This window comes from Eubacterium sp. BIOML-A2 (assembly GCF_009680135.1).
GTDB classification, from domain to species: Bacteria; Bacillota; Clostridia; order Lachnospirales; family Lachnospiraceae; genus Faecalicatena; species Faecalicatena contortus_B.
Map to the genome: position 1 here is coordinate 1 of NZ_WKZK01000005.1, position 57671 is coordinate 57671.

The 57671-nt window shown below is 46.9% G+C and carries 47 protein-coding genes and 3 pseudogenes (1 of these 50 running past the window's edge); 6 read left to right on the plus strand and 44 right to left on the minus strand.

The window, feature by feature from the left end:
* Window positions 1-116: 116 nt before the first annotated feature.
* From GKG43_RS02895 to GKG43_RS02910, 5 genes and pseudogenes are all read right to left on the minus strand, one after another.
* Complete coding sequence (locus GKG43_RS02895; RefSeq protein ID WP_055150656.1) at window positions 117-908, minus strand: AraC family transcriptional regulator; 792 nt, start codon at window positions 906-908, stop codon at window positions 117-119.
* Window positions 909-1342: 434 nt separating this feature from the next.
* A pseudogene (locus GKG43_RS23215) lies at window positions 1343-1549 on the minus strand (UDP-glucose 4-epimerase GalE); the annotation flags it as partial.
* A 48-nt stretch (window positions 1550-1597) separates the two neighbouring features.
* A pseudogene (locus tag GKG43_RS23545) lies at window positions 1598-1684 on the minus strand (galactokinase family protein); the annotation flags it as partial.
* Between the two features lie 106 nt (window positions 1685-1790).
* A complete protein-coding gene (locus GKG43_RS02905; protein ID WP_055150659.1) occupies window positions 1791-3152 on the minus strand; it encodes a glycoside-pentoside-hexuronide (GPH):cation symporter in 1362 nt (453 codons plus the stop codon).
* A gap of 155 nt (window positions 3153-3307) precedes the next feature.
* The gene (locus GKG43_RS02910; protein WP_129878511.1) at window positions 3308-6346 is read right to left on the minus strand and encodes a glycoside hydrolase family 2 TIM barrel-domain containing protein; all 3039 of its coding nucleotides are present in this window, start codon (window positions 6344-6346) and stop codon (window positions 3308-3310) included.
* Window positions 6347-6556: 210 nt separating this feature from the next.
* Here GKG43_RS02910 and GKG43_RS02915 point away from each other — a divergent pair, with 210 nt between their 5' ends.
* Window positions 6557-7417 carry a helix-turn-helix domain-containing protein gene (locus GKG43_RS02915; RefSeq protein ID WP_055150665.1) on the plus strand — a complete coding sequence of 287 codons (861 nt, stop codon included), beginning with the start codon at window positions 6557-6559 and terminating at the stop codon, window positions 7415-7417.
* A gap of 190 nt (window positions 7418-7607) precedes the next feature.
* Entirely contained in the window at window positions 7608-7829 is a 222-nt protein-coding gene (locus GKG43_RS02920) for a hypothetical protein (protein ID WP_055150898.1), read from the plus strand.
* A gap of 186 nt (window positions 7830-8015) precedes the next feature.
* Here GKG43_RS02920 and GKG43_RS02925 read toward each other — a convergent pair whose 3' ends face one another.
* The 22 genes and pseudogenes from GKG43_RS02925 to GKG43_RS03030 form a co-directional block, all read right to left on the minus strand.
* Window positions 8016-8669, minus strand: a complete 654-nt coding sequence (locus tag GKG43_RS02925) for a thiamine diphosphokinase (RefSeq protein WP_055150668.1) — start codon at window positions 8667-8669, stop codon at window positions 8016-8018.
* Window positions 8662-9324 carry a ribulose-phosphate 3-epimerase gene (gene rpe, locus GKG43_RS02930; RefSeq protein ID WP_055150671.1) on the minus strand — a complete coding sequence of 221 codons (663 nt, stop codon included), beginning with the start codon at window positions 9322-9324 and terminating at the stop codon, window positions 8662-8664. Before rpe ends, GKG43_RS02925 begins: the two co-directional genes overlap by 8 nt.
* A 3-nt stretch (window positions 9325-9327) precedes the next feature.
* Window positions 9328-10206 (minus strand): ribosome small subunit-dependent GTPase A, encoded by an 879-nt coding sequence (rsgA, locus tag GKG43_RS02935; RefSeq protein WP_055150674.1) that lies wholly within the window; start codon window positions 10204-10206, stop codon window positions 9328-9330.
* A 3-nt stretch (window positions 10207-10209) separates the two neighbouring features.
* Window positions 10210-12324: a Stk1 family PASTA domain-containing Ser/Thr kinase gene (gene pknB / locus GKG43_RS02940; protein WP_055150677.1), complete on the minus strand. Its 2115-nt coding sequence runs from the start codon at window positions 12322-12324 to the stop codon at window positions 10210-10212.
* A complete protein-coding gene (locus GKG43_RS02945) occupies window positions 12318-13061 on the minus strand; it encodes a Stp1/IreP family PP2C-type Ser/Thr phosphatase (protein WP_025655087.1) in 744 nt (247 codons plus the stop codon). The genes pknB and GKG43_RS02945 overlap by 7 nt, the downstream gene beginning before the upstream one ends.
* Before the next feature lie 12 nt (window positions 13062-13073).
* Window positions 13074-14114, minus strand: a complete 1041-nt coding sequence (rlmN, locus tag GKG43_RS02950) for a 23S rRNA (adenine(2503)-C(2))-methyltransferase RlmN (protein ID WP_055150680.1) — start codon at window positions 14112-14114, stop codon at window positions 13074-13076.
* A 3-nt stretch (window positions 14115-14117) separates the two neighbouring features.
* The gene (rsmB, locus tag GKG43_RS02955; protein WP_055150683.1) at window positions 14118-15473 is read right to left on the minus strand and encodes a 16S rRNA (cytosine(967)-C(5))-methyltransferase RsmB; all 1356 of its coding nucleotides are present in this window, start codon (window positions 15471-15473) and stop codon (window positions 14118-14120) included.
* Window positions 15474-15530: 57 nt separating this feature from the next.
* Window positions 15531-16229: a zinc metallopeptidase gene (locus GKG43_RS02960; protein WP_025655084.1), complete on the minus strand. Its 699-nt coding sequence runs from the start codon at window positions 16227-16229 to the stop codon at window positions 15531-15533.
* Window positions 16230-16275: 46 nt separating this feature from the next.
* On the minus strand, window positions 16276-17226 hold the full coding sequence (gene fmt / locus GKG43_RS02965) for a methionyl-tRNA formyltransferase (RefSeq protein WP_055150686.1): 951 nt from the start codon (window positions 17224-17226) through the stop codon (window positions 16276-16278).
* Window position 17227: 1 nt separating this feature from the next.
* Window positions 17228-17704: a peptide deformylase gene (gene def, locus GKG43_RS02970; protein ID WP_055150689.1), complete on the minus strand. Its 477-nt coding sequence runs from the start codon at window positions 17702-17704 to the stop codon at window positions 17228-17230.
* Between the two features lie 63 nt (window positions 17705-17767).
* The gene (priA, locus tag GKG43_RS02975) at window positions 17768-19993 is read right to left on the minus strand and encodes a primosomal protein N' (RefSeq protein WP_055150692.1); all 2226 of its coding nucleotides are present in this window, start codon (window positions 19991-19993) and stop codon (window positions 17768-17770) included.
* Between the two features lie 13 nt (window positions 19994-20006).
* A complete protein-coding gene (locus GKG43_RS02980; protein ID WP_055150695.1) occupies window positions 20007-21467 on the minus strand; it encodes a UDP-N-acetylmuramoyl-L-alanyl-D-glutamate--2,6-diaminopimelate ligase in 1461 nt (486 codons plus the stop codon).
* A gap of 139 nt (window positions 21468-21606) precedes the next feature.
* Window positions 21607-22620 (minus strand): acyltransferase family protein, encoded by a 1014-nt coding sequence (locus GKG43_RS02985; RefSeq protein WP_055150697.1) that lies wholly within the window; start codon window positions 22618-22620, stop codon window positions 21607-21609.
* Window positions 22617-23909 carry a DNA polymerase IV gene (locus GKG43_RS02990; RefSeq protein WP_242857506.1) on the minus strand — a complete coding sequence of 431 codons (1293 nt, stop codon included), beginning with the start codon at window positions 23907-23909 and terminating at the stop codon, window positions 22617-22619. Before GKG43_RS02990 ends, GKG43_RS02985 begins: the two co-directional genes overlap by 4 nt.
* Window positions 23906-26503, minus strand: coding sequence for an ATP-dependent chaperone ClpB (clpB, locus tag GKG43_RS02995; RefSeq protein WP_055150700.1), 2598 nt, complete (start codon window positions 26501-26503; stop codon window positions 23906-23908). Before clpB ends, GKG43_RS02990 begins: the two co-directional genes overlap by 4 nt.
* Before the next feature lie 345 nt (window positions 26504-26848).
* Complete coding sequence (locus GKG43_RS03000) at window positions 26849-27079, minus strand: hypothetical protein (RefSeq protein ID WP_055150703.1); 231 nt, start codon at window positions 27077-27079, stop codon at window positions 26849-26851.
* Between the two features lie 268 nt (window positions 27080-27347).
* Complete coding sequence (locus GKG43_RS03005; protein ID WP_055150709.1) at window positions 27348-28730, minus strand: RNA-binding domain-containing protein; 1383 nt, start codon at window positions 28728-28730, stop codon at window positions 27348-27350.
* A gap of 648 nt (window positions 28731-29378) precedes the next feature.
* Window positions 29379-29513 carry a TnpV protein gene (locus GKG43_RS03010; protein ID WP_083486998.1) on the minus strand — a complete coding sequence of 45 codons (135 nt, stop codon included), beginning with the start codon at window positions 29511-29513 and terminating at the stop codon, window positions 29379-29381.
* Window positions 29514-29609: 96 nt separating this feature from the next.
* Window positions 29610-30587 carry a Gfo/Idh/MocA family oxidoreductase gene (locus GKG43_RS03015; protein ID WP_055150712.1) on the minus strand — a complete coding sequence of 326 codons (978 nt, stop codon included), beginning with the start codon at window positions 30585-30587 and terminating at the stop codon, window positions 29610-29612.
* Window positions 30588-30616: 29 nt separating this feature from the next.
* Window positions 30617-30790, minus strand: a pseudogene (locus GKG43_RS03020) (DapH/DapD/GlmU-related protein); the annotation flags it as partial.
* 18 nt (window positions 30791-30808) lie between these two features.
* The gene (locus GKG43_RS03025; RefSeq protein WP_055150715.1) at window positions 30809-32854 is read right to left on the minus strand and encodes a hypothetical protein; all 2046 of its coding nucleotides are present in this window, start codon (window positions 32852-32854) and stop codon (window positions 30809-30811) included.
* Window positions 32851-34911: an MMPL family transporter gene (locus tag GKG43_RS03030; protein ID WP_202976919.1), complete on the minus strand. Its 2061-nt coding sequence runs from the start codon at window positions 34909-34911 to the stop codon at window positions 32851-32853. Before GKG43_RS03030 ends, GKG43_RS03025 begins: the two co-directional genes overlap by 4 nt.
* A gap of 320 nt (window positions 34912-35231) precedes the next feature.
* On the opposite strand from GKG43_RS03030, the gene pepT reads away from it, so the two are divergent.
* Entirely contained in the window at window positions 35232-36452 is a 1221-nt protein-coding gene (gene pepT, locus GKG43_RS03035) for a peptidase T (RefSeq protein WP_055150718.1), read from the plus strand.
* 85 nt (window positions 36453-36537) lie between these two features.
* Here the strand turns inward: pepT and GKG43_RS03040 are convergent, their stop codons facing one another.
* The 6 genes from GKG43_RS03040 to nudC all read right to left on the minus strand — a co-directional run bounded on the left by GKG43_RS03040 (window position 36538) and on the right by nudC (window position 41817).
* Window positions 36538-37392 carry a YitT family protein gene (locus GKG43_RS03040; protein ID WP_055150721.1) on the minus strand — a complete coding sequence of 285 codons (855 nt, stop codon included), beginning with the start codon at window positions 37390-37392 and terminating at the stop codon, window positions 36538-36540.
* Window positions 37393-37547: 155 nt separating this feature from the next.
* Window positions 37548-38255 (minus strand): hypothetical protein, encoded by a 708-nt coding sequence (locus GKG43_RS23225; protein ID WP_242857508.1) that lies wholly within the window; start codon window positions 38253-38255, stop codon window positions 37548-37550.
* Between the two features lie 219 nt (window positions 38256-38474).
* A complete protein-coding gene (locus tag GKG43_RS23230; protein ID WP_055150727.1) occupies window positions 38475-39446 on the minus strand; it encodes a multicopper oxidase domain-containing protein in 972 nt (323 codons plus the stop codon).
* 11 nt (window positions 39447-39457) lie between these two features.
* Complete coding sequence (locus tag GKG43_RS03050; RefSeq protein ID WP_055150730.1) at window positions 39458-40363, minus strand: DUF2935 domain-containing protein; 906 nt, start codon at window positions 40361-40363, stop codon at window positions 39458-39460.
* A 182-nt stretch (window positions 40364-40545) separates the two neighbouring features.
* On the minus strand, window positions 40546-40968 hold the full coding sequence (locus GKG43_RS03055; protein ID WP_055150733.1) for a hemerythrin family protein: 423 nt from the start codon (window positions 40966-40968) through the stop codon (window positions 40546-40548).
* A 12-nt stretch (window positions 40969-40980) separates the two neighbouring features.
* Entirely contained in the window at window positions 40981-41817 is an 837-nt protein-coding gene (nudC, locus tag GKG43_RS03060; protein WP_025655048.1) for an NAD(+) diphosphatase, read from the minus strand.
* Window positions 41818-42029: 212 nt separating this feature from the next.
* Between nudC and GKG43_RS03065 the strand changes: the two genes are divergently transcribed.
* Entirely contained in the window at window positions 42030-42962 is a 933-nt protein-coding gene (locus GKG43_RS03065) for a D-2-hydroxyacid dehydrogenase (RefSeq protein ID WP_055150736.1), read from the plus strand.
* Here GKG43_RS03065 and GKG43_RS03070 read toward each other — a convergent pair.
* Together GKG43_RS03070 and GKG43_RS03075 are read right to left on the minus strand one after the other, a co-directional pair.
* Window positions 42943-43422: a signal peptidase II gene (locus GKG43_RS03070; RefSeq protein WP_055150739.1), complete on the minus strand. Its 480-nt coding sequence runs from the start codon at window positions 43420-43422 to the stop codon at window positions 42943-42945. The genes GKG43_RS03065 and GKG43_RS03070 overlap by 20 nt on opposite strands.
* Window positions 43423-43433: 11 nt before the next feature.
* Entirely contained in the window at window positions 43434-44252 is an 819-nt protein-coding gene (locus GKG43_RS03075) for a zinc ribbon domain-containing protein (RefSeq protein WP_055150904.1), read from the minus strand.
* 210 nt (window positions 44253-44462) lie between these two features.
* Here GKG43_RS03075 and GKG43_RS03080 point away from each other — a divergent pair, with 210 nt between their 5' ends.
* Window positions 44463-46178 carry a S8 family peptidase gene (locus GKG43_RS03080; protein WP_055150741.1) on the plus strand — a complete coding sequence of 572 codons (1716 nt, stop codon included), beginning with the start codon at window positions 44463-44465 and terminating at the stop codon, window positions 46176-46178.
* Between the two features lie 56 nt (window positions 46179-46234).
* On the opposite strand, the gene GKG43_RS03085 is transcribed toward GKG43_RS03080, so the two are convergent.
* The 8 genes from GKG43_RS03085 to GKG43_RS03120 form a co-directional block, all read right to left on the minus strand.
* Window positions 46235-47506 carry a cation:proton antiporter gene (locus tag GKG43_RS03085; RefSeq protein WP_055150744.1) on the minus strand — a complete coding sequence of 424 codons (1272 nt, stop codon included), beginning with the start codon at window positions 47504-47506 and terminating at the stop codon, window positions 46235-46237.
* Between the two features lie 402 nt (window positions 47507-47908).
* The gene (gene clpX, locus GKG43_RS03090) at window positions 47909-49375 is read right to left on the minus strand and encodes an ATP-dependent Clp protease ATP-binding subunit ClpX (protein WP_055150747.1); all 1467 of its coding nucleotides are present in this window, start codon (window positions 49373-49375) and stop codon (window positions 47909-47911) included.
* A 138-nt stretch (window positions 49376-49513) separates the two neighbouring features.
* Window positions 49514-51469, minus strand: a complete 1956-nt coding sequence (gene ligA / locus GKG43_RS03095) for an NAD-dependent DNA ligase LigA (RefSeq protein WP_055150750.1) — start codon at window positions 51467-51469, stop codon at window positions 49514-49516.
* Between the two features lie 61 nt (window positions 51470-51530).
* A complete protein-coding gene (rluF, locus tag GKG43_RS03100) occupies window positions 51531-52265 on the minus strand; it encodes a 23S rRNA pseudouridine(2604) synthase RluF (RefSeq protein ID WP_154253246.1) in 735 nt (244 codons plus the stop codon).
* Window positions 52266-52281: 16 nt separating this feature from the next.
* Window positions 52282-53445, minus strand: a complete 1164-nt coding sequence (locus tag GKG43_RS03105; protein WP_055150756.1) for a DHHW family protein — start codon at window positions 53443-53445, stop codon at window positions 52282-52284.
* A gap of 8 nt (window positions 53446-53453) precedes the next feature.
* Entirely contained in the window at window positions 53454-54866 is a 1413-nt protein-coding gene (locus tag GKG43_RS03110; protein ID WP_055150759.1) for an MBOAT family O-acyltransferase, read from the minus strand.
* Between the two features lie 24 nt (window positions 54867-54890).
* Window positions 54891-55421 carry a DUF4358 domain-containing protein gene (locus GKG43_RS03115; RefSeq protein WP_242857510.1) on the minus strand — a complete coding sequence of 177 codons (531 nt, stop codon included), beginning with the start codon at window positions 55419-55421 and terminating at the stop codon, window positions 54891-54893.
* Window positions 55418-56176, minus strand: coding sequence for a GDSL-type esterase/lipase family protein (locus GKG43_RS03120; protein ID WP_243143805.1), 759 nt, complete (start codon window positions 56174-56176; stop codon window positions 55418-55420). The genes GKG43_RS03115 and GKG43_RS03120 overlap by 4 nt, the downstream gene beginning before the upstream one ends.
* Window positions 56177-56387: 211 nt before the next feature.
* On the opposite strand from GKG43_RS03120, the gene GKG43_RS03125 reads away from it, so the two are divergent.
* Complete coding sequence (locus tag GKG43_RS03125; protein ID WP_055150765.1) at window positions 56388-56876, plus strand: DUF5721 family protein; 489 nt, start codon at window positions 56388-56390, stop codon at window positions 56874-56876.
* Window positions 56877-57386: 510 nt separating this feature from the next.
* Here GKG43_RS03125 and htpG read toward each other — a convergent pair.
* Window positions 57387-57671: the end of a molecular chaperone HtpG gene (gene htpG, locus GKG43_RS03130; protein ID WP_129878513.1), read on the minus strand. Its footprint extends 1770 nt past the window's final position; 285 of the gene's 2055 nt are visible here — the last part of the coding sequence; the start codon falls outside the window, past its right edge — the gene reads right to left on this strand; it ends in the stop codon at window positions 57387-57389.

A 57671-nucleotide genomic window follows, 5' to 3' on the forward strand; every position in this document is an offset into this window, starting at 1 on the left:
CGACCAGCCTTTGCTAAACGGCGATACCCGTGCGCTGAACGCGCTTCAGCGCATGGGCTAATCGCCCGGAATAATCATATAATATAACACCTGTATTTTTACCAGTTATTTAAACATCATATCCCTTTGCAGTTCTTCCTATATTCGCTTGGAGTCATATGATATCTGTCCTTAAATGCTCTGTTAAATGTTCTCTGACTATCAAAACCACTCTCCATACTGATATCTAGGATATTGTCATTCGTTGTCTCAAGGCAGTGAACTGCATAGTTCATTCTGGTGTCGTTTAGGTACTGGCTGAAGTTTCTGTGGAAGGTTCCAGAGAACGTTCTCGATAATACATATTTACTTACGCCAAGATCACTAGCCATCTTCTCCAATGACATCTCTTCTCTAAAATGAGCAGATATATACGAAACCACCTGATATACCAAGTCTGTACTTCCCACGTTCTGTTTCTCCACAAGTGATAATTCCGGCAGGCATTTTGCCAGAATGATTTGCACATACGCTTCTACAACCATTTCCTCTGATTCGCTTGTATGTGCGACTGCTGTGATAGCGTTCACCATATCGGCACCTATCTTTTCTTTTGTAACTACAGGACATTTCGGTGCGAATTTTTGAAGCTTATCAAAAAAAGCGCCAACCGTTGAAGGTTGGATTTGTATATAATAGGCCTTGCTTGTACCACTTCCTAATACCTGGTAATGATGGATAACATCCGGGAAAATAAATCCTATATCACCTGTCTCCATATGAAACAGCTCCGTTCCCATACCAAGTTCCAACGTACCTTCCGTAACATATACGATTTCCAAGGCACTGTGAAGGTGTGGCTCTACATGCTTCGATATTCTCTCTGATATCTTTACCAAACGCTTTGTTTCCTTATATTCTAAATGCAAAATAACCACTCCTTTCCCATTAATATCATCATTAATATTTTACCCTGCCCGCTCTAACTTTCCAATAAACTTAATGGTATACATCCTGCACAAAATAATACGACGTTTTATCCGTCTGCAATTTTTGTCTACTTTTTAATGCTTTTTGGCAAGATTTATATATCTTTTCGCCCTATAATGACCTTGTAAGATAAAGAAAGGAGATGAACAAAATGAGCAAGATTAAGAATTATGTAGATGTACTTTTAGATTTCTACGCACCTATGTTTGAGCATGTAATCCGTGCATAAGCATCAGGCAGAATCTAAAAGGACAATTTGTGAAAACTGAATACTTTAAAAATCAGACCACTTCACAATGTGAAATGGCCCTTTTATTTTCTTAAGAAACCCACTTCAATAAGCTGTAAGCTTGTTAATCATTTTGACCGCCTCCTAAACTGTCTCATATCCGTGTGGATGAGCCTGGTGCCATTTCCATGCAGTATCAATAATTGTCTCAAGGTCAGCAAACTGTGGATTCCATCCAAGAACGGTCTTTGCCTTTTCACTTGATGCAATAAGTGTAGATGGATCTCCTGCTCTTCTTTCCTCTTCCTTTGCAGGGATTGGATGTCCTGTTACCTTTCTTGCTGTCTCTACCTGCGAACTGTAGGCGGAAATCTTCATATCGTATGTTTTCTTTACGATTCCGATTGCATCAAGGTTAATAGATGCTGCTAATATCTCGCCATGCTGATGATCGGTATGATTGCCACCAACCTCACTTCTTCCCAAATTATTCTTCTTGTTTCCTAAGCTTTGACCTATCAGCTTCTTTGCTTAAGAAAAAGCATTGCCTTAAAGGGGTTACCTATAAGACAATGCCCCTCTTACATAGACATTATTCTGCTTCTTTCTGAAGTTCTTTGTTTGCCTTCTCAACATTTAACTTGATAAGGACAAATGTGATTAATAAGTTAAAGATCATTGGGAGCCATAAATACATTACATGAAGCATATTCACACATGACTCTGGCTGAACTAGTGCGTTCTTGATATACCCACTTGCTGCAAGCATCCAGCCTGCGATGGCTGTACCAATACCGCCGCCAACCTTTGTACCAAAGGATGTACAAGAATACATTGTACCGTCAACTTTCTTGCCGGTTGTAAGTCTCGTATATTCTGAAGTTGTTGCAATTAAAGCATTCATATCACCCTGAAGTGGACTCATACCAAGAGCTGCGATAGCTGTGAATGCAAGCATAAGTGGGATATTTCCCATATATCCGGCTGCTATTACACCAAGTCGTCCCGCTGTACCTATAATATAACCTATGATATTAAGTTTGTACATTCCTCTAAACTTTGCTACCAAAAGTGGTGTTACCAAAAGACCAACAATCATAGGAATATTTACTGCCCATGAGAAAGTTCCGAATAATCCCTCATCACCGAGCACATACTTCATGAAGTAGATACCCATTCCAAGTGTTGCTGAATAAAGCTGCATTAAAAGGTATGTTCCGCAGATCATAAGGAAGTACTTGTTGTGAACAAGAATCTTGAAAGCATCAATAAGATTGTACTTCTCTTCCTTTTCTTCCTCTGTCTTACCTTCTGCAAGTTCTTCATCAGAAAGCTCCTTAACTGATAAAACAGAAAGTGTATTAGAAATAACACCGATGATTGCATAAATGATTGCTACCATTCTCCATGCTGCAGCACCGCCACCAAGCTTTGCTACAAAACCAACTGTTACTGCCTGGATTAACATGCTTGTACCAAATGCAAACATGAATCTGATAGAACCCATCTGAACTCGCTCTGAGTTATTCTTTGTAATAAGTGCTGTAAGTGCTGAGTATGCAATGTTGTTAGCTGTATAGAAACCAGCATTTAATAATATATATGCGATAAAGAACCATGCATACTGTGCTTTCTGTCCCATATCAACAGGAATACAGAAGATTGCAACTAAGCATACGGCACATCCGAAGTATCCATACAACATCCATGGTCTTGCTTTTCCAAGTTTTGTCTTTGTTTTATCAATCATTGCTCCAAAGAACACATCACTGATTCCATCGAAAATCTTGGACACCATAATCAGTGTTCCAACGATACCGGAATTAAGTCCTACAATATCTGTTAAATAAATCATTACAAACGCTGATAAAAGCGCATAAACAACATTTCCTGCGATATCACCAGAGCCGTATCCGACTTTGTTATACCACTTCAAGTATCTTTTTTCCTCCATTAAAAGATCACTCCTTCTCTGTACATTTTTGTATTCACAACCGTTACCCTAACAGTTATGAAGAAATTATCCTTGCTCATATAATAATGCAGCCGGCGGATATTTCATTTTCCCCGGGGTAACATAATCCATACCCGCCCTGCAGTTATTCGATTTTATCCTTTTACAAAAGGAACTAACTTGATATTAAAGTCAAATGCTACATCATCGAATCTATACTGATCCGTTACTACCGGTCCGCAACTGTTAGAACCGATTCCGTTTAATGCATAATCAAGGCAAAGCACTGTACTCTCTGACTCTTCAAGTTCATAGTTGTGTGCCGCTCTCTCAAGTTCTTCCTGTGTATAAACAGATGCATTGAATGAGAATGTTTTCTCTGATGCTGCCGCAATACCGAACTGGCCATTTGCGATTTCTACATAATCGCAATCGAAGTGACTGCTGTTTTCCTGTGGCATGATGTAATCCTCATGCATTTCACTTACCTTGGCTCTGTATAATCCGTGGCTTGTAGACTGGTGCTTATCTCTGTAGCTTTCGTGAGGTCCCATTCCAAAGTAAGAAACATTTTCAAGTTTCTTATTTAAGAAAAGTCTAAGTCCGAATCTTGGAAGATCTGGGAACTCGTCATCCTTTACAACCTGGATAGATGAAGTAATTGCTCCGTCACAATCGATTTTCCATGTAATAGCTGCATCAAGAATCTTCTGAACAGTTGCTGCTGACATTGAAGTCTTAACTGTAATCTCTACACCTTCAGCTGACTGGTTGATGTCTGTCTCATAGGCTCTTACGTAAGCTTCATCGTATTTTGCCTTCTTCCATTCAAGCTTTGCATACATGTCATTATCTGTAGGTGCTCTCCAGATATTAAGTTCCGTTGGTCTGTCGATGTATTCTCTTCCGGCAAATACGAGGGATTCAAACATTCCATTCTTCTTGCTATAGATATAAGTAAACGACTTACCCTTAATAGTAACCTGAGTACCTGTTTCTGATACTTCCATATCAGACTGTGTTGCTTCTTTCTCTAACCACTTTACTGCGTTCTGATTTCTTGCATCTTCATTTGGAATCTTTACTTCATCAAAGCCAAGCACATATCCTGCAGGAATCAGTCCCATTTCCTTCTTAAGAGTGTAGGTAATCTTAAGGAATACCTTACCCTTATTCGGAACCTTAATCTTAATTTCCATCTCTCCATCACTGTGAGGAGCTATGGAAGGTACGGTAAGCTTTCCTGAATCCACTGTAAGTCCATCGCAGGTCACTTCATACTGAGCATTTACAAAATCCTTTAAGTCATCGAAGTCCATGTAGTTATGAAGAACTAGTTTGCTGCTTTCTTCATCATAAGAAACCACTCTCGCAGGTCTGTATACATTTTTATATTCTAAAAGTCCTGTGTGAGGCTTTCTGTCAGGATATACAAGACCATCCATACAGAAGTTTGAGTCATGCACTGTCTCACCGTGATCTCCGCCATAGTAGTACATTGTCTTTCCATTTTCTGCTGTTTCCTTGTCAATTGCGTGGTCACACCACTCCCAGACAAAACCTCCGCACATAAGGTCATTTTCCTGAATCAGCTTGAAGTAATCCTCAAGATCTCCAGGGCCATTCCCCATACTGTGACAGTACTCTACAAGTAAGAATGGCTTGCTTGCATCCTTCTCAAGATATTCTCTGATTTCTTCAACGGAAGGATACATTCTGCTGTATAAATCAAGATGTTCATAATTGTATGTCACATCATAGTTTCTGTATCTTGCACTCTCATACTGTGTGATTCTTGATGGATCAAATTCCTTTGTCCACTTAAGAGCCTTTTCAAAGTTGCAGCCATAAGCACTCTCATTTCCCATTGACCACATCACGATGGAAGGTCTGTTCTTATCTCTTCCTACCATCAGCTGCACTCTGTCAAGAATGGATTTCTCCCATGCAGGATCATCTGCAAGTTTTTCATTCCATCTCTTAAATCTGTTGTAGTCTGTATCTTCTTTTCTATAAAGCATGAATGGTCCGTGTGCTTCTATATCCGCTTCATCAATAACCATAAATCCGTACTTATCACAAAGCTGGTAGAAATATGGAGCATTAGGATAATGACTGCTTCTGATAGAGTTGAAGTTATGCTGCTTCATCATGATAAGGTCAGTCATAAGCTGTTCCATGCTGATTGCAAATCCTGTTACAGGATCTGAATCATGTCTGTTTACACCTCGGAACTTTATCTTCTGTCCATTGAAGTAGATAACCTTATCAATAATCTCGATTGTTCTAAATCCAACATATTCAACGATTGTTTCATTCTCAGTCTCAAGGAGTAATGTATAAAGGTAAGGATTTTCTGTATTCCAGAGAACCGGGCATGCAACCTCAAGTTCAATATTTCCGTTTTCTGAAATAGAGTCTGCAGCAACTACAGCTCCGTTCTTATCTTCAAGTGTTACCTTCGTCTCTACTGAATTTGTAAATTCTACGGATAAGTTAACCTTTGCTGCTTCCTTTGATACCTTTGTGGTAATTCTGTAATCACGTATGCCTGCTTCTGGTCTCTTTAAGATATATACATCTCTGAAAATTCCGCTCATTCGGAACTTGTCCTGATCTTCTAAGTAAGAACCATCGCACCACTTCATTACTAAAACTGCGATAGTGTTCTTTCCATCATTGATGACCTCTGTGATGTCGAATTCGCTTGTGGCATGTGGTACCTGGCTGTATCCAACATAGAAACCGTTTACCCATACATAAAAGCAGCTGTCTACTCCTTCAAAGTTAAGGAAAACTTTTCCTGCTTTCTCGTCCTTCTTATACTCGAAGTCATATACATATGCGCCGCAAGGAATATCCTGTGGTACGTATGGCGGATCAAATGGAAATGGATATTTGATGTTTGTGTACTGATGACAGTCATAACCCTTGTTCTGCCATACACCAGGAACCTTCATGTCTGCATATCCTGATAAATCAAATCCCGCCTTGTAAAACTCTTCCTTTACATCATAGATGCTGTCAAAGTACTTAAACTTCCATGTTCCGTTTAAGAACTGGATACGGTCTGACTCTTCACGGTGCTCTACAAGATTATCCATTCTCTTTGATGCTGGAATGTAATATGCTCTCACCGGCATCGTATTCTCATGTAAAACACTCAAATCCTCATAATAACGTGGTACGATCATTGTAACCTCCTCCTTACATGGTGTACCCCACACACTTTTATTTTTTCTGTTTATTTTCGTTTTTCACTTTTGTTAGCTTAATTCTAGTGTATTCTGCAATTTTTGTCCATAAACTATAATAGACAGAATATGCACAAAATGGTACAATATCATAAAAAGTATAATTTTTACGAAAACGATTAAGTAAATATCCCTATCGGAGGTGTCTATATGTATTTAAATTCCGGTTATCTGAACAACTCCGCCATCGACTTTAAGGATAAGAGCAGACCTTTAATTGTCGGCAGTTGCGGAACCTATCGTCTGCTTACAAGACCAAAACTTCCTACCTATCGTCCCCGTGGCCGTGTAGATTATCAGCTTATCTATATCAGTGCGGGGCAGGCTCACTTTCATTTTGATAATGAAGAAAATGATACCATCGTCACCGCCGGAAACATGGTGCTCTTCCGTCCGAGAGAACTGCAAAAGTATGAATACTATGGCGAGGACAAAACAGAAGTTTACTGGGTTCATTTCACAGGAAGTGATGTAAAGAACATTTTGAGAAAATATGGAATCAAAGATAATATGCGCACCTTCTTTGTAGGTACTTCATTAGAATATGAAAAAATCTATAAAAGAATGATATCAGAATTGCAGCGTTGTCAGGATGATTACGAAGAACTACTGACCATCCTTATGCGCCACCTATTAATCTCCATACACAGAGAGCTTCAAAAAGAACGAAAACTTTCTGACGTATATCTTGATAATGAAATGGATATGGCTGCACAATATTTTAGTGATAATTACAGCAACGAGATTAATATCAAGGAATATGCCCAGTCCCGTGGCATGAGCATCAGCTGGTTTATCAGAAGCTTTAAGAAATATACCGGCACTACGCCTATGCAGTATATTGTTTCCGCAAGAATTGCCAACGCACAGCTCCTTCTTGAAACCACACAGTATTCTGTTTCAGAAATATCAAGAATTGTCGGATACGATAATCCGCTATATTTCAGCAGACTGTTTCATAAGACGAAAGGCTTCTCTCCTTCGGAGTATAGGAAGAAGATAGAAAACTAATAGCGACTGGATAAAGACCTTAGCAGATACTTGCAGCATAGTATCGTAACCGCCAAATAATAATGCGGTCAAATACAAAATTACTCCTGCCCTTTACGAGTTGGAGTAATTCACTATAATTCACATGCGATTTTTGATAGATTGGAGTTTTTCACTCCAAGGCGCCAATGCTGCGAGCGAGATGATCTTAATGAGCGAAGAAAAAAAGAAGGCTGGTCGTAAATTAACGCCAGCACGTAAAGAAGCCAATGCAAGATATAATAGTAAATTTGTGGAAGTCAAAGTAAGAATGACCCCAGAACATAGAACTAAAGTCCAAGAACATGCAGCCAGCATGAATGAAAGTGCAACTCAGTTTATTAACAGAGCAATCAACGAAACAATAGAACGTGACAAACAAGATAAACAATAAAAAATACCGGCAGTATAGGAAATCACTTCCCGTACTGCCGGTTTCATTTTTATCTCTGCTACTTTGGAACTTCATTGCTCAACCAATAATTTAGTATCTTAATCTTTATTCTGCGGCCTGCCACAGACTTCTTTATGAGTAAAGACATGCCCTCTGCATATACCTGTTCTTCTCTCCAATACAGCATCAGTCCCGTGTCTCCATCAAGACAACCGTCCCGTAAGGAAACGAGATTCTCACCTCATCCCCCTCTATTTCATTGCTGACACACAGACTGTCAAAAGGCGTCAGCATATGATGGCTCAGAGGATACTTGGCTCCGGTTATATTAAAGTCCTCCACTTCACCGCCCAAAGGAAATACGGAGAAATATGGACCATATGCCTCTTCCTTTTTCAGAACCAGCTCCTCTTTAAGAAGCCGTATCTGGTTATGCCTGTCCACAATCCTGGCATCTGCCCCCGCGTCCAGGGCCACCTTCAGCGTCTGCACATTCGCCCACACATGGTCCAGCCTGGTGCCGGTTGCCCCCAATATCAGGATATTCCGCCTGTGCAGATCCAGACACAGACGCAGTGCGATCTCTGTATCCGATGCATCCTTCACAGGATTAAATTCCCGGATCGGAACCTTTGTCTCTTCTTTATAGTACGCAATGACCTCTTCGGGCGCACTGTCGAAATCTCCTACGATATAGTCGGGGAGGATGTTATGCTCGTAAAGGAAGAGGAGTCCCCTGTCCACACCAATAATAAATTCAGTCTCTTCATCCTTTAAGATATCAACGGCGAATTCTTCCTCCAATAGTCCGCCGCTGACAATTACTGTTCGTTTACTCATTTTCTTTCAAAATCTCCATCAGTCCTGTCACATTATCCGCAATTGTTCCCTTAAATACTGCGGAACCCGCCACGATTACATTCGCGCCTGCATCCAGGACTTCTTTCACATTGCTTTGGTAAATCCCGCCGTCGACTTCGATGTCTGTATTCAGTCCACGCTCTTTCAGCATAGAACGCAGGCTTCTGATCTTGTCCAGTGATTCCGGAATAAATGCCTGTCCGCCAAAACCAGGCTCCACACTCATAATCAAAAACATGTCCGCCTGATCCAGAAATGGCGCCAGCGCCTCCACCGGTGTAGCCGGCTTAATCGTTACCCCGGCCTTCATACCGCAGGCGTGGATCTTGTCCAGCACGGCCTGCACATCCTCACATGCTTCCAGATGAACTGTCAGAATATCTGCTCCGGCCTCCTGGAAAGCCTCCACATAACGCCCCGGATCTGTTACCATCAGATGCACATCCATCACCTGGGGGCTTACCCCCTGGATTGACTTCAGGACGGGCATTCCAAAAGAAATACTGGGAACGAACATGCCGTCCATAACATCGAAATGCAGGTACTTTGCACCATTATCCGATGTAATCCGTATCTGTTCTCCTAAAACCTTAAAATCTGCTGACAAAATAGATGGCGCCAAAATATTTTTCATAAGCTAATACCTCTTCTTCTCCTGTAATTCCTGATACATTTCCAGATAATCCTCATACCGGACGGTATGAATCTCTCCATGTTCCACGGCCGCTTTTACAGCACACCCCGGCTCGTGCACGTGGTCGCATCCGTTAAACCGGCACTTTCCTTCATAGGGGGCAAACTCTCTGATATAGTACTTGAGCTCCCCTTTTTCAAAATCATTGACATACAGAGAACTGAAACCAGGCGTATCCATGATATAGGAACTCCCGTCTATCGTAATTAACTCGGAATGTCTGGTCGTGTGCTTTCCTCTTGCAATCTTTTTGCTGATACTGCCCGTCTCCATCCGGATCTCCGTTTGGAGCAGATTGATCAGAGAGGACTTCCCTACCCCGGATGGTCCCGCAATCACGGTCGTCTTACCCAGAAGCACTTCCTTTACAGTCCCGATATTCTCCTCGTTTAAAGCACTGGTGAATATGACCCGGTATCCGCAGGCGCTGTAGATCTCCTGCAGTTCTTTGAGTTCCGGCTGTGAGGCTATGTCCTTCTTATTGAAACAAAGCACTACCGGAATCTCCTTGCTTTCCATCATGACAAGGAACCTGTCCAGCAGGTTGAAATGAGGCTTTGGCTCTGTCACCGCAAACACGACCAGCGCCTGGTCAATGTTCGCCACAGCGGGGCGGATCAATTCGTTCCTTCTGGGCAGAACCAGGACAATATTGCCGGTCTTCTCCGCCTCGTCTAAAATCTCGATCTCGACGTCATCCCCTACCAGGGGCTTTACCTTTTCTTTTCTGAATACACCTTTTGCTTTACACTCATAAATACCGGATTCTACTACGTGTACGTAGTAGAATCCGGCAATTCCCTTTATTATCTTTCCCTGCATAAACTAATAACCTTCTGTATCACTGTCACCTGAACCATTTCCTGGATCGGTGCCGTTATCTGGATTCTCCGGTTCAGTATTTTTTTTAGGGCCTGAACTTATTACAAAATCAACAGCTTCCCCTTTTGCCTTCGTGCTATCAGCTGGCGCAGATTGCCTGATTACATACCCTGCCATCACCGTTTCGCTCGGCTCTGGTGTAATATCTCCTGCCTGTAAGCCTTCCGCTTCCAACATTTGAATTGCAACGTCCTGGCTGTAACCAATGATCGAGGGTACTTTTACCATCTCCACCTTCGGCCCTTTACTGACAACATACTCAACCGTTGTCCCGGCATCCACTTTCTTATCAGCCTTCGTCTTCTGCGACATGACAATCCCGGCGTCATACTTATCACTATACTCCTCAGAAGCACTTCCCACAAGCCCCGCAGCAGCCAGAGCCGCTTCTGCATCTTCCTGGCTCAGTTCGACCAGATTCGGAACGGTGGCCTTCTCAGCGCCCATGCTGACAGTCATTGTAACCTTGGTGCCTTCTTTTACCTCAACACCGGAAGCCGGATCCGTAGATATAACCTTCCCTTCCTCTACACTGCTATCATAAACCGCTGTGGAATCCACCACCAGTTTGACGTCGTCCAGCATCTTCTGTGCCTCGTCTTCACGCATTCCTACAACATTCGGAACCATAACGGTCTTTTCTTCTTTGCCGCTACTGACCACCACATTAATCTGTGTATTCTTATCTACTTTTGTCTTGGCATCTGTCTCCTGCCGGATAATCACGCCACTATCGTACTTATCGGATGTCTCCCGCCCGGATACGTGATAGCCCAGATTCTTCTTGGAAAGGGCTTCCTTTGCCTCCTCTTCCGTCATGCCAACCAGATCAGGCACCGTCACCTTGCTCTCTGTCTGTGTCGTCTTCAACCCGGTACCGCTCTTAAAGAGCCCAGCTGCCTTCCCAATCATGAAAAGCAGGATAAACGCGATGATGACCGCCGCCACGATCATCAATATCTTCATGATCTTCCGCGTATTCGGATCCACATCATTCTTCTTCCTGCTGTCCCTTCTGTAGTCCTCCTCATCATCACTGTCGTACTCGTCGCTGTCATAATCGTAATCATCGTCGTCGTAATCATCGTCGTCGTAATCGTCATCATCATAGTCGTCATCATAATCATCTTCATCGCCGTAATCACGGTCCTGGATCCGTTCCATCTCCTCCGTGGACATCACAACCGTAGTGTCTGATCCGGATGCGTAAGGAGACATATTGACGAAATTCCCTTCCGGGCTGACAAGAGACCGCTTCAGGTCCAGAATCAGCGCCTGGCAGTTCAGATATCTCCGTTCCGGATTCTTCTGCGTACACTTCATGATAATGCATTCCAGGCTGTATGGAATATCCGGCACTTCCTCCGCAGGCGATACAATCTCCTCCTGCAGATGCTTGATTGCAACGGATACGGTAGAGTCCCCGTCAAACGGCACATGGCCGGTGATCATCTCATACATGGTGATGCCGGCCGAATAAATATCACTTTTTTCATCTACAATGCCGCCTCTTGCCTGCTCAGGCGAGGTGTAGTGTACGGAACCCATAACATTGGTGCTGATGGTATTGGTGGCCGTGGTTGCCCGCGCAATCCCAAAATCCGTTACTTTTACTTTTCCTTCTTTGGAAATAATAATGTTCTGAGGTTTGATATCCCGGTGAACAATATGCTGATTATGTGCAGCCTGAATACCTGTCACCATCTGTATAGAAATGCTGATCGTCTCTTTCGCGGTGAGTCTTCCCTTTTTTTCAATGTATTCCTTTAATGTGATTCCCTCGACCAGTTCCATGACCATGTAGTACAAACCACGGTCCTGCCCCACATCGTAGACATTTACCACATTGGGATGCATCAGGCCTGCTGCCGCCTGCGCCTCGCTTAAAAACTTCTGGATAAAAATCTCATCTGTGCGAAAATCACTCTTTAATACCTTAATTGCCACATAGCGATTCAGCTTATGGTCTTTCCCCTTATAAACATCCGCCATTCCACCTGAACCGATACGGCTCAATATTTCATAACGTTTCCCTAAAAATACTCCTTCTTTTAACATATACTCACCTCATCCGCAAACGGATCTACCAGAACAATCCCTATATTGTCCGTACCGCCGTTTTCTTTTGCTGTTTCTACCAGAGACTCTGCCGATTCTACAATGTCCCTGCCCCCCTGTACGATGTGGAATAATTCTTCATCTTCCACCATATTGCTGAGTCCGTCTGTACACATCAAAATGATGTCTCCCTTTTTCAGACGGTGCTCATAAAAGTCTACCTCTACGCTGTCCTTGGCCCCAATGGCCCTTGTAATGATATTCTTATCCGGATGGTGCTTCGCCTCCTCCGGCTTGATACCGCCGAGACGTACCATCTCCTCGACCAGTGAGTGGTCTTTGGTCAGCTGAATAATACCCTGATTGATCAGATAAAGCCTGCTGTCCCCCACATTCGCAAAATACATCATCTGATTCACGATCGTTGCAACGACCACCGTGGTTCCCATCCCCTTCAGATGGGAGTCCTGGGAGGCCTTTTTTATGATCTCCCGGTTCGCGGTCTTAATCGCGGAGACAAGCGCCTTTTCAATGTCTTCCTGGTCGCTCTGCTTCAGCTCTCTCTGCAGAACTTCCACCGTATATTTTGAAGCATAATCGCCGGCCTGGTGTCCGCCCATGCCGTCGGCAACTACAAACAGGTTGGGGAGAGGTCCTAACGGATTATCTGTCGTATAGACATAATCTTGATTCACTTGTCGTACCATACCAACGTCGGTAATGGAAAATGTCTTCATAGCATATCTCCTTTATTCTTTGTTTGTCTGCACATAACGTCGTCTGAGCTGCCCGCAGGCGCCATCGATATCTGCACCCATTTCCCTTCTTATAGTAACATTTATTCCACTTTTTTCAAGTTTATTTTTGAAATTCAGGGCATTTTTCCTGCTTGGCCTCACAAATGAGCGTTCCTTGACCGGGTTCACTGGGATCAGATTCAGATGGCAGTTTCTCGGCTTTAAGATCCGGACCAGTTCTGCAGCATCTTCATCCGTATCGTTCACGCCGTGCACCAGGCTGTACTCAAAGGTAATCCTTCTACCTGTTTTTTCAAAATATTCATCGCATGCATGCAGTACATCCTGCAATCCATATTTGTTTGCAACCGGCATGAGTTCTTTTCTCTTCTCCTGTGTCGTTCCATGCAGGGAAAGAGCCAGCGTGATCTGCAGATCTTCTTCTGCAAGCTCCCGCATCTTGGGTACAATCCCGCATGTGGAAACCGTCACATTCCTCTGGCTGATATGGAGTCCGTGTTCATCGGTCAGAAGCCTGATAAACCGAAGAAAATTTTCATAATTGTCCAGCGGTTCACCGGTGCCCATGATGACCACATTGGACACCCTCTCCCCGGTGATTCTCTGTATCGCGTAGACCTGCCCCAGCATCTCCGATGCCGAAAGATTCCTTACCAAACCACCGATCGTGGAGGCGCAGAACCTGCAGCCCATGCGGCATCCCACCTGGGAAGAGATACAGACAGAGTTCCCGTGCTTGTATCTCATGAGTACGCTTTCCACTACATTTTGGTCATGAAGCATAAAAAGAAATTTGTTCGTCCCATCCAGACTCGATTCCTGGTGTTCGAGCAGCTCAACAGGAAGAATCGTATATGTTTCATTCAACCTTTCCCGGAGTTCTCTCGAGAGGTTCGTCATCTCGTCAAAACTGCCGGCCAGCTTGACATGGAGCCATTCATACAACTGCTTTGCCCGAAACTTCTTTTCCCCAAGAGCAGTCATTTCCTCCTGCAATTCTTCATATGTATATGCACGGATATCCTTCTTCATTATTTACGCTGAACCTTTCTTTCTCAATCTGGCAATAAAAAATCCATCGCTGTCGTGCACTCCCGGCAGAAGCTGCAGACAGCCGTCCTCCCCCACAGCGCTCTGAAGTTCCGCGCCGAGGCTCTCTTTCATCTGCTCCGGGGCAAAATCCGGATGATCCGCCAAAAACCATTTTACATTCTCCTGGTTTTCCGTCCGGTTAATCGTACATGTGCTGTAAATGAGTACCCCTCCCGGCTTTACATAGCTGCACACTACGTCCAGTATACTGCGTTGGAGCCGCACCAGTTCCTCCAGCTGTTTTTCAGTAACCCTGTATTTTAAATCCGTCTTTTTCCCCAGCACGCCAAGACCGGAGCAGGGCAGATCCGCGATCACAATATCAGCCTTAGACACAGATGAGGCGTCCTGCACAGAAGCATCCATCTGCACCGCAGAGATATTCTCCATCCCCATCCTGTCTATGTTCTCCCGGATCAGTGCTGTCTTATATTCCGTCAGATCCCGTGCCTCCACATGCCCGGTTCCTGCCAGACGGTCCGCAAGATGAATGGACTTGCCGCCCGGAGCGGCACAAACATCTATAATATAATCGTCCGGCTTTGGATCTGCAATCTCACCGACCAGCATGGAGCTGACATCCTGTACCGCAAACAATCCCTCCCGGAAACTTTCCAGATCGCCCAGATAGTCATATCCGGTAATGCGGCAGGCATAAGGCAGGTACGGATGGCCCACTGCCTGCACCCCTTCTTTTTCCAGCCTGGCCTCCAGTTCCGCCGGCTGACACCGGCTGGTATTACAGCGGATTGTCAACGGCTTCTCCTTCTGGAAATCTGCAAGCATCATCTCCACAGTCTCCCTGTCATATTCCTCCAGCCACTTCTTTAGGATCCACTCCGGCATAGAGTACCGTATAGACAGAGCTTCCACGGGGCCGCTCGGATATTCGACCGCGCCGATCCCACGTGCAGCACTGCGAAGCACTCCGTTTACAAAGCCCTTAAGCGGAGCAAAGCCCTTTTTCACCGCCAGCTTAACCGCTTCATTGCACACGGCAGAATCCGGAACACTGTCCATGTATTTCAGCTGGTATACCGCACTCCGCAGTATATTGCGGATAACCGGCTTCATCTTTTTCACCTTTACTTTTGAGAACTGGTTGAGAATATAGTCCAGTTCGATCAGGTGCTCCAGAGTCCCCTCCGTCACCCTCGTTATAAATGCACGTTCCTGCTTATCCAGATACTGATATTTACTCAGCACATTTCCCAGAGCAATATGGCTGTACACATCATGCTCCGTAATATCCATCAAAAGACCCAGCACAATCTCTCTGTCACTCAACGGCTTTGCCATCTCATTTCCTCCTGTCAGTGGTTATTGTTTAAAGGCAAGCCTGTAAACAGTAACCTGTTAGTCACGCCTGCGCCCGCTGATCAAAAGCAGCCTGAGAAGCTGCAGGATCATGGATGCGGCGCTGGCTACATACGTCAGGGCCGCTGCCCCCAGCACTTCTTTTGTCGCGCTTACTTCTTCCGGATAAAGCATTCCGGTATTCTCCAGAACCTTCACCGCTCTTCTGGATGCATTAAACTCTACGGGCAGCGTGACAAGCTGAAACAGTACTGCCGCAGAGAACAGCAGAATCCCCAGATTGATCAGAATCAGCGATGTCTGGCCGCTGATAAACAGGCCGATGATAATCAGCGGCCACGCCGCCATGGAGCCGAAATTAGCGACCGGCACCAGCGCTCCCCGAATCTTCAGCGGTGCATAACCAACGTTATGCTGTACCGCATGGCCGCATTCATGTGCTGCTACGCCTATGGCGGCTACCGAAGCCGACTGATACGTCGCATCCGACAGTCTCAGCACCTTATTGCGCGGGTCATAATGGTCTGTCAGGTTCCCCGATACATGCTGCACGGTCACATCGTTTATTCCATTTGCCCTTAAGATTTTCTCCGCCGCTTCTCTTCCTGTCATCCCTGAATGGCTGCGTACCTGGGCATATTTATTGAATACCCGGTTCACCCGGCTGGATGCCAGAATACAGATGACAGCCCCGATAATCACTAATATATAAGTTGGATCATAGCCAAAAAAATACATGTTACTCCCTCCAATTCGAATGCGGCATCCGCCAAAATGGGTTCGGTCATTCTGAACCGCAGTTAAATACGGTGCCGGTTTCCAGTGTATAACCCCTCAGAAATGCACTTGCCTCCATTCGTTTTTTACCAGGAATCTGCAGCTCGCTGATCCGCAGAATTCCCACGCCCGTCTGCACTGTGAAAGAGTCTTTTTCCACTTCCAAAACTGTTCCGGGTGAAGCAGCGCCGCCCTTCTCTTTCTGCGGTTCCGCTTTCGCCTTCCAGATCTTCAGCACTTTTTCTCCCCAGTGCGTATAGGCGCTTGGCCAGGAATTCAGCCCCCGTACCAGTCTCTCGATCCGGACGGCCGGCTGGCCCCAGTCAATATTTCCCATCTTCTTATCCAGCATCTTTGCGTAAGGAGTCGGACTCTCACCCTGATGCTCGAAAACTGCGGTACCGTCCTCCAGCGCCTCCAGTGTCTCCACGCAAAGCGCTGCACCGGCCGCAGCCAGTTTGTCGTGCAGGCTTTCCCCTGTTTCCTCCTCCGTAATCGGCACCTCTGTTTTCAGGATCATGTCCCCCGTATCCAGCCCTTCATCCATCTGCATCGTCGTGATGCCCGTCACCTCTTCCCCGCAGAGAATGGACCACTGGATCGGCGCCGCACCTCTGTATTTCGGGAGCAGCGACGCATGGACATTAATACAGCCGTACGGAGTCATGTCCAGTATCTCCTTCGGAAGGATCTGTCCAAAAGCCACAACCACAATGACATCCGCCTTGTATCCCCGCAGCTCTGCCACACATTCCGGCTGCCGGACCTTTGCCGGCTGATACACCGGTATCCCATGCTTTTCTGCCGCTTCTTTTACCGGCGTAAACTGCATTTCTTTGCCTCTGCCCCTTGGCTTGTCAGGCTGGGTCACAGCCAGGCAGACATCGTGTCCTGCCTGGACAAGCGACTCCAGAGTACCAACAGCAAAATCAGGAGTCCCCATAAATATCACTCTCATCTTACTCTTCTTCCTCCTCATATGTCACATCATGAAGCCCGTCTTCTACTTTATCTACATACAATTCCCCTGACAAATGCGCGATTTCATGGCAGAAAGCCCTCGCCAGAAGGCCCTCGCCCTCCATCTCAAACTCTTCCATATCTTCATTCAAAGCCCGTACTTTCACATAATCCGGCCTGGTCACAATCCCCCATTTTCCAGGAACACTCAGGCATCCCTCTTCACCGGTCTGCTCGCCGGAAGTCTCCAGTATTTCCGGATTGATTAACACGATCGGGCCTTCCCCTATATCGATGGTTACAATATTCTTAAGAACTCCAACCTGGGAGGCAGCAAGTCCCACTCCATTCTTTTCATACATCGTATCAAACATATCTCCGATAAGCATTTTTGTACGCAGAGTCATTTTTGTTACTTCTTTGCATTTCTTTGTTAAAATTTCATCTCCAATCACTCTTACATCTCTGATTGCCATAATATCCTCCCTGTTTCTATTCTTCTTCTTTTTTCTTTTCTCTATTCTTTGAACCTCTAAAACTCAAAATACATTCATCGGATTAAAATCGAACTGGATCCTCATCTTCTGAAATCCCGGATTCACCTCAATGTATTGTTCCAGATAGTTTTTCATCTTTACCAGTGTATCATATCTTTCTGATTTGAGATAGAGCACTTTACGATACACATCGTTGATTTTTCCAATCCCCGGGCTCGCCGGACCGATGATCTCCATGCTCCCGCCTTTTTTAATGCGCAGTGCATACTCCTTGAGATATCCGCATCCCTTTTCCAGAAGCGGTTCATCCCCACAGCTCACCAGCACTGCCAGCAGGTTCTCCGCGGGCGGATATCCCATCAGCTCCCGGTAGCGTATCTCCTCCGCATAAAACGCCTCGTAATCCTGTGCCGCCGCTGTCACAATTCCATAGTGTTCCGGGCTGTAGGTCTGAATCACGGCCTCGCCTTTTTTCTTTCCGCGGCCAGCCCTTCCCACAGCCTGGGTCAGAAGCTGGAAGGTCCTCTCCCCCGCCCGGTAATCATCCGCATACAGGGACATATCCGCAGCCAGCACACCGACCAGCGTCACATTCGGAAAATCATGCCCCTTTACGATCATCTGGGTTCCCACCAGAATATCGGCCTCTTCATTGGCAAATGCCGCCAGAATCTTTTCATGCCCGTCCTTCTGCCGCGTAGTATCCATATCCATCCGCAGCACTCTCGCCTCCGGAAACTGGGTTTTCACCAGCTCCTCGATCTGCTGTGTCCCTGCCCGGAATTCCCCGATATGGCGGGAGCCGCATTCAGGGCAGACAGGCGCTTTGCGTTCCTCGTACCCACAATAGTGGCAAACCAGCTTCCCGTTGCGGTGGGACGAAAGAGACACATCGCAGTGAGGGCATTTGATTACATGTCCGCATTCCCTGCACGAGACAAATCCTGCATATCCCCGGCGGTTCAAAAACAGCATGATCTGCTCTCTCTTCTCCAGGCGATCCGCGATCATATCCTGCAGTTTTCTGCTCAGAATCGACCGGTTGCCCTCTTTGATCTCTTCCCGCAGATCCACGGTGGAGACCTCCGCCATATCCTGCATCCCGGATCGGTTCGGCATCTCCAGCAGGCAGAACTCCCCGCATTTTGCACGGTACATCGCCTCCAGGGACGGAGTTGCCGATCCCAGGACCACACTGGCTCCCTCCATCGCCGCCCTCTCTATCGCAGTCTCCCTCGCATGATACCGGGGCACCTGCTCGCTTTTATACGTAGTCTCATGCTCTTCGTCTATCACGATCAGCCCCAGGTTTGGAAACGGGGTAAATAGTGCGGAGCGGGGACCGATCATCACATCGATGCCGCCTTCTTTTGCCCGCATCATCTGGTCATAGCGCTCTCCCGCCGAGAGCCTGGAATTCATGATCGACACCCGGTCTCCAAAACTCCGGTAAAACCGCATCACCGTCTGATAGGTCAGCGCAATCTCCGGGACCAGCACGATGGCCTGTTTCCCGAGGGCCGCCGCCCTGCGTATCATTTCGATATACACTTCCGTCTTTCCACTGCCTGTCACCCCATATAGCAGGTATGTGCCGTAATTCTCCTGTTCATAGTCTTTCCAGAATACATCCACCGCATGCCGCTGTTCTTCGGTAAAAGTGATGCTGCACGCTTCTCTTTTCCCTTTCACCGGATTGCGGTATACCTGCTCTGTCTCCAGTGCAAGAACTCCCTGTTCCTCCAACGCCCGTACAACAGCAAGGGTGATATTCAGTTTCCGGGACACCAGTTCATAGTCCAGCACATGGTCATCCAGAAGGGCGGCCATCAGCCTTGCCCTTGCCCGCTGATTCTTTTCGAGATAGTACTCAAGCTTCTTCCTGCCGTCCTCCTCGTCCAACAGAAGGCGGACCCGCTTTTTCACCCTGGCATTTTCCTTCTGCTTGATGGGCAGCACGGTCTTTAAGGACTGGATCATAGTTCCTCCGTACTGCTCCTTCATCCAAGCCGCCAGTGCCACAAGCTTTCCTTCTATTGCCACGCCGCTCCTGGAGATATCCAGAAGCTCTTTTACTTTGGATTCCTCATAATTACAGCGCGTTGTCAGGCCGATGACGTACCCCTTCGTCTCCCGGTTCCCCCGGCCAAACGGCACCCGTACTTCCATCCCAACAGAAAGTTCCCCTTCCAGACGGGAGGGGACTCTGTATTGAAATATCTTATCCAGTTTTTCATGTGTAATGTCTACGATAATATTCGCATACATGAAATGTATTCACCTACTTTAATTCTTCCAGAACTTCCCGGATCAGCACCCGCTCATCCATGGGATACTTTACACCTTTGATTTCCTGATAATCCTCATGGCCCTTCCCAGCCAGCACAATCACATCGCCGCGCTGTCCATGCTCAATCGCATATTTGATTGCCTCTTTTCTGTCACAGATCTCCACATATTTCCCGTCAGTCCTTTGTATCCCCGTTTTAATATCATCTATAATCGCCTGGGGTTCCTCAAATCTCGGATTGTCGGAAGTGATAATGGAGAGATCTGCCAGCCTTCCGGACACTTCCCCCATCTCATAACGGCGGTCCCTGGAACGGTTGCCTCCGCAGCCAAACAGGCAGACAAGCCGCGCCGGCTCATATTCCTTCAGCGTTGTAAGAAGGCTTTCCAGGCTCATAGCGTTGTGGGCATAGTCGATCATCAGCGTAAACTCATCCGACACCGGGATCATCTCAATGCGCCCCTTTACATTGGCCTCCTTCAGAGCCTTTTGAATCTGCTCTCCGGGCACCTGGAAATGCCTGCACACCGCAATGGCAGTCAGTGAGTTGTAAACACTGAACTTGCCCGGAATGTCGATTTCCACATCAAAATCCATAAGTCCTGCCGCATGATAGGCGACTCCCAGGTACCCCGGCCTGGACACAAGATGCGTATCTTCTGCGCGCAGATCCGCTTTTTCGGAAAACCCAAAGGTCTCCACCCTGCACGTTGCCTTAGAAAAGACATCTGCAAAATATTCGTCGTCCACGTTGGCTATACCCAGCCTGCACTGCTGGAACAAAAGCCCTTTGCATCTCTTATAATCCTCAAAATCCTTATGCTCATTGGGCCCAATATGGTCTCTACCCAGATTGGTGAAAATTCCGATTTCAAAGTCGATCCCAGCGGTCCTGTGCAGCATCAGGCCCTGGGAAGACACCTCCATCACAACGCAGTCGCAGCCTGCTTCCACCATTTTTGCAAAGTACTGATGGATCGTATAGGATTCCGGAGTCGTGTTCGCGGCCGGGATCTTCTCATCCCCTATAATCGCCTCTATGGTTCCGATCAACCCCACTTTATGGCCAACCCTTTCCAAAATGGACTTGATCAAATAAGTTGTTGTAGTCTTCCCCTTTGTTCCGGTAATTCCGATAATCTTCATCTTATCCGCCGGATAACCAAAATAAGCGGCCGACATCAGCGCCAGCGCATAGCGGGTATCCCTTACCCGGATCACGGTCATTCCCTCCGGCGCATCCGCCTCCCGCTCCACAATCACGGCTGCCGCCCCTTTGCCGGCCACTTCACCGATAAAATCGTGTCCGTCCACAACGGCTCCGCTGATGCAGACAAATGCGGATCCCTCTTCTACTTTTCTGGAATCATTGATGAATGTGGTAATCTCTGCCTCATCACTTCCCTGTACGACTTCGTATTCTAAACGTTCTAATAACTGATTCAGTTTCATGTTTACTCCTCCTGACTGGTACATCGTCTGTCCAATTGACGCCCGCTTCCCGGACGTAATTTTACGATGTACTGAAAAAACTTACCTACCATAGAATAACACAAACAGCCTCCGGTTGCAAAATTCTCCTGTGAATTCTTTATGAAATATACTTGCCAAACGGCAATTTTCGTATGAAGTGTATGCAAACAAAGGAAAGGATCAATATGCCTGCTGTCAGTCCGGGCACGGCAGTCCATGCGCTGATCTGCCCCGGATCCACATATTTTTTATAAGTATCCAGAAATAGTATATGGATCAGATAGATTCCAAAAGAGCTTGCGCACCAGGTATCAACCGCCCTTTTTGTCCTCTCCTTCAGCCTGATATTTCCGCCGCCAAGCAGGATCATAAAAGCAAAAAAAGCGCCTCCCGCCGTGATCACCAGCGGGCATCCATATTCCAGAAACCGCTCAAAGTGCTCCCCTTGAGCGGACGACTTCCAGGCGGTCAGCGCCAGATTCAATGCCGTACTTCCCAGAAATACCCCGAGGAGCAGCGGTTCCCTGCCCTTTAGTTTTTCCCGGTATTTATGGATAAGATATCCAAGAAAAAAATAAAACGCATACACCCTGTCCCCGATGATCGGCAGATCATAATACGGCTCCTCATGCAGAAGTGAAGAAAAGTACATAAATACTGCCGCGAGGCTGCCCATCAGCAAAAACGCTTTATCCATCCTGGCATTCATCCCCCTGCACATGATCTGGAAAAAGGGCAGCACCAGGTAAATGGGAATCATCGCATACAGGTACCACAGATGCGGCTCCGTGGGAATATAAAGCAGATCCCGCAGATCATAAGGCGTCTCCATATAATATATATTAAAGAAATAATAAACAATGCTCCAAAATACCAGTACGATAAAAAAACGCAGCAGACGTTTCCCGTTCTTGCGCAGACTTTCCGACCGTCCCAGCAGCAGGGCTCCGCTGAGCATGAAAAAGCAGGGCACACTGACCCTGGACACAGTATCCAGCAGCAGGGAAAACAGATATTCTCCCCTGCCTATTTCCGTGTATGCCCTGCAAAAATAATTGGTAACGTGTATGATAATAACCATCACAAATGAGACGGTTCTGATCAGTTCCATGTTGTAGTTCTTGTTCTTCATATTTTACTTCCTGTATCTTTCTTCCTGCCGCCGTTCTCCCCGTTTCCGGCGCTGTTTCCGTCTTTTCGTGCTCCTTTTTTCTGTACGCCGCCCTTTTTCATCAGGCTCGCCTTTACCACCGCATCTTTTCCGTATTTCGCCCGTATCTCCTCCATCGCCTGATTCAGCTTTCGGTGCTTTTCATCCGGAGGCTTCGGCATCTCAATATCAAAGATGGAAAGCTGCACCGGTTCGGACGCAACGACAAGCTTTGCCGTTCGAATTCCGAGAAGACGGATCGGTTCTCCATCCCACGTCTCGTCAAACAGCCTGCAGGCAGCCTCATACAGTACTTCGTCTTCATGGGAAGGCTTGTCCAGCTGCTTCTGATGGGAAATACGCTGAAAGTCATGGTATTTGATCTCCATACTGACCATATTGGCCTTCTGGCCGGCTTTTCTAAGGCGCCTCCCCACACTTTGCGCCAGTTCGTGCAGAACTGCCTTCGCTTCCTCCGCTGTCTCGGCATTCTCCGGCAGCGTTGTGGAATTACCGATCCCCTTTGCCTCTGCCTGCTCCGACTGTACACGGGAATCATCAATTCCATTGGCAAACTCCCACAGCATCCGCCCGTGGCTTTTCATATGGAGGCTGATCAATTCCGGATCTGCCTGCGCCAGGTCCCCAATGGTGTATATCTCCAGCTTTTTCAGTGTCTCCACGCTGGAACGCCCCGCCATATAAAGTTCCCCGATGGGCAGCGGCCACATTTTTATCCGGATTTCTTCGGGAAACAGGGTGTGCACCTTGTCCGGCTTCTCAAAATCGGATGCCATCTTCGCAAGCAGTTTATTTGAGGAAATCCCAATGTTGACGGTAAACCCGAACTTTTCTTTTATCCCGTCCTTGATCACCAGTGCCGCATCTATAGGAGACGGATATTTCCATGCAATCCCCGTAAAATCCACATAGCACTCATCCACACTGACCTGCTCGATCTCGGTTGTAAATGCCTTCAGGTACTCCATCAGCCGTGCACTTTTTTCCCTGTACATCTTATGATCAGGCGGCGCCATCACCAGATTCGGACACTTACGAAAGGCATTCGCAACAGGTTCCCCCGTGCGAATGCCGTATTTTTTTGCAGGAATGGACTTGGCCAGCACCACACCCCGGCGCGCCTTCTGGTCACCGCCTATAATGGCCGGCACAAGCCTCATGTCCTGCTTTGCACCATGTTTCAGTTGTTCTACCGCCGTCCAGCTCAGATATGCGGAATTGACATCGATATGGAAAATGATGGGTGTCATGAAACCAGCTGTCCTTTCACACGTGCTTCTAATTTTCCGCCGGCAACATCGATTAAGATAGCATCTCCTCTTCCTACATTTCCCGCCAGTATCAATTTTGCCGCCAGTGTCTCTACATTCTTCTGCAGATATCTCTTCAGCGGCCTTGCACCGTACATCGGGTCATATCCGCCCTCAACGATGTAATTTCTGGCCTCATCTGTCACTTCGATCGAAAGTTCTTTATCGGCAAGCCTCTTGTTGACATCTGCTGTTAATAAGTCAATGATGGCATAAATATTGTCTTTCGTCAATGGCTTAAACATAATGATTTCATCCAAACGGTTCAAAAATTCCGGTCTGAACCGTGCGCGCAGTTCGTTCATTACCATCTCCTGGCTCGCCGCGTCTATGGTTCCGTCTTCCCCGATTCCCTCCAGCAGATAATTGGCTCCCAGGTTGGAGGTCATGATCAGAATCGTATTCTTAAAGTCCACGGTCCGCCCCTGGGAATCCGTGATACGCCCATCGTCCAGCACCTGCAGAAGCACATTGAACACATCCGGGTGGGCTTTCTCAATCTCATCAAATAAGACAACGGAATATGGTTTCCTTCTGACAGCTTCCGTCAGCTGGCCGCCCTCGTCATATCCTACATATCCCGGAGGCGCCCCGATCAGCCTGGATACGGAAAACTTCTCCATATACTCGCTCATATCGATACGCACCATGTTGTTCTCATCATCAAACAGGCTCTCCGCCAGCGCCTTGGCAAGCTCCGTCTTGCCAACTCCGGTAGGCCCAAGGAACAGGAAGGAGCCAATCGGTTTTGACGGATCCTTAATACCCGCTTTGGAGCGGATAATTGCCTCTGTCACCAGTTCCACGCCCTCATCCTGTCCGATGACGCGCCTATGCAGCTCATCGCCCAGATGGAGCGTCTTGCTTCTCTCGCTCTCATTCAGCTTGGCTACCGGGATTCCCGTCCATCTGGAAATGATCTTAGCGATCTCTTCGTCAGTGACGGCCTCGTGTACCAACGACAGCTCTTTCTCCCTGACCTTATCTTCCTCCTCTTCCAGCTGTTTCTGCAGCTGCGGCAGCCGCCCGTACTGCAGTTCCGCTGCCCGGTTCAGGTCATACTCCCGCTGCGCCTTCTGGATATCCTTGTTCACCTGCTCGATCTCTTCTCGGATCTTCTGGACTCTTTCTACGGAGGCCTTCTCATTATCCCACTGCGCCTTCTTGCCCGCATACTCCTCGTTCAAACCGGCCAGCTCTTCCTGCAGATGTTCCAGACGTTCTTTGCTCAGACGGTCCTCCTCTTTCTTCAACGCCTCTTCCTCGATCTCCAGCTGCATGATCCGGCGGCGCAGTTCGTCCAGCTCTGTGGGCATGGAATCGAGCTCCGTCTTGATCAGCGCGCATGCTTCATCCACCAGGTCAATCGCCTTGTCGGGCAGGAACCTGTCGGAGATATAGCGGTTAGACAGCATCGCAGCCGCTACTAGGGCGCTGTCTGTAATCTTTACGCCGTGGAAGACTTCATACCGTTCCTTTAAGCCCCTCAAAATGGAGATTGCATCCTCCACCGTTGGCTCTTCTACCATAACCGGCTGGAAACGGCGTTCCAGCGCAGCATCTTTTTCAATGTACTGGCGGTATTCATCCAGAGTGGTGGCACCGATACAGTGCAGTTCCCCTCGTGCCAGCATTGGCTTCAGCATGTTGCCTGCATCCATTGCGCCGTCGGTTTTGCCTGCGCCTACAATTGTGTGCAGCTCATCGATAAAGAGAATAATCTGTCCGTCGCTGTTCTTCACTTCCTCCAGAACCGCTTTCAGACGCTCTTCGAACTCTCCTCTGTATTTTGCCCCTGCAACCAGGGCGCCCATGTCCAGAGAGAAGATGGTCTTATTCTTCAGTCCTTCCGGTACGTCACCCCTGACGATACGCTGCGCCAGCCCCTCTACTACAGCCGTCTTACCAACGCCGGGCTCGCCGATGAGAACCGGATTATTCTTTGTCTTACGTGAAAGTATCCGGACTACATTACGGATCTCCTCGTCGCGGCCGATGACCGGATCCAGCTTCTGGTCCCTGGCACGCTCTACCAGATCCTGGCCATACTTATTCAACGTATCGTAGGTCGCCTCCGGATTGTCGCTGGTCACCTTCTGGTTCCCCCGCACGGTGGACAGCGCCTGTAAAAAGTTGTTCCGGTTGATGCCGAACTCCTTGTACAGTGTTTTCAGTTCCCTGCTGGCATACTTTAACAGAGCCAGGAAGAGATGCTCCACGGACACGTACTCGTCGCCCATCTGCTTCGCCTCATCCTCGGCATGGATCAGGACGTTATTCAGATCCTGCCCTACAAAAACCTGGCCGCCCTGTACCTTCGGACGTTTAGCCAAGGCTTCCTCCACACGATTTATAAAGAGGGCGCCCTGTATATTCATTTTTTCAAGTAATTTTAATATCAAACTGTCATTCTGCGTTACCAGCGCATAAAGCAGGTGCTCCTGCGCAATCTCCTGATTGCCGTAATCGTACGCAATTTTTTCGCAGTTCTGGACTGCCTGAAGAGAATTCTGGGTAAATTTATTTATATTCATAGAAAGACCTCCTTTGTCGGTTTAGAGCTTGTTGTTCTACTACAAATATAACAATACCATTTATTATTAGCACTGTCAAGTAGTGAGTGCTAATTTCCCATATATTTTTTGTGAAGCCTTATAAACACTGGCTTCACAGCGCATCTGCAATTTCAAAAAGCACTCATTTTATCATTTTTACACCAAATTTACACCAAATCTTTTTGTTTTGGTGTACGGGAAATTTCTGTACACCCATGTTGCACCATTTACACCACAGCCCTAGCAGTATCCAGTTTTGCAATTTCCGTTTCTACACGACTCATTTCGGTAATATGATTGTAAACGTCCATCGTCACTCCGATATTAGAGTGCCCCATTTGTGATTGGTGCCATAGAGAAATCGGTGTTAAAGCCGAGATTCGACAGTGCGCCTGTAGCTGCCATAAGCTGCTGCTTGTACATTTGTCCGGAAGACGTTGCCTTTGTCATATACCATGGATTCTCAGACATCGGGCCATCCAGGTTTTGCAATGCCTTTTCAAATGCAGAAATAGAGTACAGCAAGGAAGCGTACTGTTCCTTGTTGATTTCCATCAGCCAAAGCCTCTGCAATAATATTCGTAATTGTCTGGCTCTTACCGGTTCCAGGAGGACCTTGCATAATAAAACTAACACCCATTTTGGAAAGAAGAATTGCAGTATGCGGAACCGGGATTGTACTCTGAATTTTGCTTACATCGGAAGCAGCGGCAGCAGGTGTGGCTGCTCTCTGCTGTTCCAGTTGCTGCTGTATACTTCTTCATATTTTCGATTTATTTCTTCCGTAATCTGTTTTTCAACGAGTACATGTCTGTTTTAATGCTTACTCGAGAACTTTCCAATAACCGGTCTTTTTAGAACCAACTCTTTCCACATATCCATTTTTTTTCAAAAATGATAAATTATTTTCTACTGCTGTTTCACTAATCCCCAGTATTTGATGCAATTCTCTGGCAGTAATGTTCGGATTATCTCTTATTTCTGTTATGATTCTTTCTCTTCTTGTATTTAATTCTTTTTTATTTCCAACTCTTTTCCCAACCTTATTCCCAACTTTTTTTATTCGCTGTAGTGGGATTGTAACAACAATCGAGTTTTCTCTAAAGGTAAATGCTTCCTTCCCATATGTTTCAATAATCTTAGGCACACCACGACCTGATTTTTCACTAATATGAAGCTGAAGAAAAATTTCTGATAGCTTTTCATTTACAGGGATTGATTCTCCCAGGAAAAAGCCTTCCAAAGTCTGCGCCGGTGCCAGTGTTCCTCTTGATAGGATTTCTATTCTATCTGAAAATACAGTAATCATTGGCTCGTTTCCACTTATCCATAGGTTATGCAAAATAGCATTTATGATTGCTTCTCTAAAGGCTTTATTATCGAACAATGGTATTTCCGTACGTTCCACTACACGCTCGCTCTCATCTGTCTGAATCAAATTTAATACATCCGCATATCTTAAAATCTCATCCAAACTATAAAGCAGACAGTTATTGCCAAATTCCCTTACAGAAAATAAATTGGAGCCTTTTGTCTCTCCTTCAAAAATTGACACCCTTAATGGAAAATGTGAATTATCCGAAAGCAACTGTGCCAACAGGTTATATTCTCCATCTTTATTTCTTAATCCAAGATTTTTTTCAAAGGTTTTCTCATTTAGTACAATTCCTTTTGAACCATAATATCCAAATAATTTTGAAAATGTCAGTTCCTGATATTTCGCCGGTAATGTTTCAATGGTCTCCATTCTTCCGTCCAGAATTTTGAACAGCTGGATTTCCCTTTTCGGATAATCTTTCAAATTTGCTTTAGAAGAACCAATACGAATATATCGCTTTTCTTTAAAAGCTATCGGAATTTCTTCTGCAGCAGGAATCACTAAAACAACAACTCTCTTATCATTTATAGTTATTTCCTCAAACGAAAAATTGATGCTCGGAGACAGATTTCTTGCCAAAAAATTTTGATATGGTTCTTTGTTATGGTCGCAATACTGATTAAATGTTGTACCAACAATTTCATGAGTTTCATCATTAACGCCCCATACAAAATATGCCTGAGCCTTATAATGAAATGCTGCTGTATTTGACAGGGCTGATACATATTCGCCCAAGCCTTCCGGTTGAAACCAATTTTCTTTAAATTCAAACCATTCCTGTTCATCGTCATACGCACATAAGTCTAAAACTAATTTCTTGAGATTCATAAATCATCATCCTTTTCCCAACTTTTATTCCCAACTTTTTGTATTATAACACATTGGGAATAAAGTTTGGAATATTTTGTGCATTTTTCGAAAAAATATTCTAAAAACCTATCAAATTATCAAAACCAAATAGGATTCTATTCTCACTGCCCCTGCCAGTGCAATGGCAATAGTTGCCCAGCCCGTGTAAGTTACAAGTAAATCCCAGATTTCCAATGGAAATAGCGGCAATGTCTTTGATCGCTCCTGTCCCGGTTCTACGCACTGCTGTTACTTGTATTTTTACTGTCATTTTCTTTCTATCATGCCATTTGATGATAATTTCTGGCAGTCTTAAAAGCTGTCGGCCAAATCCAACGCTGCGTCTTCAGCTTCTTCAATCTCCTGCTGCTTCTGCATCTCCCGGACCTGATTGGTTTGAAGGTTATTGTTTTCTTTTTCATAATCCTACTTTCCAGTATTTTCTGAATCCGCTCCTCTTGGAACGTGCTGCAAAAGCTGGAACACATGCCCTGCAATCATAAGCGGCACTGCATTTTCCAGTCGCTTTTCAAATTTGGAAAACAGGCTGTCCAGAAAGGCATCTTCCTTTTCCCTTGTTTCTAAATAGGGATCCTCCTGCAGCTTCTCCTTCCGGTCAACATACAGCTACCCCCGTTCCCTTGCAGCTCTGTCTACCTCAATCAAATGCTCTCCCAGCTTATCCTGCAAGAGCAAACTCTGGTATCTCGCCCTGCAGTGTTCTTTCAGATAGCTTCTCCGAAGAAATGAGATATTACACATAATGATCTGTTTTATATATGCCTATATTTTCTTTTCAATTTATCAAAGAAGTCGTTGTATTCCCTGCCTTTTCCCGTCTTAATATCTTCTATGCTTTCAAGGATTTTCTTCCGGATACTTCATCCCCCATTCATACCGCACGGCAGTCATCATTTCCAAAACATCCTTTGTATAATCTAAGTGCATGACATTTTCTTCACCGGAAACAGCCGCCTCCATGTCCTCCACCTCATATACAAGAGCATGTTCCTTCTCGCCTGTCCTGACCACTTCCGCCGCTCCGTCTTCCGTATAAGTAATGACCGCTTCCACTCCCCGGGGATACTCATATATTTCAATATACCCTTTGTCAAATGCCGCCATTCCCCGCTTGGGCTGTCTGGCATGCATAGATAAAATAACAGCAGCCATCTCTTCTTCCTTGTTTTTCAGCAATATGCTGGCCTGTTCGTCCACGCCGGCAGGCGCGAATTTCACCTGTGATACAATCTCTTCTGGTCTGGATGACATAAACCACCTGACAAAAGAAAGTGCATAGACTCCAATATCCAGCATTGCTCCGCCTGCAAGGTCAGGATTGAAGAAGCGGTTTTTCATATCATATTCCTTATAACATCCAAAATTCATTTGGATCAGCCTCAAACTTCCCAGCCGGCCGGATGCAATGATCTCATTGAGCCGCCTATACACCGGCATGTGGTATATTGTCATCGCCTCAGCCAGGACAACATGATTATCCTCAGCCAGTTTCACCGCCTCTTCCAGCTCCTTTGAGTTCAGGGTAATTGATTTCTCACAGAGTACGTGTTTTCCTGCACGGAGCGCCTTTTGCATATATTGGCTGTGTGTGTTATGAGGGGTGGCAATATAGATAATATCTACACGATCATCCTCAAATATCTCATCGATCCGGCCATATACCTTCTCTACGCCATATTTCTCTGCAAATTCCACTGCTTTTTCCTGTGTACGGTTTGCGGCCCCGTAAAATGCCCTGCCCAGGCTCTTCATCGCCTCGGCCATCTGGCCTGCGATATCGCCGCATCCCAGTACCGCCCAATTATATCTTTTCATCCGCAAATCCCCTTTCTCATTTCCGTACGCTATCTGTTTTCACGGATGGTCCTGCATGGCGCACCATACGCAATCACATTGTCCGGTATATCTTTTGTTACGACACTGCCCGCTCCGATTACTACATTATCCCCAATAACCACCCCAGGCATAATGATTGCCCCGACGCCTATCCACACGTTATCTCCTACTACAACCGGAGCCGGCTGTACCTGCTTACACTATCTCGATTTAAATAATCCCAGTAATTTTTCCCAGAATCCTTCTTTCTCTGCCTCTTCCTTCTGTGTCGCTGCCGCTTTTGGCTTTTGTATCCCGTCCGCTGCAAATACAAACTGTACGGATTTTACATTCTTATTTTCAGGCGAGGTAAAAGAAACCGGTGTGAAATCGGAATTCCGGTAGGTCTCCAGCATCTCATCTATACTTTTTTTCACCTCATCCGGCATTCCCGATGTCTGATCCCTGAGAACCTTTAATCCTCCGTTCAGCTGAGACATCCCGTCCGCCAGTGCAGCCGCGCCGCTGTCCAGTGCATCTGCGCCCCCCAGAAGTTTTGACGCGCCCTCTTCCGTTTGCTTCATGCCTCCTGCCAGGTCTGCACTCCCTTCTGCTACGCCCCGGATCCCATCGTCGATCTGCCCATAGCCCCCGGCGAGATCCTCTACACCGCCCAGATAGTCTTCAAGCCCCTGGTGGAATTGGGCATACTGGTCTGACAGCCCGGCTATTCCTCCTGCCAGGTCTTTCAGGCTGTCGGGATCCGCATCCTTAAGCTGTCCAAGCCCTGCCGCCATATCCCGCATACTCTGTATCACCTGGGCCGTGCTCTCCTGCAAAGGCTCAACGCTCTGCCTGACCCCGGCATACGTCTGCGATAATCCGGCGGCTGCAGCATAGTTTCCTGCAAGCTTTCCGATGACAGCCTGCGTCTCCGGTGAAATGTTCTCCGATTGCTGCAGTTCCCCCAGTGCCGCGTACAGTTCTGCATCCGGTATCTCCGTAACAGGATAAGCATTCACCACCTGGTCTATTGCTGCGAACATCCCCGCATATCCCGCCTGTATGGCCTCAAGACCGTCGGCCAGCGCCGTCAGCCCGTCCGGCAGTGCCTGGAGTTGTGCCAGATCCAGGCTGTTAAGCTCTGAGGTTCCGCTTTTTAGCAGCTGAAGGGCCTGATTCACCTGCGCAGAGCCGCCTAACAGTTCCTCTGAACCTGCTGCCGCCTGTTCCAGGCCGCTTCTGAATTCCCCTGAGCCAGACTGCAGAAGTCCCGCGCCGCTGCTAAGTCCGTCGGCCCCGTCTTTTAACTGCCGGATGCCGTCGCCGAACTGTGCTGCGCCGGCCTTCAGCCCGGCCGTTCCTGATTGAAAGGCATCCACTCCGCTCATCAGCTGATCCGCCCCGCCGTTCAATTCCTTTATCCCTTCCGCCAGTTCTCCCAGCCCCTCCGTCAGTTTATCAATCTCTTTCAGATCCAGCATGTCCGCCCCGGCTGAAAACGGTACTGCCGCTATGGAGATTCCTTTCATATAAAAGTCGGCGGCGTCGGCATTCACCTCCATCTTTCCGGCCTTCTCCGGCATCACGGTAAATGTCACCTGCTTATCCGTTCCCGCATTTGCAATCGTTGCATTCTCTGCGGTAATGTGATCGCAGACGGAAGTATCGAGTGTTACGGTAACCTGTAACATATATTTTTCATAAAACAATGCCTCTGTCTTCGGATTTTCAGAGGTGAGGATGGTAATATCCACCCGTCCATCCGCTCCCCCCATCTTAGAAGGCGGAGTCACTTTTCCATCCAGCCTGTACGTAACCCGGACATTCCAGGGCAGCTCTTTACTGACCAGATTGCCCTGATAATAGAATCTGCCGCTGTCTGCATCCGCACTCACCCTGCTTCCTTTATATTCCAGTTCACTCGTATCCGTCAGATTTTCTACCAGAGAGTACTCGCCATAATCAGCCACCGGCCCAGCCTCCTGGAGATCAAAGGCATTCACAACATAGATGTCATCTACTTTTCCGTCTGCCGCCAAGGATGCATACACGACTTCCTCCTTTGTCACATTCTGTTCTCCGGCGGCCTTCACTTCCTTTGGCCCTGAACACAGCACAAGTGTCAGCACAGCAAATACAGCTGCATATCTCCTGCCGTATGACAGAGATTTCCGTATATTCACAGAAGCTCCCGGCATACAGGCCGTGGCGTTGGTTCCACAGTAAACTGCGAATTTGTGTATCTGTTCCTTACATCTTCTCATCGCTTTACCTCCCTGTAAAATGCGGCATGATATGTTGTCGCTTCGATTGCCCTGTCAAATAAGAGCAGAAGCATCGGCAGTATCGCCGCAACCATCGCCAGTGAAAGAAACGTGCCTCTCCCGAGCAGCAGCCCTAACTCCGCAACAATCGGATTGGAGGACGTCAGCTTCAGACAGAAGCCGGCCGATGCAAGAATCAGCGCCGAGGTCATGATCGCGATCAGGTTCCGGTTCAGCACCTCTATGATGGCTTCCATTTTCCCCATCGTCTTTCGCCTGCCCAAATAATTATTGGTAATAAAAATAGCATAATCTATCGTTGCTCCCAGCTGCACCGTATTGATGACGAGAAACCCGATATACACCAGCGAATTTCCCGCAAAATATGGTACGGACAGGTTGATCCATATCGCCGCTTCTATGATAAAAAGAAGGAGAAGGGGAAGGAGCAGGGACTTAAATGTCAGGAACAGTACCAGTGCTATTGCGGCTACTGCCAGCCCGTTAACCAGCTTTGTATCACTGGACACGATCTGTTTCATATCAAAAAGGTTTGCACTCTGTCCGCAGGAATACGCCTCATCATAGTATGCCGCCGTGGTATCCCGCACTTTTTCCACCAGTGAAAATGCCTCTTCCCCTTCCTCACTTGTATCCGCGTTTACAATGATCCGGGCGAAATGCTCCGAATAAAAATTCTCTACAATCTCACGATCCAGATACCCGGACGGAATTGTATTTCCCACGCTGGTAACATAGGAAACCACACTGTTTACATGTTCCAGTTCCTCAAGCTGATTACACAGCAGAAGCTCCCTGGCTGGATCTTCTTTGGGAACCAGCAGTACAATGGAAGCAGACCTTCCGAACACCTCATTGATCTTCCGGCTGTCCTGCCCCAGCTTCATGGCTGCATTCGCCTCTCCCATTCCATAGATAAAGCTGGACTTAGACTGCGCCTTATAGCAGGGAATGACGAGCAGCAATACCAGGATCAGTGCCGGCACACGGATCTTCAGCAACAGAGTTCCTGCTCCTTTCAGCTCCGGAAGCAGTTTCCTGTGCTTCGTCCTGTCGATCAGCCTGCAGCATAACAGCGTCAGCGCGGGCAGAAATACCATGACCGACAGATAGCTGAGTACAATCCCCTTAACCAGGTTCAGCCCCAGGTCTGATCCGATCCGAAACCGCATGAACATCAAGGCCATAAAACCAAACAGGGTTGTCGCCGCACTGGCTGCAACGGAAGGAAAGGCCAGTTTCACGGCCCTCATCATCGCAAGCTTTGCATCCTCTGTATGCTTTCTCTGTTCCTCAAAATTATGCAGCAGAAAGATCGCATAATCCAGAGAGACGGCCATCTGCAGGATTGGGCTGATTGCCTGTGTAATATAGGATACCTCCCCCAGAAATACATTGCTGCCCATATTGACCAGCACCGAAATCCCGATGGCCGCAAGAAACAATACCGGTTCAATCCAGGAGGAAGAAGTAAGCAGAAGAATCACAATAATAATAGGAATCAGAATTAGCATGGCATTCATGGATTCCTTCACCGAAATCTCCTGAGAAAATGCATTCGAAGCCGCATCTCCATCCAGCGCATTTTCTTCTCCGATCAGTTCGCGGACGGCAAGGGTGGCATCCATCTCTTTTCCCTTATGAATGGTCATGTTAAAAAGCGCATTCCCATCTTTATAGTAGGCCTCCACCGTTTCCGGATCCGCCATCTCCAGCGGTTCTTTCAAGTTCACCACATCATCCAGCCACATGACAGAATCCACCCCGTCAATCGCTTCAAGCGCTGCCTTGTACTCCAGCGCCTGCACTACAGTGATATTTTCCACCATGACTCTCTCATTGGGCACTGCCTCGTGAAACTCATCCTGCATAAGAGTAAGCGCCATCGTTGACTGCGCATCCTCCGGCAGATAGTCGATCAATGTGTAGTTCACCTTCACCTGCGTCATAAGAACAGCACACAAACAAGCCAGTACAAGAAATATTCCCACCACCAGCTTCCGATGCCCTGTAATCATGCGGGCCATTCTTTCCATGCAGCCACCTCCCGCCAATCATCCCGTGCCTTACATCAGAACGATCTACCAAAATCTCAGGGTTCCAAATCCGTATTATATCGGAACAGCTTTAACTCCACGCTCCTGTCCGACAATATCTAATTTCATTCTACCTTCTTTGAATACCGCCGTCAATTGTTTATAGAATGGCTTTAAATGGGCAGATGCCCCGAGACCATTACTTTGTTGGCTCCGATGCCGTGCAGCGGGGTGCACGGCACGGTCTTAACAGTAACTTTATATTTCCTCAGAAAAGTGTTATAATAACCCCCATGAACCAGGAAAGGAGATCTGTTATTATGAGATCTTATGAAAGACTTTTGAAATATGTTGTCATCCGCACCCCGAGCGATGAGAACAGCAAAACCGTGCCGTCCAGTGAATGCCAGTTCAATCTGGCCCGCCTGCTGGTACAGGAGCTGAAAGACTTGGGGGTGTCTGATGCAAAGGTGGATGAACATGGTTATGTCTATGCGCATCTCTCCGCCTCACCGGGCTATGAAGATAAAACAAAGATCGGTTTTATCGCGCATATGGATACCGTTTCCGATTTCTGTGACCACGATATCATTCCCATCGTTACTGAAAATTACGATGGAAAAGACTTTGTTCTGGGGACAAGCGGCAGAACAATCAGTACAGATACGTTCCGCTATCTGCCGGACCTTAAGGGCCGTACTCTGATTACCAGTGACGGGACAACCATACTTGGTGCGGACGATAAAGCCGGAATTGCAGAAATTATGACAGTAGCCGAACGTTTGAATACAGAGGGGATTCCCCACGGTCCGCTCTCCATTGCCTTTACCCCCGATGAAGAGATCGGAGCCGGCGCCTCCCTCTTTAATGTAGAGGAATTCGGTGCGGATTATGCCTATACGCTGGACGGAGATACAGAAGGCGAGATACAGTTCGAGAATTTCAACGCATGTAAAGCTGATTTTATGATAGAAGGAGTGAATGTCCACCCGGGTTCCAGCAAGGATACCATGGTCAATGCAAGCCTGGTTGCCATGGAGATCAACTCCATGCTTCCATCCGGAGATACGCCCCGGGATACGGAAGATTACGAAGGCTTCTTTCATCTGGTAAGCATGTCCGGCGAGGTAGGGCATGCCAGACTCCAATATATTGTACGCGACCACGATGCAGCCTCCTTTGAGGTGCGTCAGCAGACACTGCGCCATATCGAAAAGCTGATGAATGAGAAGTGGGGCCCCAATACGGTCAGACTGACAATCACCCAGCAGTACCGCAATATGGCCGAGATTATAGACGGCTGCAGGCACCTCATAGACCATGCCAAAAAAGCCTGCGAAAATGCAGGTGTCACACCCTTGATTCTTCCAATCCGGGGCGGTACAGACGGCGCCCAGCTCAGCTTTAAGGGACTGCCCTGCCCGAACCTGGGAACAGGCGGACATGGATACCACGGCCCTTATGAGCATATTACTGCAGAGGGAATGGATCTGGCGGCAGATATCGTCCTTGAGCTCATCAAGATATATGCGGACATTTAATCTGTTAGACCAGTGATGCCATGTATTATAATACAATCTACCTGAAAAGAAGAGAAATAAAAAAGGGCCGGAAAGAGTAAATTAATTACTCTTCCTTAAACCCTTCCCCGACAACTTCATTCGACTCCATTATGACCGTAAATGCAGTGGGATCCACCTCTCTGATCATTTTCCGGATCGCGTACATCTGCTTATTATTGCAGGCACACATCACGACTTCTTTCTCAATACCCGAATAGCTCCCTCTTCCCTTCAGCAGTGTAGAACCTCTTCCCGAGTAATGGTCAATCTTATCCGCAACTTCCTGCCCCTTCTCCGTCACAATCAGTGTCATCTTGCCGGCATCAATACCGTACATAAACTTATCAATAACAAATGTCAGCAGATAAGTGATAATAAATCCATAAATCGTCCCGTCTATATCCTTAAAAATATACCCGCCGACTGCCACAATGATCGCATCCGTAATAAATACAATTCTCCCCAGAGTCAGATGCGGCCGTTTCACTTTGATCGAGACCGTGATAAAATCCATCCCCCCTGTCGAAGAGTTGTTCATAAATATCATTGCATAACCAAGTCCGGAAAAGATCCCCGTACAGATTGCCGCCAGCATCCGGTCCCCTGAATATGCCGGGAAAAGCGGAGCTACATAGTCAATAATCAGGGAAGTAATAATAACCGTTCTCACGGAGCGCACAAAGAACCCCTTTCCCAGGGTTCGGTAGCACCCGATGGCGATCGGCACATTCAGCAGCATAGTCACCCACCCGATCGGCATTCCGAATAAATGATAAAAAATCAGAGCAATACCTGAAATACCTGCCAACGGGAAAGCGGCATTTGCTGCAAAGTTATAAATTCCCAGCCCAATCAATATGCCGCCTACAACATCAATCATAATATCGTAAGCCAACTTTTTTAAATTCATTTTTTTCATAAGCTTCACCTCATTCTCTATAGCATTCCCAAATAAGCACAAAAAAGAACACCTACAAATTATAAAATATAATTCGCGTGTGCTCTTCTCTGTTTTTAGTCTAATCCATCTTCAGCAATTTGTCAACACCACGGCCATCTTATCAGACATGTTATCTATCGTCGCACACAATCCACAATTTTCCTGCATGCGCTTCTGCATTTACATCCAAAGCCCTGCTTCAGTACTCTTAAGATCCCCCACATGCCGGATTCAACATCCCATTTTAGGCTTCCTGAACGATAAAGATAATCGCCCGGACAGCACGGAGGATCTATCAGCTCCATATTAAAAGTATTCCCAATGCCGACTGCCCCCTGCACAGGGATAATCCTGGAATAGGGGCCAGCCGGCTGCTCTTTCCATTTACACCCGTGAATAACAAAGCTTGTATTTCGCGGCTTATCTGCCGGCATCATGGTTCTGAAAACAACCCGATCTCCGGGATAGGCGGTAAAAACAGGGGTTGCCGGATCACCATGTATCACACTACTGAATATCTTTGAAATTCTCCAATCTTTTTTCAGCCGGTTTGCGAACCTCTCGGAGCGGTAATTAAAGCCCTTCTCTCCCGTGTCCTCCGCATCCGGAGGTTCACCATTGTCTCCCACTATGGTCTGTACCAGAGTCCCCGTTTTATCCAGCATACGGATTCCGCTCTGAATCATAACCACACATTCCCTGAATGGATCCGTTCCAGGTGCGGTAATAACTGCCTCTTCTTCATGCAGTGCATGAATCACAGAATCCTTCCTATACCATTTTGCACCTGGCGGTTCGATGATAACAGCGCCAAACAGCCCATGGTATCTGTGGTTTCTCAAATCTCCAAATGATTGGATGATACAGGAGCCGTATTCCTTATTTGCAAACCATAAATATTTTTTGCTCTCGCCCGGCCCGAAGCTCTGCGTTCAGGAAAAACCGTTCTATCAGCGTCTCATATTATCTTGCCCCTGCGATATTATTCCAGCCATTTGCCGCACCATCTGAAACAATGGTGTCAACTTTAACCAAATGGATATGAAATCCCACAATATCTGTTAGCCAAGCGTGAAGCATTCCTGAGGGCTTAATGATACAGAATCCAAAGTCGTAGAGCTCGGATTATCCCCCTCCAGCTTCCACTGATGGTTGTGCAGATGGAATACATGTGTCTCCTTGACACCGCCGTGAATTAAACGTATTTTAGACGGATCACCTACATAAGCCCTTAATATAGGCGGTGCAGGATCTCCATACAACCAGGAACTCATCGAGATGTCCTCTCCCGTATCTCCGTGCCCACCTGTAAGAGGAAGACGGTTTCTCATAGGTTCGGATCGGTAGCTGATCGCCGTTGTGCTTGACGGCAGGCCGGTGTGCGGGTCAACAGGCGGATTTCCGTCTTTGTTTTTAATCTCCAGTTCATCGTGGAAAAAGATCGCATATTCCCGGAATGAAGGGTGTACAGGATGGTAAATATCGGCGAACAGCCCGCTTTGCAATTCGTCCCCGGTCTCAGGATCCAGCCATACGGATTCCGGTGCCTCTACTATAATGGCCCCAAATAACCCATGTATATTGGTCCCTTTTTCTCCACTTCTGGTATCCCCCATATCCCGAAAAGAAAAAACTCCCTCCCTTGTTGCGTACCATGTATATTCAATCCGTCTCACCGTAGTGGAGTCCTTGTTAAATCCCACACTGGTCCCGTCAGATGTCTGTATATCATAGGCAAGCCCCTGCACATGGATGGACAAAGAGCGGTTAATCGCGTGCGTAAAAATAATTGTGACCACATCGCCGACATTTGCCCGTATAACTAAGGGTTTCACTTCTTCAAAGGGCTGAGGCGGAACTAATGAAAAATTGCGCATCGCCCCTTCCCGGATTCTCTCTGCATCTTTTTTTAATACATATAACAGCCCATCTGGATCATAATCGCCATATTTGTTGTAAACAATAGGCAGTTGAATTGCCTCTATTTCATAAAAACGATGTTTCTGTTTATCTGGATAACAGCATAGTTCCATAATATTCCCTCCTAATGATCACAGCCTGATTCCAAAAGCCGGATATAATGATTTGCTTCACGCAGTACATGGTCTGCAAGAAGAGGAAGTATTATGGATACGATTTTGCAATCCAGAATCCCCTCTGTCCCAGCTGCTTTAAATTCACGGTATTTCAATGTCTCGCTTAATGATGCTTTGGCCAGACCATTCGCCGCCCGGCAATCCTGCTGTCTTGCCCTTTCCAAAAGCTCTTTATATTCCATCGCAAACTTATCTGCTGTTACAATTAATTCTGCTTCCGAAGGATCCAGCAATCCCCGGATAAATAAAGCGTGCTCCATCATGATCCTGTTCCAGAATTCTTCTGTCTTTTTCAAATTTTTATAGGAAAGCTGCCTGTCATTCAATAATTCCACCACTGTAGCCCGGTATAGTTTAGCTTCCCTGAGAATATGCTCGATCAGCAGGGGGTAATTTGCATTGAACAATGCCCCCCTGCTGACTTCGTCCAATATATTTTCTTTAAATGCAATCAGTCCGTCTAAAAGCTGCAGTGCTCTGTTATTGATAGCATGGACCGCCTTGGTGGCATCCCTGCCCTCATGCAGATTAAAACCCGGGCGGATATTAAATTCCTGCAAGGTAATCCTACTGTCAATAGATATCCCGCTAAGGTATTCCGTCTGCCTCTCGGCCGGTACTGTAAATTCTGTCGCCAGCTCACCGGACTTCAAAATTATTCTATTGACCCGATTACTGCTAATACGCACTGTATCTCTTAACAAGTTCTCAAACTGCTGTCTGAACCAGTCTGCTCTCTGAATCCATGTTTTATCCACGCACGGGAAACCCGCTTCAAGGAATAGGCTGTGTTCCTTCATAATTCTAGAAAAAAATAAATGTGTCTCTATAGATAATACTGCATAATTTTCCATACTCTGTCATACCTTTTTATATTAGGGGTTACCCTAATATATGCGGCAGTAAAGTATATCGTGTTTTAATCTCCCCTAAATAGCTGCTGTCATACATAGAATTATCTTTCCAAAATTCATTCTCCGCAAACGCCAAAAGAGTCCTGCATTTCTGCAAGACTCTTTTTCAAACAGCTTTTTCCCTAAAGACGCTCACTGTTTCCCGTCATGAATTTATACTCAGCAACCGATCTGTCGAACCCTTTGATATGCCTGTAGAGCCACTCAATCACATTCTTATTCACCTGCTCCACAAAAGCATTGGAAGGCCCTTCTTCTTCCTCCAGCATCTCGTAAAGTTCTTTTACAACTGTTCTGAGCTTCTCATGCTCCTTCTTATGTTCTTCAATTCCCGGATACTCAATCTCTTCCTGGAGCTTCTCCTCCGCTGAAAAGTGGAAATCGGTGTAGTCTGCAAGGTAATCCAGCGTCTTAATTGCCACCAGCTTATCCTTTCCGCTCTCACAGCTTTCCAGAAGCTTATTGATCTTATCAATCAGTTCTTTGTGCTGTGAATCAATCATATCATTTCCTGTTACTAAGCTGTCATCAAATTCTGCTCTCATCTTGTTTTCCTCCTAAATCTCACCATTTTTAAACTTCATGATCATTTCGTTTGTCAGGCTGTCTCTCTGGGGGCCCGCAGGAATCTCCTCCCGCTCAAACCATTCTGCCAGGGCCAGTTCTTCCTCATCCAGCGTAATGGAATCGTCTCCGTCCAGATCACAGTAAAAACCCATCAGCACAGTGTCACTGAACGACCATGGCTGGCTCTTATAGTACCTGACATTCTTTACCTTCAGCCCCACCTCTTCCATGACTTCTCTTTTCACGGTTTCCTCCACGGTCTCCCCGATTTCCACAAAGCCTGCAAGAAGTGCGTATTTTTTATATGCCCTTCCGGCATATTTGGACATCAGCAGCCGGTTGCCGTCGGTCACGCCGATAATCGTCGCCGGGCATATCTTGGGATACTCCATATTATGGCACTCTTCACAATAGAGCATCCGCTCTTTCTTATCTTTTTTCATCGACGAACCACAGTGCCCGCAATACCTGTGATTCTTGTACCAGCTATACAGCTGATATCCGGTTATCCCCGCAAATGCGCGGTATTGAGGATCTGCCCTGCGGAAAATCTCCGTATTCTCCATGGTAAATGCTGAAAGCCGTTCTCTGTTGATCTCCTCTACCAGATAGTAGCGTTCTTCATCTATGGAAAATAAATATGTATACTCTTCGTATATCTCCTCATTAAGCCGCTCCAGATCTGCAAATCTCGGGAATTCAATTCCCTCCGCCGTATTCTTTATCAATGCGGTATGTTCCTCATAATATAAGGCAATACTGTCCCTGTCCGGGGGAACCGGGTTGTACCCGTTATCGTATTGGTGTGGTGCAATATCCTGTATCATTTGTCTTACCTGCTTTCCCAGTTATCGTATTTATAATAGCACATTTTCCCATTGCTGCACCCCGGATATTGACTTCTCCCAAAAACTGTTAAATAATAGTGTTACGATCCGTGCTCTGCGGTACATTCGCCGTACGAACCTGTTTCTTTTCTGTAACAAAAGGAATTTCAGAGTTTAAATACAGACCATCCGCAAAAAGAAAGGAGCTTACTATGAAAATTGTATTTCTGGATGCAAAAACAATCGGGGAGGATATTGACCTCTCACGTTTTGACCAGTTAGGTGAAGTTGTCAAGTACCCCTTTTCCACCTCCGCAGAAGTACCGGAACGTGTGAAGGATGCAGACGTCCTCATTATAAACAAAATCACCATCAACAAACAGACTATCCACACCGCAGAACACCTGAAGCTTATCTGTGTGACGGCCACGGGGACGGACGTTCTGGATAAAAAATATCTCGAAAAGAGAGGCATTGCCTGGCGCAACGTTGCAGACTATTCTACGGAATCCGTCGCCCAGCATACCTTTGCCATGCTCTTCTATCTGCTGGAAAAACTGAGTTACTATGACAATTATGTAAAAAGCGGCCGCTATGTGAATGACACCTCATTCTCTCATTTTGCAGAGGCTTTCCATGAACTTCAGGGAATGACCTGGGGTATCATCGGGCTGGGCAATATCGGCCGCAGGGTGGCATCCATTGCGGAGGCTTTCGGCGCCCATGTCATCTATTGTTCCCCGTCCGGCGCGCAGCCGCAGCCCGGTTATTCGCAGGTGGACTTTGAGACACTCCTCGCGTCCTCGGATATCGTCTCCGTACATGCCCCTCTGAACCAGTATACCGAAAGGCTGATGGACGAGGCCGCTTTCCGTAAAATGCGGTCCCATGCGATTTTCCTGAACCTCGGCCGTGGCCAGATTGTGGAGGAATATGCGCTTGCCGCCGCACTAAACCAGAACCAGATCGCTGCCGCCGGCCTGGATGTCCTGGCCAGAGAGCCCATGTCCGAAGACAGTCCTCTGCGTTCCATCCAGGACAGCCGGCGGCTGCTCATCACGCCCCACATTGGCTGGGCGAGCGTGGAATCCCGTACCCGCCTTATGGAAATCATTGCCGGACAGATCAGTTCCTTCTTTTCTTAAAATGAAACACCGAAGACAGCATCATAAGCACGGCCCCCGTAGCCAGGAAAAAGTCACCGAGATTATACGTAATCCTGGTGATTTTTTTCCATTTTGTTTTAAAGCCAACGTAATCAATCACATAGCCGCGTATCCATCTGTCAAAGGTATTGCTCCACGCTCCGGCTGTCATCAGGGACAGACCCGCTTTTTTCAGGTAATGTCTCTTTCTGACCAGTGTAATGCACTGATAGATCGTAAGCAGCATCGTCACGATGGCAGAGGATACCTTCACAAAGTCCTGATGGTCTTCGAACAGGTTCAGGCACATCCCTTTATTATATACCTTCCGGATCAGAATCCTGCCCTTACATGCGGTGCGCTCTTCGCCCTTATTCATATATCCTTCCACATAAGACTTTATCGCAATATCAATCAGCGCAAGGCTCAGCGTCAGACTCATTAAAACCAAAATAATCATGGGGCTCCCCCCTACTCTTCAGTCATGGATTTTATTTTTTCTTCCGCTTCCTTTGCCTTTTCCTTGACGGCCTCGGCCGCATCCTCTGCCTTTTCCTTTAAAGTACCGGCAGCCTCAGCGGTCTTCTCCTTCACTGCATCAGCAGCCTGCGCGGTTCTTTCTTTTACGGTATCCGCCGCATTCTCCGTCTTTTCTTTTATCGTGTCTGCTGCATTTACTGTCTTTTCTTTTATCGTATCTGCTGCATCCTCTGTCTTTTCTTTCGCAGTATCTGCCGCTTTTTCCGTCTTATCTCTCACATTTTCAGCTGTAGTACCTGCTTTTTCTTTTATGGACTCCACAGTGCTCTCTGCCTTTTCCTTCACGGTTTCAGCGGCGGCTTCTGCTTTTTCTTTCACTTTCCCGGCCATATCCACGACTTTTTCCTTCACAGCGTCTGCATAGTCCCCCTCCTTAGCCGGAGCCTGCTCCGGAACTTTTGATCCGCAGTGTGGACAGAACGCCATATCCTTTGCCACTGACTTACCGCATCCTCCGCAGGTAACATCACCTTTCACATCCGAAATCTGCTGCTCATACTTACCGATGCTTTCCTCTCTGTTCTGAATCGCATCACAGATACCGATGGCCTCTGAATCCACTACCTCGCCGTCTTTATAATGGTTATAAACCATCTTCCCAAGTTCAGCATAATCTCTCTCATTGCCACGTTCCAGCGCCCTGATCTGATTGCGCAGCCTCTGGACCTCTACTGCCTCCCCCGCTTTATTTGTCACTGTTTCCGCTGTTTCACCGATTTTTCTGCCCAAGTCCTCAAAAAATGATTTCATATCTGTATATCTCCCTTCGTATTTAAATCCTGTCACATACGGATTCATATTTATATACATTATACCCCATAATATGCCAACTTCAACCGATTTCCTTTTATTTAATATTATTTTAAGCACTGATCCTGATTATAGCATCCCTATAAGATCCCCGCATATTCTGCTATCGGATGTTCATATACATATTAAAAAACAGAATGGATATTTGAAATGGATCCTAATATATGCAGAGAACGCATTTTGTCTGAAGATTACCGTGATTTTGTCATATTCGATGCAATTCCTCAGCCTCTGGCAAACGTCCCGCGGGACCAGTTATGCGAGCAGGAAGCCGATTTTGGGTACCGGTGTATTTATGCCTCCGCTATACAGGCTGATCCGGTCAACCTGGGAAGATATACATATCTATCCATCCCCAAATGCTATTCCCTTTTGAGTATGGAGGCGCTGAATCAGTCCGGTATTCTGGCAATTCAGAATTATCCCACCCTGCAGCTGAAAGGGAACAATGTCATGATCGGATTCATAGATACGGGAATTGATTACGCAAATTCCATTTTCCGCGGCCTGGACGGCTCAACCAGGGTTGCCGGGATCTGGGACCAGACAGTGCAGTCCGGCGCGCCGCCGGAGAACTTTTCCTACGGAACCGAATACACAAGAGAAATGATCAATGAGGCGCTACAGTCCGACGATCCCCAGTCAGTAGTGCCGTCGGTGGATGAGACAGGACACGGCACCTTCATCGCCAGTATTTCAGCAGGCAGTGGAAACCCTGAGGAGCAATTTATTGGAGCCGCACCGGAATGCACAATCGGCGTTGTCAAATTGAAGCAGGCCAAACAATACTTACGGGATTATTATTTTATTCCTTCTACCGTTCCTTGTTACCAGGATACCGATATCCTGCTTGGCCTGCGTTACTTAAGCGAACTGGCTTCAGCCCAAAACATGCCGCTTGTGCTGTGCATTGCACTGGGCACCAGCCTGGGCGGGCATATCAGCCTGACACCGCTTTCTCAGGTTCTGGAGGGATACAGTATTCTTAACAGCCGCATTCCCGTCGTCGGCGGGGGAAATGAGGCCGACCAGAGGCACCATTATTCTTACGAAATACACAATGGGGGGTCTGCTAATTCGGTGGAGATACGGGTTGGAGAAAATGTCCCCGGCTTTGTAATGGAATTATGGGCAGATACTCCCAATGTACTGTCCATCACCCTGACCTCCCCCTCTGGAGAAACAACCACGCCGGTCATCATGGAAACCAACGCCAGCTCCGAGTATAATTTCATATTTGAAAGGACGCAGGTCACTGTCAGTTACCGTCTCGTCGTAGAAAGAAGCACGTCTGAACTGGCTTTTTTCAGCTTCAAGTCGCCTGTTCCCGGCATATGGAAGGTAAACGTTACCCCTGTGCAGACCATAGACGGACGGTTCCATATCTGGCTGCCTGTGAAAGAATTTATAGGAGGCGAGGTCTATTTCTTAAACGCAGATCCGTACTATACGCTGACGAATCCCGGCAACACGATCAGCACAATTGTTGTCTCCTATTATGATGGATCCAACAACAGTATCGCACTGAGTTCCGGCAGAGGATACACAAGATACGAACAGATCAACCCGGATCTCACAGCTCCGGGCATCAACATAAAAGGGGCGCTTCCCGGAGGCCGCTATGCCGTCCGCTCTGGTTCAAGCATATCTTTAGCCATTTCTGCAGGCGCCATCGCACTGCTTGTGGAATGGGTTATTTACCAGCTGGGCAGCCCGCGGATTGATTCTTACCAGATTAAGAGCATTCTGCTTATCGGAGCCGTGCGCCCGCCAAATATGACGTTTCCAAACAGGGAATGGGGATACGGGCAGCTGAACCTGTTTAATACATTTGAAGCGATACGCAGATTCAGAAATCTGCCTTAAAACCGGCAGTCTATCTGCCGATTTACAGTCTCCTTAAAAACAGAAAGGACGCTTAATCAGCGTCCTTCTCCACGTATCTCATCAACATTTTCATAATAGCTTGTAACCATCTCATTTTCAGGAACCGAAGGCTCCTGAGCCGCTGCCGCACCCGGCCTGAATACAATCTTCAGCAGTACGGGAGTAATGATCGTCGTAACCACCACAACGATGATCACCGGTCCGAGAAATGCCGAACCAAGCAGCCCCAGGCCAGCGCCCTTACTCGCCACTATCAGTGCAACCTCACCCCTGGATACCATACCCACACCAATCCGCCTGGCCTGGTAATTCTGATATCCGCACAGCTTTGCGCCCAAACCGCACCCCACTACTTTCGTGAGAATTGCCACAATTGTCAAAACAACTGCAAATCCTACAATCGCAGCCGACATATCCGGCAGTACAACTTTTAGTCCAATGCTGGCAAAAAATACCGGTGACAGCAGCAGGTAGGAAATCGTATCAAACTTACTTTCCAGATATGTAGAACGCCTTACATTCGAAATAATCAGGCCTGCAATAAACGCACCCGTGATATCTGCAACCCCGAATACCACTTCCGCAATATAAGACATCAGCAGGCAGAACACAAATGCTATGATTGTATGTCGGTGCAATTCCTTCCTGGCCTTGTCCACCCAGTTTTTATACAGGCGGTAAAAGAGGAAGCCAACCACACCAGCAAAGACAAAGAAACCAAGAATTTTCAGCATAACCGTACCGATCTTTACGGAAGAGTCTGCCAGGCTTGTCACAATAGTCAGCGCAACAATACCAAGAATATCATCTATAATAGCCGCCCCTAAAATTGCGTTGCCAGAGCGGGTTTTCAGTTTTCCCAACTCCTTCAGCGTCTCGACAGTAATACTTACTGAAGTAGCGGTCAATATTACCCCAATAAAAATGTTCTGCAAAAGAACACTCGTGTTAACATCCGAAGCAATCATCCCCGGCCTGTTAAAAATATAAGCCGCGCCGAATCCCCCCAGAAGCGGAACAATAACCCCGCACAGTGCAATCACCAGAGACGCTTTCCCGCTCGCCCTCAATTCCTTAATGTCTGTCTCCATACCGGCGCAGAACATCAGTACAATGACTCCAATCTCAGCCAAAGCCTGAATAAAAGAAGTCTCCTCAAGAATCCCGATTCCTGCCGGCCCAAGCAAAAGCCCGGCCAGAAGCGCCCCCACCACCTGTGGCATCTGGACCTTCTTGGTCAAAAGCCCGAGAACCTTCGTGAATAACAGAATAATAGCCAAATCTAGTAAAAACCTGTAGCCGCTCATATTTTTCTCCTCACATTTCTCACACTAAATTATCCCGAACAGATAAAAGAATACACCCTTCTCATAAGATTTTCAAGCATTTCCGTTAAATTCGATCAAATTTCACGTCAAAATTGTGCATTCTTTACTTTACATATAAATGTGCCGATGGTTTTGGATGTATGAAATGTCTAGTACATCGAATAATAAGTAGCTTGCTGTTAAGCTGAACGTAGGCGCAGCGGGCAAAGTCTGAGACAACGAAAGCCCCAAATCATCAGATTTGAGGCTGCATGTCGTCGGTTCCATCAGATTTTTCTATTGCATCCTTACAGACAACAGGCCGAACGGCCGGTGCCCATAACCACCTGCAGGCATCCCCGCCGGCGTTGTATACTCCTTCCGGGACAGACAGATGACTCACTAACTCAGCAGCAGTGTCTCCTGTCCCCTGAGCTGTATAATGGGTCCTCCCGTTCCTTCTATGTATTCTCTCGTTATGGTTACCTGTCCGATATTATCATCCTTCGGTATCTCATACATAATATCCAGCATAAACTCTTCTATAATTGCACGCAGGGCCCTTGCACCAGTCTTCTTTTTCATCGCTTTTTCGGCAATCGCTTCCAGTGCCCCTTCGTCGAATTCCAGGTTAACCTCATCCAGTGCCAGCAGCTTTTTGTACTGCTTCAGGATCGCATTCTTTGGTTCCTTCAGTATCTTAACAAGCATCCCCCGATCCAGGCCCTTCAGTGTGAAAATGATAGGCAGTCGCCCGATAAACTCAGGGATCATACCAAATGTCCTCAGATCCTCCATCGTAACCTTGGACAGGATATCCTCATCTTGCTCGTATTTGTCTTTCAGTTCAGCGTTGAATCCCATGGATGTCTTGTGGGACAATCGCTCCTTAATAATATCTTCCAGATCCGGGAACGCCCCTCCGCAGATAAATAAGATATTCTTTGTATTCACGGTCGTAAGCGGAACCATGGCATTCTTGCTGTTTGCCCCCACAGGCACTTCGACCTCACTGCCTTCAAGAAGCTTGAGCAGTCCCTGTTGTACAGACTCGCCGCTCACATCTCTCTGGCTGGAGTTTCTCTTTTTTGCGATCTTATCGATCTCATCGATAAAAATGATCCCCTGCTCCGCCCGCTCCACTTCATTGTCTGCGGCAGCCAGCAGTTTGGATACGACGCTTTCAATATCGTCGCCTATGTAACCTGCCTCTGTCAAAGAGGTGGCATCCGTAATCGCCAGCGGCACATTCAGAAGCTTGGCCAGCGTCTTCACTAGATAGGTCTTACCACTGCCGGTAGGCCCGATCATCAGCATATTGGACTTCTCGATCTCAATCTCGTCCATGCTGTCCGTTGCAACTCTTTTATAATGGTTATAAACAGCCACAGACATTGCTTTCTTCGCATATTCCTGGCCTACCACATACTCGTCCAGCTGCGCTTTGATCTTGTGCGGAGCCGGAATGTCTTTGATATTGATCTTCGGTGCTTCTTTTGGTTTATTCTTTTTCTTTTTCACCTTCTGGTTCTTCGGAATCTTGTCCTCCAGGTCTGACATCTTCATGAACTGTACGCCCGGCACATTCATAAACTTGCTGTAATCAATGGCGCCATTGGTCATTGCGTCAAAGCTCTTCTGCATACAGTCCTGGCATACCGTGATGTGGTTGGGAAGTTCAATCATCTTCCCGGCAACGCTCTCCGGACGATGGCACATCAGGCAGTACTTTTCATACTCATCATCATCCCCGCTGTCCTCTCCCTGGGCAGTCACGGATGTCTCCTTCTTCTCCTCCACAATGGTGCTGTCTTTTCCATCCTCCTTGCGGTCCTCTTCATCTATAATGACAAAATCTTTATCTGACATAGCTCTCCCTTCTTTCACTTACGCATTACTCCCTCGTACAGGGTCTCTGGAGGCTCTGTACCTTCTCACATTCCTTCTAAATGATTATAACGCAGTTCTATGTGATTTACAAATGAACTTTTTCTAAACCAGCCCTTATTATTCGAGCATTTTTAAGAATTCTTCCTCTGATATGATCGGAATTCCCAGCTCCCTTGCTTTTTTGTTTTTGGAGGAGGCAGATTGCACGTCGTTGTTAATCAAATAGTTTGTTTTTGAGGTAACGGATCCGGTTACTTTCCCGCCCCGGGACTCAATCACCTCTTTCACCTCATTCCGGTTGGCAAAATGTTCCACGCTGCCTGTTATTACAAAATTCATATTCTCAAAAACCTGTGCCCCGGCCTGTATTTCTTCCTTTGGAATCTTTACTTCTTTGAGAAGCCTTTCCAAGAGTTCCCTGTGTACAGGATCTGCAAAATAGTCCACGAAAGCCTTTGCTATGACGCCGCCCACTCCTGAAATCTCGCTCAATTCCTCGACCGTAGCCTCTGTCAGCCTTCCGGGATCATAGTCCAGGGCCTTGCAGATCATTTTTGCATTCGCCAGTCCGATATTAGCAATTCCCAGGCTGTATACCAGTCTGGGCAGCGTTGTATTCCTGGAGTTTTCCACACTGTTGATCAGATTGACATAGGATTTTTCACCAAATCCATCCATTGTTTTGATATCTTCTTCGTATCTGTCCAGATGGAAAATGTCTGTATAATCCTTTATGAACCCCCTTGCTATAAACTTTTCCAGCGTTGCCTCTGAGAGTCCTTCCATATTCATGGCATCCCTGCTGACAAAAAGAGCAAAGGATTTGATCTGCTTCGCCTGACAGAGCGGATTTGTGCAGTACAGCGTTTTGGTGTCATTTTCCATAGATATCCTGGTATCATGCCCGCACACGGGACAGGCATCCGGAATGCCCTTTACACCGCTTCGGGTCAGGTTTTCCGCTATCTGCGGGATAATCATGTTGGCTTTATACACCTGGATCCGGTCACCGACGCCCAGTTCCAGGTCTTCCATGATACTGAGATTATGCACGCTGGCACGGCTGACCGTAGTCCCCTCCAGTTCTACGGGCTCAAATATGGCAACCGGATTGATCAATCCTGTCCTGGAAGGGCTCCATTCAATCTCCAGCAGCTTCGTATCACGGATCTCATCCGCCCATTTAAAGGCATAGGAATCTCTTGGGAACTTTGCGGTTGCACCCAGCGACTGCCCATAGGCAATATCATCGTACACAAGCACGAGCCCGTCCGACGGAAAATCATTTTCCGCAATCTGCCGTGCAAACCACTCTACCTGCTCCTCAATCGTCTCCGCTGTAACCAGATGGTGTTCCACCACTTCAAATCCCTGTTTCTCCAGCCAGTCAAACTGTTCAGCCCGGGAGTTATGAAAATCCACTCCTTCCGCGCTCACAAGACTGAATGCAAAAAACCGGACATTGCGCTTCGCCGTAATCTCGTTATTCAGCTGGCGTACAGAGCCGCTGCAGAGATTCCGGGGATTCTTGTACTTTGCATCCACGTCCTCAATCTCTGCATTGATCTTTTCAAAATCCTGATACCCGATCACGGCCTCTCCTCTCAGGATCAGCTCGCCAGCGTAGGGAATGTTTATGGGAAGATTTTTGAATACTTTCGCATTATTAGTGATCACTTCCCCGACTTCCCCATTGCCTCTTGTGACTGCCTTGACCAGCGTTTTATCCCGATAGGTCAGTACGATTGTCAGGCCGTCCAGTTTCCAGGAGATCACCGCCTCCTTCTCTCCGAGAAATGCCTTCAGCTGCTCCACATCTTTCGTCTTATCCAGCGAAAGCATGGGCCGCTCATGCCTCTCCTTCGGAAGCTCGCTGAGCACTTCATACCCTACATTAATGGTAGGACTGGATGCAAGAGTTGTTCCCAATTCCTGTTCCAGTCCCAGAAGTTCATCATACAATTTATCGTATTCGTAATTGCTCATAATCTCCGTGTCTTCCTGCTCATATGCACGGCGCGCACGGTTCAGGAGCTCTACCAGCTCCTGCATTCTTTTCTTCTTGTCTGCCATAAATACTCTCCTGCCTGTTTTTACATTATAATATACTCCCCCCTATCCCGGGCGGCGTTTTCTAGCTGATCACAGTTTCATTGGAGGAATCCCTGATTTGTTCATAGAGACAGTCCAGTTCCCGGTCCGTCAGTTTTCGGTATTCTCCTTCTCTTAGCTTTCCCAATTCTATGTTCATAATTCTGGTTCTCACCAGATCTTTCACTTCATATCCCAGTGCCTCGCACATCCTTCGGATCTGCCTGTTCAGCCCCTGGGTCAGTATAATGGTAAATGTATACTTCCCGATCTTCTGCACCCTGCAGGGTCTTGTGACCGTATCCAGAATCGGCACGCCTGCGGACATCTTTTCCAGGAAGTCCGGCGTAATTGCCTTATCCACTGTCACCTTATATTCCTTTTCATGGCGGTTTCCCGCACGCATCATCTTATTGATGATGTCCCCGTTGTTGGTCATAAGAAGCAGGCCCCTGGAATCCTTATCCAGACGCCCGACATAAGTAACCCTCACGGGATAATTTAAAAACCTTACAATACTGTTCCGCTCTCTGTGCTCCTCCGTGCAGACGATTCCTGCAGGCTTATTCACTGCCAGCACAACCATCTCCCCGCTGCGGGATACCACCTTACGGCCGACGCGCACCTCCTGGCCGGGCAATACCTTCATGCCCATGCCGGCTGTCTTCCCGTCAACCTTTACCCTGCCGCTCTCAATCAGGCGGTCGGCTTCTCTTCTGGAACAGACCCCGGCCTCACTCAAATATTTATTCAGCCTGACCGCTTCCTTCTTTCTCATAAATTCCTGTTTGATCTTATTGCTCACTGCCCAACGCTCCGCTTATGTTATTATCCTGGAAAAATGTATTGCCGCTGTAGAGGAACAGCACATCGGTAATCTGATATGTTTCCATAGCATCCTGGATATTTCCGGTATAATACCTTGGGTCAATCATGACAATCTCCCGGAAATAAGGCGTCAGAAACGGTACAAAACAATTGGCGTAAGAATCCTTAACCACCAGCAGCCTGTCCCGGTTCTCCGCCATGGTTTTGATATCGATCACCGAGGTATTGCCGCCCAGAAAAAAGGCGTACTTATCTCTTGTATCCAGCTGATCCGCTTCGTACAGAGAGGTGGTCTTCTTTTGTTCGTCTACATAATTCACTGTCACGTCATTATCTGTGTCTTTCGGCACATAGATGTCGATCTCTTCCCTGACACTCATACGGCAGCCGCTTTTTGCCGCCAGAATCCCGTTAAAGTCTGTCGTTACCGGATAAGACGCATACACACTTGAGACATCCGCCGAGATGCCAAGCTTCCCCGCCGCCTCCTGGAAGGCGTAAAATGCCCCCAGTGTTGTCCAGTGATGGTCTGTCTTATAGTATATCTTTTCATCCTTATGCTTATTCAGAGCCTTAACCGCATCCACCCACTGTACAGAGTCTCCCAGTTCCTTTTTTACAAGGCCGATGCTGGTACTCTGGTCCGCAACCGTGGCAAGGGAAGGCAGGCTGCTGCTGAGTATGTTTGCAGCATCCGGAACCAGCAGCATCGTAACCGGAATATCGCTGTAGCGCTCTGAAAATGCCTTGATGGCCGCCACATTGCTGTTTAACAAATCTTTATCCGGCACCGCAATATCTTCCAGAAGCTGGTTCTTCTTACCAATAAATACACCATTTTCTTCTTTGCTTCCGCCAAACCGGTTCAGCGTAACCTTCAGCTTCCGCCACATATTCCGTCCGATAAACTGGTCGGACTGATAGTTTTCATACTGTTCCATATAGCTGCCCGATGTCAGTGCGCTTATTGTCAGTTTTGGTTTTTCCGACAGCATGCGGTTCTCCTCGTCAGACTTTTTCTTATCCGGAACGAGCAGATTACCTAATATTAGTATCAGCAGGCAGATGATAAATGCTTTTCCAATAAAGCCATCAACCCACCGCTTCTTTTTCCTTCTGTTATTCTTCATATTCCCACCTAGAATCTAAAATATAAAAATGGATTAAATGACTCCGTCACCAGATATGCTATGGAGATCAAAAACATTCCGATGTACACGATCCCTGCCGCCGTTTTCTTTGCCCTGTTATCATCAAAAACCCCGACAAACCTCCGGATCAGTGAATATCCGGCTGCGGAGGATCCCAGAACTGCAACAGCATACAGGAGCCAATGGGTCAGTATAAAGTAAAGAGCCTGCTTATCTATAAACGCGCTTGCCCCCGCTCCGAACATCGCGCTCAGGTATCGCAGTGCATAGCCGAGGCTCGGACTGAAGAAAAAGACCCACCCAATCATGACAAGCACAATAGAATAAATGTGCCTCACAACGTCGGGCAGACGCTCCAGCGCCTTTCCCCAAACAAACTTTTCCAGCACGAGCAGGAGCCCATAATACAGCCCCCAAAACAAAAGATTCCATGCGGATCCGTGCCAGAGACCGGTCAGCATCCATACCACCAGGAGATTCATAATCTGCCTGGACTGCGTACAGCGGTTCCCGCCCAGAGGAATATAAACATACTCCCGGAACCAGGTGCTCAGAGAAATATGCCACCGCCTCCAGAATTCCGTGATACTGGAGGAAGTATAGGGATAGTCAAAGTTCCTGCGGAATTCAAATCCAAACATTTTCCCCAGTCCTACCGCCATATCAGAGTATCCGCTGAAATCGAAATAGATCTGAAAGGCAAAAGACACACAGCCGACCCAGGCCGTCAACACGGAAAAACTCCCCATCTGCAGGCCCGATATCTGGTCAAAAACCTGTCCCACGGAGTTTGCCAGTATGACTTTCTTTGCAAGGCCGATGATAAAATATTCGGCCCCCTGCCCAAACTTCCGCATAGTTACCGTGCGGTTTTTCAGCTGTTCCTCGATGTCAATATAACGTACGATCGGCCCTGCGATCAGCTGTGGGAACATACTGATGTACATTGCAAAATACAGAATATTCTTCTGCGGCCTGACCTCTTTTCTGTAGACGTCTATAATATAAGACAACGCCTGGAATGTATAAAATGAGATCCCAATTGGCAGCGGAAGTTCCCTGTACGGTATATCCACCGGCAGCACGGCATTCAGGCTGTCCAGCACAAATCCATAATATTTAAAAAATCCCAGCAGCAGCAAATTGCATACAACAGCAAAAATGAGACTCCTGCGGGCCTTCTGCGGATCTTCTTCCTTGTGGTATATGTCAAGTCCGCAGACATAATTCAACAGGATGGAAAGAAGCATCAAGATAATATAAACCGGCTCCCCCCACGCATAAAAAATCAGGCTGGCAATCAGCATGATTATATTCCGGAACTTGTGCGGCACTATAAAATATAACGCCAGTGTCACCGGCAGAAATATAAACAAAAACGTGATACTGCTAAATAACATTTTCCAGCTTCCTCTCCCCGTATTTTACAGACTTTTTGCAAAGGCTTCTTTATACTCCGCCGCTTTGGGTGCTATGGCCAGAAAAAGGAATTTTCCCCTTACAGACACTTCCGACTGTTCCAGCAGCTGGACTTCCTTTGGTGCATAGCCCTCGAAATCATTTTTTCTGTTTGCGATTCTCTTTTCGACAGCTTCCTTTACCCGTTTCATCTGTCCTTCGTTCTTCACCTTTATCAAAAGCACTTCTTCCGCAGACATACTGCTCTCGGAAGTATACAGCATCACTCCGTCATAATCCGCGCTGTTAAGGCCATAATAACGCTTCAGGCCTTGTCCTTCTGCCTTTTTCAGATTCCCGGTATCCAGGACAGACTCCACCGCCTTCTGTATGGTTTCAAAAGACTTGGTACTGCCGCTCGTATAGATCATCAGCAGAACAATATAAACAAGAATCACAGCCATTACCACATACTTGGCGATTTCCGCAACACCAGGACGTTTTGTGCTTCCCGTCCCATTTTTGCTCTCCACATGGTTTAATTCTCTGTTCATCATAGTGAGGCCACCTCCGCCATCCTGTTCAGCCAGAAGGGATAGAAAGACGCTTTAAAATGTACACCGTCCTCCTCATAATAACTGTCTGACACAAGTTCCGTATTATCGATAAAGGCGATCTGCCTCTTATCACACAGGGCATGCAGAGCTTCATTATACTGATCCAGGTTCCTATAAGCCGGTTCGCGTTCAATCTCCTGTTCCTGCACAGGAAAGATCGAGTTCACAAAAATCTTGGCATCCGGAAGTTTCTCCTGAAGTTTCTTAAACAACTCATCGTACTGCTTAACAAACTCATCCGTATCCCCTTTGGTTGCGATGATATCATTCATCCCATAGGCAAGGAAAATAACCTGGGGATTAATCTGCGCCACACTTTCGATCTGCTCATCCAGCTGATCCAGTTCCACGCCAATCTTTGCCACAACACTGGAAGCATTCAGAAGATCATATTCCATAAATGCCTCAGAGATGGAATCCCCCATAATTACAGCGTTCGCAAAAACAGCCTTATAATTTCTGTTCTTAATTTCCTCCTGAACTTCCTGATTCTCTCTGTCCTTCTCCTCCAGCTTTTCCATCTTATTCTCAATATTCTTCACATCCGCTGAGGACGCCTGTTTTATAATCTCCAGGCCCTCGGAAGTATCCACCTTATTCCTGGTCAGGCTGTTGATTCCCTCCGCTGCAAGTATAATGACAATCACCAAACCGACCGCCGCACAGCAGTATATAATCGACTTTCGTCTTTTCATTTTCATCATATGTTTCTAAGACCTTTCGCTTTATCCTGTTTCCGTACTTTTTATAATACTTTTTTTACCCTTAAAAGTCAATCTTTCCACCTGATTCACCTCATTTTTCATTGCTGTTTTGACAGAGCCATTTTTCTGCTACCCGCCGCCCGGATTTTATGTTACAATAACAAACAGGCTTTATTTGATAATCATCGCGGAGGAAAACAATATGATCGCACTGCGCCTAACCAGTATCAAAGACTTTATGTCACACCTTCTGTTATCCGAAACATTCGACAGCTTCCAATTCATAGAAGGAGAAATCGTCACCTTCAACACATTCACAATAGACGGTTTCGTCCAAAAACCCTTTTACCCCGAAAAAGAAAGCATCCCGGAATACTCCCTCTGGAAAACCCTGAGAGAGTACTGCTTCACCCTGATCAAAGGCAGAAAACCCCCCCTCAGTTTCAAATTCATCTTCCGCCTGTCCCCCCAGAACACCGCCCGCCTCATAGCCCAGAACCGCCTGGACTTCACCCCCGACCAAATCCAGGGCCTATACCTCAACATCCGCTATGACGGCACAACCCTCCAATGCATAACAGGCACCTCCCTAAAAACCTTCACCATGGACAAATCCCTCGAAAAATCCTGGGACACCATGATCCAAAAATTCTTCACCCAAAAACAAATCCCCTACGACCTGGAAGCTTAGGCAAAGCCTAAGCTTCCACTACTTCAGCCTTCCCCCTGCGACGCAAGGAGGTACACATCCACAGCCTCCAGCAATAAGAATGCAAACCACCTCTCCATTCGGCCCTTACCTATCTCCTAAAACAAAAGACTTACCTATCTCCTGACTGGTCAAGTCAAAACAGCCCATCCCCGTCCCCCTCTCGTCCCCGAACTGCCTCCCCCTAAGTAATCCTCTGTCAATTTGATGAACCCAGCCATTCCCGTCCGGCATAAGGGATTTTGCGGGACAATTGGATTTAGAGATTAGATATACTTAATGAAAAAAGAGCTGTGACTGGGGACAAAACTGTGATTCCGAATCACAGTTTTGTCTGAACCCGTAGTGTGAAATTCATCAGAATTTCACACTGCGTGTCCAGGTTGCCCCAGTCACGGCTCTTTTTTCATTTAGTAAATCAATCTCCAAATCCAGTCCCGCAAAATCCCTTATGCCGGACGGGAATGGCGCCCCTTCTCCAATCCAGCCCCCTTACTTAGTAAGCAGCATCATAATCTCATTACTGCGTTGTACAAATGCCGTCATCTCAGCCGGACTCAACGGTTTATGAGCCAGCATAGCCAGATCATAAAGCTGTCTGCAGATGATAGGCACGCTCTTACTGCGTTTATGCTCTAAAACAAACTTGACAAGCGGATGGTTTGCATTTAAGATCAAGGTTGCCTGGCTTCCGAACATACCGGCATCCATACCACCCATGCTGTACATCTTCATCATCTCTTCCATACGTCTGGACTGCTCAGAAAGCACTGCCAT

What these genes read in the sequence shown, in the direction of transcription:
- GKG43_RS02905 (WP_055150659.1), bottom strand. Translation starts at nt 3,152, where the DNA reads ATGGAGGAAAAAAGATACTTGAAGTGGTATAACAAAGTCGGATACGGC.
- GKG43_RS02910 (WP_129878511.1), bottom strand. Translation starts at nt 6,346, where the DNA reads ATGATCGTACCACGTTATTATGAGGATTTGAGTGTTTTACATGAGAAT.
- GKG43_RS02915 (WP_055150665.1), top strand. Translation starts at nt 6,557, where the DNA reads ATGTATTTAAATTCCGGTTATCTGAACAACTCCGCCATCGACTTTAAG.
- GKG43_RS02920 (WP_055150898.1), top strand. Translation starts at nt 7,608, where the DNA reads ATGAGCGAAGAAAAAAAGAAGGCTGGTCGTAAATTAACGCCAGCACGT.
- GKG43_RS02925 (WP_055150668.1), bottom strand. Translation starts at nt 8,669, where the DNA reads ATGAGTAAACGAACAGTAATTGTCAGCGGCGGACTATTGGAGGAAGAA.
- rpe (WP_055150671.1), bottom strand. Translation starts at nt 9,324, where the DNA reads ATGAAAAATATTTTGGCGCCATCTATTTTGTCAGCAGATTTTAAGGTT.
- rsgA (WP_055150674.1), bottom strand. Translation starts at nt 10,206, where the DNA reads ATGCAGGGAAAGATAATAAAGGGAATTGCCGGATTCTACTACGTACAC.
- pknB (WP_055150677.1), bottom strand. Translation starts at nt 12,324, where the DNA reads ATGTTAAAAGAAGGAGTATTTTTAGGGAAACGTTATGAAATATTGAGC.
- GKG43_RS02945 (WP_025655087.1), bottom strand. Translation starts at nt 13,061, where the DNA reads ATGAAGACATTTTCCATTACCGACGTTGGTATGGTACGACAAGTGAAT.
- rlmN (WP_055150680.1), bottom strand. Translation starts at nt 14,114, where the DNA reads ATGAAGAAGGATATCCGTGCATATACATATGAAGAATTGCAGGAGGAA.
- rsmB (WP_055150683.1), bottom strand. Translation starts at nt 15,473, where the DNA reads ATGGCAAAGCCGTTGAGTGACAGAGAGATTGTGCTGGGTCTTTTGATG.
- GKG43_RS02960 (WP_025655084.1), bottom strand. Translation starts at nt 16,229, where the DNA reads ATGTATTTTTTTGGCTATGATCCAACTTATATATTAGTGATTATCGGG.
- fmt (WP_055150686.1), bottom strand. Translation starts at nt 17,226, where the DNA reads ATGAGAGTGATATTTATGGGGACTCCTGATTTTGCTGTTGGTACTCTG.
- def (WP_055150689.1), bottom strand. Translation starts at nt 17,704, where the DNA reads ATGGCAATCAGAGATGTAAGAGTGATTGGAGATGAAATTTTAACAAAG.
- priA (WP_055150692.1), bottom strand. Translation starts at nt 19,993, where the DNA reads ATGTATGCGAATATTATCGTAGACATTACACATGAAAAACTGGATAAG.
- GKG43_RS02980 (WP_055150695.1), bottom strand. Translation starts at nt 21,467, where the DNA reads ATGAAACTGAATCAGTTATTAGAACGTTTAGAATACGAAGTCGTACAG.
- GKG43_RS02985 (WP_055150697.1), bottom strand. Translation starts at nt 22,620, where the DNA reads ATGAAGAACAAGAACTACAACATGGAACTGATCAGAACCGTCTCATTT.
- GKG43_RS02990 (WP_242857506.1), bottom strand. Translation starts at nt 23,909, where the DNA reads ATGACACCCATCATTTTCCATATCGATGTCAATTCCGCATATCTGAGC.
- clpB (WP_055150700.1), bottom strand. Translation starts at nt 26,503, where the DNA reads ATGAATATAAATAAATTTACCCAGAATTCTCTTCAGGCAGTCCAGAAC.
- GKG43_RS03000 (WP_055150703.1), bottom strand. Translation starts at nt 27,079, where the DNA reads ATGGAAATCAACAAGGAACAGTACGCTTCCTTGCTGTACTCTATTTCT.
- GKG43_RS03005 (WP_055150709.1), bottom strand. Translation starts at nt 28,730, where the DNA reads ATGAATCTCAAGAAATTAGTTTTAGACTTATGTGCGTATGACGATGAA.
- GKG43_RS03010 (WP_083486998.1), bottom strand. Translation starts at nt 29,513, where the DNA reads ATGTGTAATATCTCATTTCTTCGGAGAAGCTATCTGAAAGAACACTGC.
- GKG43_RS03015 (WP_055150712.1), bottom strand. Translation starts at nt 30,587, where the DNA reads ATGAAAAGATATAATTGGGCGGTACTGGGATGCGGCGATATCGCAGGC.
- GKG43_RS03025 (WP_055150715.1), bottom strand. Translation starts at nt 32,854, where the DNA reads ATGAGAAGATGTAAGGAACAGATACACAAATTCGCAGTTTACTGTGGA.
- GKG43_RS03030 (WP_202976919.1), bottom strand. Translation starts at nt 34,911, where the DNA reads ATGGAAAGAATGGCCCGCATGATTACAGGGCATCGGAAGCTGGTGGTG.
- pepT (WP_055150718.1), top strand. Translation starts at nt 35,232, where the DNA reads ATGAGATCTTATGAAAGACTTTTGAAATATGTTGTCATCCGCACCCCG.
- GKG43_RS03040 (WP_055150721.1), bottom strand. Translation starts at nt 37,392, where the DNA reads ATGAAAAAAATGAATTTAAAAAAGTTGGCTTACGATATTATGATTGAT.
- GKG43_RS23230 (WP_055150727.1), bottom strand. Translation starts at nt 39,446, where the DNA reads ATGGAACTATGCTGTTATCCAGATAAACAGAAACATCGTTTTTATGAA.
- GKG43_RS03050 (WP_055150730.1), bottom strand. Translation starts at nt 40,363, where the DNA reads ATGGAAAATTATGCAGTATTATCTATAGAGACACATTTATTTTTTTCT.
- GKG43_RS03055 (WP_055150733.1), bottom strand. Translation starts at nt 40,968, where the DNA reads ATGAGAGCAGAATTTGATGACAGCTTAGTAACAGGAAATGATATGATT.
- nudC (WP_025655048.1), bottom strand. Translation starts at nt 41,817, where the DNA reads ATGATACAGGATATTGCACCACACCAATACGATAACGGGTACAACCCG.
- GKG43_RS03065 (WP_055150736.1), top strand. Translation starts at nt 42,030, where the DNA reads ATGAAAATTGTATTTCTGGATGCAAAAACAATCGGGGAGGATATTGAC.
- GKG43_RS03070 (WP_055150739.1), bottom strand. Translation starts at nt 43,422, where the DNA reads ATGATTATTTTGGTTTTAATGAGTCTGACGCTGAGCCTTGCGCTGATT.
- GKG43_RS03075 (WP_055150904.1), bottom strand. Translation starts at nt 44,252, where the DNA reads ATGAAATCATTTTTTGAGGACTTGGGCAGAAAAATCGGTGAAACAGCG.
- GKG43_RS03080 (WP_055150741.1), top strand. Translation starts at nt 44,463, where the DNA reads ATGGATCCTAATATATGCAGAGAACGCATTTTGTCTGAAGATTACCGT.
- GKG43_RS03085 (WP_055150744.1), bottom strand. Translation starts at nt 47,506, where the DNA reads ATGAGCGGCTACAGGTTTTTACTAGATTTGGCTATTATTCTGTTATTC.
- clpX (WP_055150747.1), bottom strand. Translation starts at nt 49,375, where the DNA reads ATGTCAGATAAAGATTTTGTCATTATAGATGAAGAGGACCGCAAGGAG.
- ligA (WP_055150750.1), bottom strand. Translation starts at nt 51,469, where the DNA reads ATGGCAGACAAGAAGAAAAGAATGCAGGAGCTGGTAGAGCTCCTGAAC.
- rluF (WP_154253246.1), bottom strand. Translation starts at nt 52,265, where the DNA reads ATGAGAAAGAAGGAAGCGGTCAGGCTGAATAAATATTTGAGTGAGGCC.
- GKG43_RS03105 (WP_055150756.1), bottom strand. Translation starts at nt 53,445, where the DNA reads ATGAAGAATAACAGAAGGAAAAAGAAGCGGTGGGTTGATGGCTTTATT.
- GKG43_RS03110 (WP_055150759.1), bottom strand. Translation starts at nt 54,866, where the DNA reads ATGTTATTTAGCAGTATCACGTTTTTGTTTATATTTCTGCCGGTGACA.
- GKG43_RS03115 (WP_242857510.1), bottom strand. Translation starts at nt 55,421, where the DNA reads ATGATGAACAGAGAATTAAACCATGTGGAGAGCAAAAATGGGACGGGA.
- GKG43_RS03120 (WP_243143805.1), bottom strand. Translation starts at nt 56,176, where the DNA reads ATGAAAAGACGAAAGTCGATTATATACTGCTGTGCGGCGGTCGGTTTG.
- GKG43_RS03125 (WP_055150765.1), top strand. Translation starts at nt 56,388, where the DNA reads ATGATCGCACTGCGCCTAACCAGTATCAAAGACTTTATGTCACACCTT.